We start from the raw sequence: 44,611 nt of genomic DNA on the forward strand, positions 1-44,611 counted from the left end.
TTTTCGAAAATTCGCTCGTATCCGGCCAACGTTGGACGGACTGGCCATAGCCACATTTGTCCCGAACCGACCGCCACCGGATCGCTGACCGAAGCGCTTAGAATAAACAGCAGCGGGTAGGCGATCAGGGACACTACGCCGAGAAGCAGCACCCGGTTCAGCCGGTCAAAGACGTTGTCGGACAGTTGAAACGATTTCACTAGCGTATCCTCCTCTACCACAGGCTGTGCTCGCTTGTTTTGCGGGCCAACTGGTTCATCGTTACGACGAGCACGATATTGATCACGGAGTCGAACAGGCCGATGGCTGCGGCATAGCTGTACTGGCCTTGCAGCAAGCCGCTATCGTAGACAAAGGTCTGAATGACATCAGAGGTGGTGGAGTTCAGCTCATTTTGCATCAGCAGCACTTTCTCGAAGCCGATCGTCATAAACTTGCCCATCTCCAAGATAAGCAGTACAATGACGGTCGGCAAGATCGCCGGAATGTTAATATGCCGAATGCGCTGCAGCCGGGTAGCGCCGTCCACCTTGGCCACATCGTGCAGTTCCATGTTGACGCCCGCCAGCGCGGCCAAGTAAATAATCGAGGCCCAGCCGACGCTTTGCCAAATGTTCGACCAGACGAACAAATGTCGAAACCAACCGGGGGCGGTCAAAAACTCGATTGGCTGGCCGCCGAACTCCAGCACCAAATGATTGACCAGACCGCTAATCGGATCGAGAAACGTGACCATCATGCCGACGACTACGACGACCGATATAAAATGCGGCGCGTAGGTCAGCGTCTGCACCCATTTTTTGAAGGATCCGTTGGCCAGTTCGTTGACGGACAGCGCCAGCAGGATCGGCAGCGGAAACAGCACCAACAGGTACAGGTTCAGCAGCAGCGTGTTGCGTAGCAGGCGCCAGAAATAATAGGAGCTGAAGAATCGCTCGAAATGTTCAAAGCCTGCCCATGGACTTCCCCATATTCCTACTGCTGCATTGAAGTTTTTGAACGCGATCAGCGTGCCGTACATCGGTACATAGTGAAAGATCAGAAAATAGGCCAGCGCCGGCAGCATGAACAGGTACAGCTGCCAATGGCGCAGCGCTAAGCTCCAGCCGTTCGCCGGTCGCGTCCGGACGGGAGGCGCGGAGCGCAGTTCCGTGATTGCCATAACAGCACCTCCTTGTTTGATTTAGCTTCTTTAGCCGTCCGAATATCTGCTGTACGCCGCTCCCTTGATCTGCATATATTCTTCCAAGCCCATGCTTTCGATCGTCTTGACGTAATTGTTCCAGTCGGAGAAGGGGACGACTCCGGTTATAAATTTAGCCTGCATCTCGATGACATACTTCTCAATATCGGCCGACAAGCCGGCGAGACGTTTGCCTTCCTCTTCCGTGTAGGTGAAGGGGGGCCAAGCCCCGTCGGCCAACATGTCCTTCATGCGATCAATCGCCTGCAGCGCGTCCGGTGTCGTCTCCGCGCCTTTCCAAAACTTCTGGTCGAGAATGCCGATCGGCGTGCCGATATTAACGTAGATCGCGTATTTCGCCAGTGCCTGGTCCTGCGTGACGCCTGCGGGAGGATTGCGGATCGCATCGGTAAGCGCGTATTCACCGTCCAGCGTCTTCTGGAACGACTCGTTCTCCACCCCCATGCTCAGTAGCTTCATGCCCTCCTCGCTGTAAAAGTAATCCGCCCAGCGCATCGTGGCCTCGGGATGTTTGTTTTTGCTTGTAATGACAAAGCCGCTCTGGGCCCGTATTACATGGGAGATGACTTTGTTCTGATCGCCGTGTGGTCCTTTCAAAGGCAGACCGGCGGTGAAGGCTTCCTTCGCCACGCCGGTAAACACTGTTGTCGGATCATAATATACCGTACTGCCGTACAGGCCGTTGGCCGCATCTGTATAATACTGATTGCCGTTAATCGAGAACAGATTCTGGTTGATCAGCTTCTCTCCGTACAGTCGATGAATATAGGTCAGCATCTCACGGTAGCGCTCGGACACCGGATAGAAGCGCAAGCTTTCCGACTGGGGGGCGATATCGATGAAGTCCTGCCCTCGGTTGCGAACATCGAAGGCGCTGCTGAGTGCGTTTACAAGTAAGGCAACGCTGTTGCCGCCGTAGGGGATTTCGTCGAACAGGCCATTTTTGTTCGGGTCTCCGTTTTTAACCGCTTTCAAATAGTCATAAAATTGCTCTGTTGTCTCCGGCGCCTTCATCTCCAACGCCTCCAGCCAATCCTGGTTGTAATAAAAGATAGGGAAAGTGCGCAGGGCTGTGGAGGACGGTTCGTTCAAATACGGCAAGGAATAAATGTTGCCGTTCGGAAACGTAATGGCTCTGCGGATGTCCGGATTGGTGTCCAGCACCTTCTTCAGATTGGGAGCGTAGTCGTCGATCAGTGCATTGAGCGGAATAAAGGTGCCTTGCTCCCCGTATTTCAGCAAATCCTCGTTCGGCAACGCGGCGGCGAAGAAGGCGTCGGGCAGCGTATCACTAGCTAGCGCCAGATTACGTTTTTCCTTAATTGCCGAGATCAGCACCTGATCCCATTTGATCTGGACGTTGGTGATCTCCTGGAGTTTCCGGAAGGCGGCCACCTCGTTCAAGTCAAGACCAGTCGTGTCCCGAATGCTGACCATCATTTGCAGCGTAATCGGCTCCTGGACGATGGGCATCCCTGCCTTGGAGACATCGACTGCGGCCGGGAATTCGGTTGCAGCCGATGTCTCTTCGCTCTTGTCGGCGCATGCCGGTAGCAGGACGAGGAGCGCCGACAGAAGGGCTGCCGTCCTCACTTTGAAATACATGTAACCCTCTCCTTTTTGTTTGAATTGTTAACTTTACCCACCTTTACAGCGTAAACGACCGATAAAAGAGAGGCAATATGGCATTCTCGTTTGGATATGTGAGTTTTTATCTATCCAGATGAATGAGCCTTCTGTCTGTTGGACTGCGGCCGCAGTGACTGGCCAGCGCCGACTATAATTCGGAATCGTGAAAGATCACATTAATAAAAGAACCATCCCAAGGGTGACACTGGGTTCTCATAAGATATATGGAGTATACTGCTATCCTTTCGATGAAGAACTATCTGATGCATGAACTCAGCAGCAGCTGAGCGATACAGGTCTGCAATCTTTCAAAAGGATATTATTTTCTCGCTCGGGAGTTGCCTTCAACTCAAGGCTGAATAAGCTGACCCTAGGCGTTGATACGAATATGACTTTCCTTTCAGCAATCCCTTCTACCATAGAAAGCACCACACAAGCGGTTCCCCGTCAATGCCCGTCTGGAAGGGGCTGCAGTGGTGTATGAGACGATGCGCGGCTGGAGGACGGACATCTCCTCGGCGCGATCGTTCGCGGAACTGCCGACAGAGGCGCAGGTCTATGTGCTGCGCATCGAGGAACTGGTCGGGGTTCCTGTAAGGTACATCTCGGTCGGTCCGCGCCGCGAGCAACTGATCGATCGCGGACAACGTTAAATGATTTAGCAGTGTGGTTAATGGCCCAGATAAAGTAAAACGCTCTCGATTGCATCGCACGAGGTAGGTGCAAATCGAGAGCGTCTATGGTTGGCTGTGCTCGTACCGGGCGGCAAAGGCGTGTCTCCCCCGTGTTCGTGCCCGCGTTCATGCCCGTGTTCGAGTTCATGTTTGCGGCTTGCGTCAACAGTCGCCGAAATGCTTCTGAATAAACGACCAGACGCGTTTCTTGTAATACCGGTGTCCGCCGTTGCCTTCATACAACTCGCAGCGATCAGAGTTGGGCCCGTCAATGGCGTTGTAGATCGCCTGCGTATGGGCAAAAGCTTCGCGCGCGCTTTCGATCGGAAAAATCCGGTCCTCCATGCCGTTGACGAACAGCGCGGGACGGGGCGCAATCAGTCCGGAAATATCGTACATCTCGCCCAGGTCCATCATACCCGGTATAAAGTTGCACAGACAGTGGGGAACATGCATGATCGAGCCACGAAACGTCGAATAGTACGCGGACGGGACGCAGACGGAAATCCGTTCATCGAGCGCTCCGGTAAAAAATGAAACGGTGCCCCCGCCGGAGTTGCCGGTAATGGCGATGCGGCCGGTGTCGATTTCCGGACGGGTCGCGGCGTAATCGATCAGCCGTCCCATATCGTACACGCGCTCGCCGATCAGCGTGCGGCCGTACATGTACGCCCGCCTCTGCAATTCATCGCAGGAGGACTTTTTGCCGGCGAGGAGATCCTCCTCACGGCCCATCTCCCAAAAGCCGCGCACATCCATTGCAATAACCGCATACCCTTCCTGCACCGCTTGAAGCGCAACATCTCGCTCTCCAGCAAGCGACTCTTCCCGTTCCTTCTCATCCTCGTAGTTGCCGACATACACTTCCTTTCCGCGTTTGCCGTGGCCGTGCGGCGTCAGCACGAGCGGGAGCGGGGGTTTGCTCGTCTCAGGCAGCAGCAAGTAGAAGGCGCTTTCCACGCCCGGCTCGACCTGGATGTACCATTTTTCCCTGCGGTAGCCGGGAAACTCTGCTGTTTCCGTGCAGCGGGGCAGGAGGGGCAAGCCGCGATTTTGTTCGCGGATGCGGCTGAGGCCGGTCAAGTCGGTCAACCGTTCGCGGAAAGCGCGCTGCCATTCGGGCCATTCGCCATTCGCAAGCGGCCGGGTATAGTCGAATGCTCTGTCTGCCTGACCGCCCAGATGCTGCATATAGGCTTCTGTAGCAAAATAAATCCGTTCTGTCATGTAAGGTCACCGCCCTCTACATTTTTGAGCTTCATGCCATTTGGCTGAAAAAGTTTACCTGAACAGGCAAGCAGTTCGCCAAACAGGTGGTAATAGCGTAACAGTTCCGAAGTGCGGTTTTCTTGCGTTTTTTTGTCCAACTGGTCAAAAGTACGGTAATTTTGCTCTATTTTTAACGGATTTCTGAAAGAAGTCCCCTTCCTCGTCAGGGAGGGGATGAATTTCGGTTAGGCGAAGCCTACTTGCACTTATACTTTCGATAGAAAGACCCCCTTTCTTAAAAACGAAGGATGAATGCCAGATGTCATTGTGCTATAATGAGAATATACGTTCCCTTTAGGATGTTGATGTTTGTGCAAATGACTTTTCAGTTTCGCCTGTACCCGACACCCGAGCAGGAGCAACACCTGAATTTGAACTTGTTCCAAAAAACTTGAAAGGGAGCAAATTATCACAAAATATAAAATAGGCGAATCCATTCCACCAGACAGGTTTCTGGTACGCAATGTTAAGAGGGTCGTTCGGATCAACCGGATCAGTAGGCTCGGGTTCGTTCGTCAGTCCGACAATACTTACAGTAATTTTCTCCCTTTAATATGGCATGTAAACTTATAAGTCGAAAATTCCTGCTGACACAACTCTGCCGTAATGATGGCACATGATGACGGATCTATTTTCTTTTGTCGCCCAGTCATTAAAAAACAGCTTCTCATAATCCAGCTCCGGCAACGTTTCTACTTCCCCGGAAAGATAAGCATTCAATCGAAATGCCGCATAATCGATAGCTGATAATAAAGCGGCGTATCGAGCGTCAAGCACTTCCCAGCCGAATGGCTTGTAGGTCGCCAACCATTGATTGCGATGAACGACATGCAAAGCCTTTACCGCCTCTGCTAATGTCGGAAAATCATGGGCAATAACACCTTTCAACGTATCAAAATCCTTATTTCGGTACGCATTGGTAATTCGAATGCCCAAATCCCATTTTTGTTTTAAAACAGTCGCCAGCTTCGTTAAATAATCAAATAGCTCGTCATTGCGATATACCGACATCATTTGTTCTAATGCTGTATAGTGTTGCGTTAAGTCCATTCCAAGTTCTTTTAGATTTACGTCAAATAACCCTTTCAAAAGATCTTGATACAGAATGCACCTTGCCACATTCGAAAATCCGTCCCGTGTCGCCCTGTTGCTGTCGTCCAACACATTAAACCTGGAAATTTCATAAAACGCATCATAATCATAGTCTGTACATTCCAAAAAACGTTGGCGCATCAGATCAGTCGTCACCTCGGCATTGTAGCCATGCTCTGCATAATATTGCAGACCTAACAGGTTATAGAACAGATTGACCTCTGTGCCCGTGTTCCCCCAGACTGTGACAAAAACCTGCTTTACTCCTGCTTTTTTGCATGCGATTAGCGCAGTTTCTGACGAATCAAAGGTTTTAATATAGTTCACAGCTACATTGGACCAGCCCCATATGGCTCCCGCGTACATCACGTTGTCGGACAACCTCTGGTTTTCTGCAATACTGGCAAGATGAGCGTCCACATCAATTGTGAAATACTCCCAGTAAACAAAATCAAGACTTCTATCCACCTCATATGCAACCTTGTGCTCTTCCGTACGCTCATTGTAGGTGAGCATATCACTCCATATCATGGGCCGTAATCCATATTTTTTTACGATAGCCATCACGCGCTCAAGATGGATGTTCATTAATTCCCTATGCGATTTATATCCATATTTTTTCAGGTATTGCCCCAGTCCAAGCTGCAGCGCCTCATCCATGCCAAGATGAATTCTTTTGGTCGCAAACGTATTTGCGCAGTGGGCAATCAGCTTTTCAATGAATTGGTAGGTCTCTTCTTCCCCGACCATAAGTCCATCCTTGGTATCCCCTAAATGATGAATTTCTTTCCACTTAAGAGCTTGAGTCAAATGGGCCAAGGTTTGGATGCAAGGGATCACCTCCACGCCAAAGGCTGCGCCATAACGATCGATCTCCATTAATTCATCTTTGGTATAGGCCCCCCGCATATATCCAAAGTAATCCAGTCCCTCCACCTCGTAGGTGTCTTCCGTATACAGCATGAAGGTATCCAGTCCCATTAGAGCCATGTAACGGATCATTTTTTTGGCGGCTTGCACAGTAATAACCGCATTTCTAGAGCAATCAAACATAGCGCCGTTGTTATCAAAAAATGAGGATTGCGATACGTGATAGACCTCGCCCCGCCGTATAGCCGGAATGAGCAGGGAAAGCCCCCGAAACAGCTCGACCTTCTTCGTATATATAATGCTGCCTTTGCCATTCTCAAATGCAACCGTAAGCCCGTTGTCTCCCTGCTCGATCGTAACCGGCACGCCCTCTTCGGATAAGGAAAAGTTTAACTGTTTTCCTATTTCACCAATAGGGTTCAATACATTTGCATCACAAACCAAGTGTAGTGAAATACTCATACTCATACGCCTCCTAAAGATTTGATTGGCCTTTCGCACTTGCCCAAAAAAATAACCACTCCCACAAAAAATATACTGGGAGTGGTACAACACGTATACAATCATTTCTCTTCAGCTCTATCCGGACCACTTTTGCTGACTATCTTTTTGTTGATCCGGCTATCTTTAATCTTATATTTCTACATCCAGTCTTCCGGCTTCCAGCAAGCCTGCCAATACTACGACTGCTTCTGCGCGAGTCATCGCTTGCTGCGGAAGGAATTTCCCGTCTGGATATCCCTCCATAATGCCAAGATGAACCAGGCTCCGGAGCGCTTCCAACGCCCAGCCCGAAATTTCTGTCGTATCCAGGAAGGATAGCGGTGTTGTCACTGTTTCAAGCTTTAAAGCGCGCATGAGTACCACTGCATATTGTTCTCTTGTGATCATAGCCTCGGGAGCGAACCGATCTTTTGTTATACCTTGAATAAGGCCCATATGGTAGGCATGGGCAATGCTGTCATACGCCCAGTGATTGGGATTCAAATCGAGAAACGGATGCTTCAGTTCCTCGCCTGATCCAAGATCAAACAATCTGGACAGCATAGTGATAATCTCAGCCCGGGTCATCGTTTGATCGGGTCTAAACGTTTGATCCGGATAACCCTGGATTACCCCTAGCTGAGCGAGGTTACTGATTGCAGCCTTCGCCCAATGCCCTTCTAAATCATTTAATTGGGATTGGGATTCGGATGGATGAGGATCGTCTACTTCAGGAGTAACCTCATCTTCTTCTTGTTCATTTAAGGGAACTAGCGGCGGCGCAATATAAACATTACCTGTTACGGTGATTGGAATTATAATCGAGAGTTGTTCATAGTTAATCGCAATCTCCGCAGTCCCCGCCGAGATCCCTTCAACAACGCCTTCATCCGTAACAGTGGCAACACTTTCACGATTTGAAGTATAAACAGCATCCGAGGTGACATCGATTTCCGTTCCATTGTCGAAGATTGCCACCGTTTGTAAGGAACGGGATTGACCGATGGTTAGATTCAATTCGTCTACATTTACCTCAATATGATACGACGGCTCCTCCTCGCCAATTGTCACGTTCAAGTCGTCAATATATAACTTTAAATTTCTCGCACTATTAAAATTATCGAATCTAAGCCTGTTCACAACGGAGTCTGGCTCTACTCCGGGCTTATTGCTGTTGAAATATTGAGAAGTGGTCATTATCAATTCGCCATCCAAATAATAGTGAATAATCGTGTCCTGACGACCATCCGGTTCATACTCGATGCTGAAATCATACCATCTTCCATAAGATAGTAGATCGCCAATCTGCTCACCTGTGCCTGCTTCGGAATAACGATTCGATAATAAAAATCCATTTTCTTGCCCTGTAATCGCCCATTGCACGGCATTTACGCCTATACTATTATAGAACAAAGGACCTGTAGAGCTCGATTCCAGCATAAGCTTCATCGAAACCTTTACTTTTTGGCTTTCTGTTCCCCCTTTGAACGGAATAAGAAGCCTGGAGCTTGAGCTTGCGGCCGATTCAGGCAGATTACGGTCAAACAATAATACACGATTGTCTGAATGCAGCGGATCCCCCGCCACCTCTACCCTGGCTCCGCTTCCTACATTGGGAGTCCATTGATCAGGCAACTGACCCAAAGTTACATCCTCAAAATTTTCATCTATTCCGAGTATGATTTCAACATGATCATCTTCATCCAGCTCTTCAACCTTTACAGATAAATTATCCAAGTAAAGCTTCATAATCCCCGCAGAATTAAAATTATCAAAACGAATTCGATCGATTGCTCGTTCAGGCTCATTCGACACTAGACCATCATTATAGTAATCAGATGTTGTCATCGCCAACTCATGATCGATATAATAGCGGATGATCGTATTGTCCACGCCATTAGGTACATATTCGATCGTTAAATGATGCCACTCTCCATAAGATAACGGATTGCCAACCGATGTGCCTACACCGCTGCCTGAGCGTCGATTGGATAATTGAAATCCATCCTCTCGTCCCGTAATCACCCATTGCACGCCATACTTGCCAATACTATTATAGAACTGCGTCCCCGTTACAGGAGATTCAATCCTAATGTCCATAGACATTACGATTTTGGGCGGTTCTACCCCAACATTAATCGGAATTTGCAATCGCGTATTTGTATTTAGAGCCTTCCGATCAAATAACAAAATTTGATTGGTTGCCTCGCCGGGATCCTCTGCAACTTGTATGACACTTTCTCCACTTATAGATCTCGTCATACCAGGGGCCAATCTGCCTGGAGCAATATTCTCAAAGTCCTCCTCCAGACCTAATGGCTTTTCTATTTTCACTATCGGCTCAAGGTTATACCACTTGGTCAGGAACTGATTAGCAAATTCCGTACCTGCGTACAGAGGTTTTGGCGCTACTCCCGCCATTTGATAGATAGAGTTTCTTAACCGAACCGTGGCAATATTTGTTGCGTTCACATCACCCTCTTCAAGACCGTAACCCACATATGCGCCTTGCGATGTGGAAGAGCTATTATTTTCGCTATAGGAGTACCCCCCGTCAGTACGCTTAAACTTATCAATTTGATTAAGCGCTGTCTCGATTAGGGGAATAATGACGTCATCCACGGCTTCCCTTACTTCTGCGGGAATCGTCTCGTAGCTGTTCAGGGCCCCGTTAATCGCAACGAGTGGATTCCATATATCCACAACATCTCTTAGCTCGCTCCCATTATCCAATATAATGGTGGCCATACTTTCAATCATCTGCTCAATATAGGGAAATGGCCGATTCGATGCGGCGAAAAAACCCTGCAATTTCATCGTAGCATTCGAATTAATTAAACCAAGACCTTCTCCCCACATCCCTGTCGCTGGGTTTTGTTTGCTTGCAATAAAATCAACCGCAACATCCAGCAATCCCGCCGTTCTAATCTGTTCCCTCGCAGAGGAAAAAGCATTTCCCGCAGAATAAGGCGTACTTTGCTCCCAGTGGTTGTTCATCCAAGTGAGCAGCGCCTCAGCAGACTGCAAATATTCTGGCGCTGTGCTGCTGGACTGTACTCCCGCTTGATTGGCTATCCGGTCTTGAGGCAGTGTATAGAGCGGCTCTACCCCAAATCTTCTTAATAATGATGTAGCCGCAGTCAAATCCCTATTTTTCCGGGATTCCGTAATGGCCTTCTTCCAGTGCGGATGATAGAAATAACCATCTGCTGGATCTTGCATCTGCAGGATCGACTGCACTAACGGGCCTGTAATCTCCTCACTCAAAAAATGTGCCGGGATTTCCCCTTTTGGTACAATGCCTACATCCACCAACATTTCAAAGGCAAAATGCGTGCTTTCCAAATCCGGTATAAACTCCATGTTATCTCTTGCGCTAATCGAATGATAAAATCCGCCTCGTTGCGGGTCATAGACAGAAACCAACCAATTATAAACATCCTCGGAAATTAAGGCATCTGCCCTTTGAAGCAACGATTGCAGCTCCTGATCAACCTGTTTATTAGCCGTAACTTGCAAATCGTCTATATATAATTGCAAGCTTCCTGCCGTATTGAAATTATCAAAGCTTAGCTTGCTAATCATACGATCCGGCTCGACTCCTGCACTCCCCTTTCCAAAGAAGCCTGAAGTAACTAATGCTAATTCGCCATTGATGTAATAATGAATACTAGTATCCTCTCTTCCAGCAGGTTCATATTCGATAATAAGATCATGCCACTCGCCATACGGCAACAACGGTCCAAAGTTTTCTCCAACCCCTGCATTGGATTGACGGCTAGAAAGCTGAAAGCCATTTTCTTGACCGGAAATGACCCACTGAACCCCATTAACGCCAATACTGTTGTAGAATTGCGGGCCGATTAATGAGGATTCCAGTTTCAGCTTCAATGAGACAACCCATTTATCCGCCTGACTATGTTCTACGGGGATTCTGAGTCTGGATTCCAGCCGGCTATCATCGATTCGGTTGCGTTCAATTAATAAGAGCTGATTGTCGGCATCTGCCGGGTCGTTCGTAACCGCTACGCTTGACTGAGCCCCTTGCACCTTGCTCCAACTTGTTGGCAGCATGCCAACCTCTACGTCCTCGAACTGTTCCTGGATGACTTGTTCTACAACCCAATAGTGTTCAGATGAACCATGAGCCTTATTGGGAATGAATGCAAACAACATACAAACAGCAATCATACATGCTTTGTAATTCATGAACGATCCTCTCCTTCATTGTAGTGAGCTTCGAATGGTTGCGCTTTCAATGAAACTTTGCTCCCCTTTCCGACATATTTTTTGATGACGATCGTACATGATGCAGTACATAGTTCGACCACTTCTTAATCTACAAGAAGTGGTCGCGCACGTATATAATCAGTTTTTCCCCTCACTATCCGGAGGACATTCTTGCGACTATCTTTACCGCTTCAAGTTATATATATTTCGTTTTCTATCGCTCCGATGTCCCAGACTCTTGATCGGCAAGATTGCGAACCATTTCGCGATACTTCCCTGGTGTAATTCCTTCGTACTTTTTGAACGCTCTTATAAAACCAATATCATTGGCATAACATATTTTGAGAGCAATTTGCATAACACTCCAATCCGAATGGCGCAACATCAGCTTCGCCTCTTCCATACGCTTGGCCGTAATAAACTCCGAAACATTGACATCGTTCTGTTTCTTGAAATAGCTTGAAATATACTGCGAATTCATATTGAAGTGATCGGCAATGGAAGTCAGGCTCAAACTATCGTCCAATATATGGCTGCTTATATATTCTTTAATTTGTTCGTTAAACTCATCGAGCTGTTCTTGCCTTGCGTCCTCCACCCTTGCACAAATCAATTTACATAATTGTTTGGTTCTAATGATCATTTCTTGCATGGAGGCCCCATCCATAATAGAATGGATGGGGTCTATTCCGTGAAGAAGCTGCCTTCCGTCTATTTTCAAAGCTTCCATAACTTTAATAACCGTACTGAGCAGATCAAAGATTAGAAATTTTCCCATCTCCGAAGTCAGCTCGCCGGCCGTTTTATTTTTCTCATACAGCATATCCAACAATCGTTCGGCTTCATCGTAATTGCCGTTTTTCAAATAATTGATAAGTCGTACTTCCTCTTCCATTGGATAATAATAGTAGCTATGCTCCAAATCCTTAATTTGCTCATAATAAATAATCGAACCAATGCCGTGAACGATTTTGTAATCCAATGCGCTGGTCGCTTCTGTATAACACTTGCCGAAGCTCTCCATTCCTTGATGCAGCATACTGGAGGCAATCGTAATTTTCATGCGGAAACGGTCTTCGGTTACTTTCTTCAGATCTGTAATAATCGCTTCTCTTAATTGAACGGCTTCTTCCGCGTTATCCGACATATTCACCATTAGCGCCAATTGATTACGCTTCGTCTCCACCACGTAGCCCTTGCCTTCCATTAACTCTCCGCACAGGTTTAACAATATAAACCGGACAAGCGCCCACTCTCGTTCACTGTCCTCCTTGCGGAATTGGCTGGAATCATCGCAAGTGACCAATATGACGCAGTTTAATCTGTACGGCAAACTTAGACCCATAAACTCCAGATCACTTTGCTCAAGCTGCTCGGATTCAATTTGTCCGTTCAACAAACGATTCAAAAAATGCGCCAATACAACGGGGGCATGATCGGCAAGCATAAGCCGGAGCTTTTCCTTCTCCTCCATATTGTTCTTAATCGACGATTTGATGAAATCATATTCATTGACGGCGACCTCAGCAGCTTTTCCCTTCCCCTTCACCAATACTGTTACCATATCGCGAATCGGACCATAGCTGCGATAAGCCATCCAATAAGCAACAAGCGTGCCAATTAGAACAGCAATACCAAATAAAGAAATGACTCCGTATGTAATGTTAGTAATAGGCTGCAACACCACTTCTTTTGGAACTAGCGATATAAATTGCCACCCCTTCGTCCCCTTCGTCGATGATAGCATCATCTCCTCCCCATTGAGAACAAAGCTGTGATAACCGGATACTGCCGCTTGCTCCATCACTCCTTCAGGCAGAACATATTCGCCTGTTGAAGATAACAGGACCTTGCCGGTATGATCCAACACATACATCGAGGCTCGATTTACCCATTCGATCTGCTTAAGCAGATCGAATATTTGCTGTTCATCGATCAGCATAACAAGAGTTGAACGTATATTTTGAAGCTCTCCAAGCGGTAATGAAACGACAGTTGCAATAGCATTCTTAGGAGAAGTTTCACCGTATATGGCTTCAGAGGGCATAAAGCTCTTAAAATGATAACCTGACAACAGCTTTTCTTTCACTTCCTCGGTGGTGTATGAACCGTATTGGGAAACTTTAGAGAAATAAGTTTCCGCATTCGTCTTAAACGCCGGCTTGAGGATCGTATCGCCATTCTTGTAATGAACATAAAAATCTTCAATAAAACCGTTTCCAAATCGAATATTCTTTAGTGTGGCGACTGCTTCTGTGTAGAGAATGTAGTCTTCTCCCTCATCGATATTCCATAAAGCCTGCAGCTTCGGATGCGATGATATCTGTACGATTAACTGATCGATTTCCTCCATATGACTATCAATCACCTGTCTTACTTGCTCAAGCATCGCAAAATTGGAACGACTGGCATTGTCAATCATGACGTTTTTAATAGTGGAGTACAAATAGATCGATATTGTTATTGGAATGACCAAAATGACGATATAAGATAACCAGAGTGTCCAAAACACTCTTTTTCGTTTGCCCATAACTTCAATTTCACTCCCTACGTGTTAAATACCTGATTTTTATGACAGACTTACTTCATCCATGCCAATCACAAAGCGCTCGACGTTGTGGAATAACTGTACACCTCCATAGTGTGTTTAGGGCATGCCCTTTTTTCAAGTTGACTATACCATATCCATCCCCTCGGTAGGCAACCTGCAATCTCTTGTTTATATGATCAACCAAGAAGATAGTGCCAACGAGGTTCTGATAGCACAAAATATCATAATTGGTTAGTGCGCTATTAGGATGATTGTAGGCAAGCATACTAAATTCGCTCTATACTAAATTTGCGAATCGCATTTGATAACGTTATCACAACTTTATAGGGGGTTACAAAATGAAAGTAAGGAAAGTACGCAAACAAAATGGTTTGATTGGTGTCATCGGGATGCTGATCCTAGCTCTGCTTGCATCAGGCTGCAACAGCAATGTTGCCAATAATCCATCGGCAACTACAACCACCAGCAACAATCAGAGCGCTGGCACTGGCAATCAAACAAATGAAAGCAAGACTGAGGTTGGTTATCCGGAACAAATTAATTATTGGGTAAGTTTGAGTACAAACGTAGCGGCGACCATGAAAGACTTTAATGAAATAGCCGCTTATAAGGAATTAGAGAAACTGACGGGTACACATGTGAAGTTCCAACATCCGCCAGTCGGTCAAGAAAAAGATCAGTTTAATTTGATGATTGCATCTGGAGAAATGCCCGATGTCATCGAATATAACTGGAGAAATGCTTCGAAAGGCGCCGATAGCTTAATCAAAGATAATCGAATAATCCGACTCAACGAGCTTATTGAAGAGCATGCGCCTAATTTAACGAAAATACTGAATGACAATCCGGGATTCCGCAAGTTGATAACAACTGATGAAGGAAATATTTATGTTATGCCGTTCTTGCTTGGCGACGAAAGCCTGTCCATCACCCGCGGACCCATTATTCGCGAAGACTGGTTAACGAAATTGAACTTATCCGCGCCAACAACGATTGCAGAATGGGAAACGGTACTGACTGCTTTCCGCAATGGCGATCCAAATAATAATGGCGAAAAAGATGAAATCCCTTACTTATTCCAACTGCCAGAGATTGATGGCACTCACTTCCTCATAGGCGCCTGGGGGATCTCCTCTGCGTTCTACCAAGTGAACAATACCGTTCATTATGGCGCCATTCAACCAGAATTCAAGGAATTTTTGGAAACAATGGCCAGATGGTATAAAGAAGGCTTGATCGACCCTGATTTCTCAACTACCGATGGCAAGCTGAGAGACGCTAAAGTAACGGGCGATCAGCTTGGCTCGTTTACCGGCTATCCAGGAAGCAGTATGGGGCGTTATATCGACTTGAAGATCGAAGAAAATCCGGAGTTTTCATTGATCGGAACATCTTATCCATCCCTTGAGCCGGGAGGCACTTCCTTAGGACATTATGATTATCCGTTCTCTGGAATCGGTGCAGCGATCTCGTCATCCGCTCAAAATCCTGAAAAAATCATCAAATGGCTTGATTATAAATATGGCGAAGAGGGGCATAAATTGTTCAATTTCGGCATTGAGGGCGAGAGCTACAATATGGTCGGGGAATATCCAACCTATACAGATATCATAATGAACAACCCTGACGGACTTCCCATTACACAAGCGATGGCCAAATATTTTATCGCCAATTGGAGCGGCCCGATTGTTCAAAGCAAATACTATCTGGAGCAATATTATGAACGGCAACAACAGCGCGACGCGAACAAAATCTGGTCCGAAGCCGATCACTCCAAGCTTTTGCCTCCGCTTACTTTGACAGCGGAAGAAAGCTCGAAGACATCATCTATTATGAACGATGTCAAAACCTATCGTGATGAAATGGTCAATAAATTCATCATGGGCGTTGAGCCTATCGATAACTTTGACAATTTTGTAAAAACCATTGAAAAGATGGGAATCGCTGAAGCCATCGTCGCCAATCAGGCTGCCCTGGATCGATTTAACTCTCGGCAATAGCGGTTATTCGTTCACGTGCTGCTCACGAAGGGCTCATCTGGAACTCGTGTTCCCGATCTCCGGGCCCTTCTGGAGCCATCGCCCATATGTATACCATCACCACAGGAGGGTTCGCAATGTTGCCAATGCAGAAAAAAAATACGGGGTCCCCTGTGTCAATCGTTGATAAAAATGCATTTAAACACCGTGCCTGGCGCGACCTGAAAATAAATCGTTATGTATATCTCATGTTGCTTCCCGTCGTTTCCTATTATGTTGTTTTCCTGTATTTTCCGATGTATGGTTTACAGATTGCTTTTAAAGACTTTTCGCCGGGAGCCGGCTTATTGGGAAGTCCGTGGGTAGGCTTCCAGCACTTTGAAAGCTTCTTTAACAGCTATTACTTTTGGAGATTATTGCGCAACACGTTATTACTTAGCTTGTATGAACTCCTGTTTGCTTTCCCGGCCTCCATTGTTTTAGCGCTTCTGCTTAACGAGCTGCGCAGCAACAAATTCAAACGGATGGTGCAAACGATCACCTATATGCCGCACTTTATTTCCATTGTTGTTATTTGTGGAATATTGGTCGACTTCCTTGCGCGTGATGGTTTGATCAATGATCTGGCTGCATCCCTCGGCTTTGAGCGCCGCGCCCTCCTGGGCGAAAGCAGCTGGTTTCGAACAATTTATATTTCATCGAATATATGGCAAAGTGTCGGCTGGGGCTCCATTATTTACTTATCCGCCATGTCGAGCATTGACCCTTCCTTATATGAGGCGGCTCGTGTGGACGGCGCTAGTCGATGGAAACAAACGTTTCACGTCACGTTGCCAGGTATTATGTCTACGATCGTGATCTTGCTTATTTTGCAAATCGGCAACTTTATGACGGTAGGGACAGAGAAAATATTGCTTCTGTATAACAGCTCAACCTATGAAACAGCGGATGTGATCGGTACGTTCCTGTATCGGAAAGGAATTCTGGAAGCCGATTACAGCTATAGTGCAGCGGTTGGCTTGTTCAATTCGATTATTAACTTCATCTTGTTGGTCATTGCCAATGCCGTCAGCCGAAGAAGTGAAAATAACCTGTGGTAAAGGACGCGAGGACAAGTGATAACGAAACGAAGCTCGGGCGAGAAATGGTTTGATGCCGGCAATGTGACATTCCTGTTTATATTATCATGCGTTACCCTGTATCCCTTCCTGTATGTGCTCATTGCTTCGTTCAGCGACCCGGCCTGGATCGTGAAAACGCGCGGCCTGATTTTATGGCCGCAAGGCTTTACTCTTGACACGTATAAGCTGGTATTTCAAAACCCATCGATTTTGACTGGATACATCAATTCAATCATTCTTGTTGTCGCAGGCACTTCCCTTAATATATTGATGACTTCTTTAGGCGCTTACGCCTTATCCAGGCAAAATGTCATGTGGAAAAATCCGATTATGTTCGGTATTGTATTCACCATGTTTTTTAACGGCGGCCTGATTCCGACCTTCCTGCTGGTCAATGATATAGGCTTGTTGAATTCCCGTCTGGCTCTCATCTTGCCGGTAGCCATGAGCGCGTATAATCTGATTATTATGCGCACGGCCTTTATGGGGGTCCCCGTCAGTCTTGAAGAATCGGCCAAGCTCGATGGCGCCAACGATTTTACCGTCTTATTCCGGATTGTGCTTCCGCTTTCCCTGCCTGTTGTGGCGGTTATGATCTTATTTTATGGCGTGGCCCATTGGAATGCCTGGTTTAATGCCTTGATCTATATTCGTGCCAGAGATTTGTATCCTCTTCAGCTTATTTTACGCGAAATTCTGATTACCAACAGCACGGACTCCATGATGACCGGCGTAGGCGGCGGCGACAAAATGCCCGTTGGGGAAACGATCAAGTATGCGACCATTATCGTTGCGACGATTCCCGTCCTATGTCTGTATCCAATGCTGCAAAAATACTTTGTTAAAGGCGTTATGATCGGGGCGATTAAAGGCTGATTTCTAGACTTATTGCTTGTCAGAACTAATTCTATTAACAACTGCAGCTAGTGAAAATCATGTAAGCTATAAATGTGCAAATTCGCTTCCAGTAAGGCAGCACTCATTCCGTATATACGATCAAGACCTACAGTGAACACCCGAAAACTTCAAAAACGACTACAATACAATGGTACAATTCTAGAAGTACAAATCTTACGATCCATTAACTCATAAAATCCTCCTCAGCCATGACTTCTGAGGAGGATTTATTCATAAACGTTTTTCGAATGAACTTGATCAGAAGTAATCGGCTCAAGCTTCCCAAGAATAACCTAAAGCTTGTAGCCATGCACGGGCAATAATCATATTTCCGGTTTGTGTTGGATGCACCCGATCTGAGGCGATTTCCAACGAATAATGATGCTCCAAATATCGATCGAAAGCCTGTTGCACATCAACCAATATTGCGTCGTGACGCAGAGCAATTCTCTTTACCACCTTTCCGTAGATGTCCGTCATCTCGCGAAGTCGATCGCTGCTATTTTGTTCTATGAAGAATGGCGTCATTAGGATCACACCTTCCACCGTGCTTCGTTTGGCAGAGCTAATCAACTCATCCAGCGTATTTTCGTACTCTTGTACAGAAATATGCATCTCCCGCAAGTGGCGGCGATTGAAATGTCGCATAACATCGTTAATTCCGATCATAACGGACAGCCAATTCGGAGATAAATCCAAGACGTCGGATTGCCAACGCTGCTTTAACTCGCGAACAGTATTTCCGCTTATCCCCATGTTGACGATACGGATTTCATGCAAAGGATACGTGGCTTCTATTAACGCATTAATGTGGGAAACATACCCATGACCCAAAGTGTCGCCTTTGCCTTCGCCTATCGGTCTTACTCTGTCGCAATCCGTAATCGAATCACCAATCATTACGAGCTTGGAACGTTGAGGGATAATCATAGTAGTTAATCTCCTTTTTTAAAATGCGAGTCTAGAAACTTGTACAGCTGGACGGCTAAGATCCGGATCCTGGCGGACGGCATTGAGAAGAACCAATTGGACACTTCCCGGTACTGACTGCAGCAAAAATACTTCTATATTTTCGGCACGCCGCTCTCTAGAAACGGATCGATATGATTGCTACCCGGGGATGGGCCGATTGACCAAGCCGGTCTCGTAGAACGCATAATTCGATAACGTGTCGATAATCGGAAATTCGGATAAATGAGCACTTATGATTTCGTTAGCCTTCCTGTACGATTCCAAATGCTCTAGATGCGGCTCGTCGATGGAGCCAATCCTACTGTGAGTACCGTAATGCATTCGGCCAGAGGAGCTTCGAAGGTTACTCTTAACTTCTTCTTTCTCAAGTCGGCGCGATAGGCGACTTAAAAGGAGAACGTTTCGTTAAGCAACGCCTCGGAACGGCCATACGGAATGTCGGCAAGCGCCTCGTTGGGGAATACCTTGGATAGAGAGCTTAAACTTCTGGTTTCCAGCGTCAATTGTTGTTCTTGCGTCATTTATTCTTTCCCTCCTTGGTCTCCTATCACCGAGTAATCCACTTGCCGTTCGTAAAGTCCGGAATCGCGACGGGATGTCCACCCATGGCGATGGAATCCTCGGACAGAGCCGCAATGCTCATCCAAGACGCCATATCATAGACGTCAAGCGGCGTGCCCTTCCTCTCCTTGACGCTTTCAAAAAAGTCGGAGAAAACGAGCCAATCGATCCCGTCATGGCCTTCCTTAACTCCTTCCTCCATGTATCGCTTCCAGAGCGGATGCTCGTATTGCTCCCGGAAAGCTTCCGCATTGCCCCATTGGCTTTTCCAGTCATGCTCGTGCGCATCATGCTGCCCGTCGATAAAGATGGAATGATTGTCCTCCGAATACATGCCTGTTGTTCCTCTTACCGTAAATCCTCGAGAATAATGTCTCGGCAGCGTTGTATCCAACGTAATCGTAATCGTCTGGCCTAGCGCGCACTTGATCGTTGTCGTAATTATGTCGCCCTGCATAAATTCCGTTTGGGCAAGCTCATGATCCGGCTCACGATTATGCCGGATATAAGCCTGCATGCCTTTGGCCTTGGAGGCAATCGATACAAGCGAGACCATCCGATTGCCTCTGTTGATGCCCAGAATCTGCGCGATCGGTCCAATCTCGTGTGTCGGATAATTTTCGCAGTTGCGATGAATATATTGCTGCATGCGATAATGGCGATTCACGCTGCCATCGGCGATTTCCCGGCGCAGATCGTGATGATAACCGCCTGAGCAATGAACGATATCCCCGAACACTCCTTGCTTGACCATATGAAGGACCATCAATTCATCTCTTCCGTAGCAGCAGTTTTCCATAATCATGCACGGTACTTTTGTTTTCTCGTACGTCTCCACCAATCTCCAGCATTCCTGGACGGAATAAGCGCCCCCTACCTCGCTCGCCACGTACTTGCCCGCTTCCATGGCCGCAACGGCCATATCTGTATGCTCGGCCCATGAGGCGCCGATGACGACCGCATCGATCTCGGCAATGGCTAGCAATTCTCTATAGTCCTTGAATAAGAGCGGCCGCGCTCTTCCCGCCTCTGTTACGGCAGTCGCACCTTGCTGGGATCGATCCTCGTAAACATCGCAGACCGCAGCGACCTCGACATCCTTCATACCTAATATGACATTTGTCAGAATCGACATGCCTCGTTTGCCTAAGCCGATCATTCCGACCTTCACGCTTTCTCTCATCGATTTGTCTCCTACGGATAGCCCGCTATCCTTTGATGGTATATAATTAATATCAATATAGATAAGAATAGGCCTTAATTCAATAGAAAATAAGTGATCGGAGTGGGATTATATTGTGATTCATAATGCTTATAATTACAAATACTTAGAGCCTCCCCGGCCAGATCTTTTACGACTTATTTCCATTGGCCGGCAATCAGTCGATAGACCGGGCTACGGATGGGATGGTATGAAGCGTGAAGGCGAAGGCGTCATTTTTAAATACACCCTCTCAGGCGAAGGCCGATTTAATTATGGAGGCCGTACCCACAAGGTAGGTAGAGGAAAAGCTTTCTTTGCCATCGTTCCCGGTCGTCACCGCTATTATTACGACCCATCGTCAGAAGAACCCTGGGAGTTTATCTGGATACGTCTAGCCGGCATTCAGGCGATGGCGTTATGGCAGGAATGGCTGGAATCCGAGGAAGCCGTTGCCGAATTCAGCGCCGAATCGGAAACGATTGCTAAGCTAGTGTCGTTTTACGAGTCTGCTGCTGCCGGAACTCTTGGAGATATGTGGGATATTTCGGTGCGGTTATACGAGTGGTTGCTCACAGTTCTTAAACGGAGAACGGTCGGAGGCATGCCGAGGCGCGTAATTCCGGATGAATACACTCGCGTGACCGCATGGATAGAGGATCACTTTATGGAGGACGTTGCGCTTGATCGACTAGCCGAGATGGCCGGGGTAACCAAACATCATTTTTGCAAAAAATTTTTTGAGTTTTATTATACGACCCCTATTCAATATGTGCGCAAGAGACGAATCGAGGAGGCCGCGTTGCTGCTTCACCAAAGCCGCATTCCGATTAAGGATATCGCCGTTAGGTGCGGGTTCATCGATCTAGGCTATTTCGGCAAGGTGTTCCATGGTATCATTGGCGTCTCCCCTTCAGAATACCGCCGTTCAGGCGTAATGGAATTCGGCGGCACGCTTAAGTTGCTGTAACCGTCCCCGCGAGAAAACCATATTTTAATTACTCAACTTTCGCAGCATAAATTACCGAACATACCCTTGATGTACAAGGGCAAATCAGCCATCCACTGCTGGAGTTGACACAACACGGTTTGTTTACCAACATTGCTCGTTACTCCAGCCAAGCTTAGGAATAACGTCATTAGTTGTTGGAGGGCAGTCTGGTAATCCAGATCACGAACTTCATTCGCTAGAGTGAAGGGCTGCGCAATACCCAGCCTCTCCTCATCAAACCGTTCGCGAGGTTTTCCCTCATACGGCTTTCCAATGTTCGTCATTCATGGGCATACAGGTTACAAGAGCGTTTTTAATCCACTTTGTTTAGCCCTGTTGGTCTGTAGTTACGAAGTAAATGGAGCTTAACAATTAATCCAATTAAACTATCGGATGACCATATCCCATAAATAGCTATCACTTCGAGCTCTTCCTTTGTAAAAGCCGATCGAAGGACATCAATATATACGCTGGAATTGTCAGCTGAATCTAGTAACTCTAAGGATGAAGACACAAGCTGGACGTAAGAAAGGAATTCCATATGGTGATCTCCAAGATATTCATCAAAACTTCGACTTAATCTAAATTCATATCCCTGATTCTCAAGAAATATTCGTTCATTACGCAAGATGGCATCTGCATGTTGTCTAATTTCAGTGAAATTGATGCGTTCCACAAGTCTTTCTTGCCCCGTCATAAAAACATTGATCGAAGCTATCCTTATCGAGCTGTTTTTTAAATGACGGATTGTCAAGCTAAGTGCGACAGTTCGTCATGTTTAAAACAATACATTTGAAAGGGTGGTAATATGACAGAACTGTTATCAGAGAAGATGACAGAAAAAGGGCAACTAACTATACCAAGTGATCTTAGAGAACATTGGCAAAGGAGACCGACTAGCTCTACTTTTAAATAAAGATGGCGAAGTTGTCATGTGAGACCCAAGAAGAAATCCATTGTTGAAATGTTTGGCATTCTTAAAACAGACATGAAGTACGATGAGAATGAAGCGAAGAAAACAATTGCTGAACATCTAGTACAAAACCATATCGGAGTAACGAGGCACGATGACTAACAGATATTACGCAGATATACGTAATCGTACGCAATCGTACGTATCTTCACAGGTGACGATGAAGCATAGGTTCAGATACTGATGACGCTATTTAATAGAAGCACTCTAACAAGTGCCGTTCTTTGTAGCGGTTCCAACCGACGTTCCATGGATTCTAACTATTCGCTTTAGGTGGAATGGTGTACGATGCCTGCCTAGTCGTAATCCAATTGCAAATTGTTTCTGAGACGTAGGCTCGGTCGCCATGAATATGGCTTACCGTAATATCAAGATTCTGAAGTAAATCAATCGCAGGAACAAAATCATTGACTTGACCACCTGTCAGAAGAAAAGCGATGGGCCCCCAAATCCATCGATGACCGTATGAAGTTTGGTTGTCTTTCCACCACGACTGACGCCGATATGCTGATTTTGTGTCCTTCGGCGTTTATTAAGCACCAGCACTGTTTTTATGAGGTTTGACCTGACGCCTAACTGCTCAGCGGCTTTCTTTGGTCCAATCTCATCACTCAGTCTTACTGCCTTTTCTTTGAATGCTTTGTCGTATCGATTCATTGTCTCTCATCCCCTCGTCAGCTTTCATTTTATTTCATATGAGGGGGTTTTTAGACTGCATTTTTATCTTAGCACTCCACTCTGCACGTCTTCTTCAAACTGCGAAGATGCATAAGTATTTCAATCTCCATGCCGGGACTGGGTAGTATTTTTCTGAGACTGTATTCGTTTTACAGAAGTAAACTAGTGTACGCCTGTTAATTATCAAAAAAATGGTAGCAAAAAGACCGCTCATTTCGGTATAGTGTTTGTACCCCTACAAACTCTACGGAAGGTGAGACGGTCTCATGAATCATCGTACAATGCTGGCGCCTATTCTGCAATCCATTATTTCTCAAGAAGAGACAGAGCTCCTGTTGCAACAAGCCAATTATGTTGATAAAGCGAGGAAATTTACAGTCTACAACCTCTTTACTTGTCTTGCTGAAGCGGCGCTCAGGCAATGGGATGGCTATCGGGACGGAGAAAAGCGAATGGTCGCCTGTGGGTTGCCCAAAGCGGATCACTCTACAATCTCCAAAAAAGCGAAGGATGTTCCGTTCGACGTCTTTAAGCAACTGCTTCATCTACTCATTCATAAATGCAGTCGCACTACTCGCAGACGCCTTCGAATTCCGAAAGAGCCGCTTGCGGTGCATTCAACTACCATTTCTGCCGGCCACAATCGGTTGCCTTGGGCACCATCGGCCAAAGGAGATAAGAGCGGCATTAAGCTGTACGTGTCTTTGTTGACAGAGACAGGCGAACTCCACCGAGTAACGGAATCGACGGGAAAACAGCACGATTCGACCAGGTGCACTGCGGTGACAGACCCGAACTTCATTCTGGTTGCGGATCGTGCATACGGGAAGCACAAACAGTTCGATGCCTACACGGAGCAAGTACAACGGCAGCATTTTGTCATCCGGGTAAAAACAACACGGTACTGCAGCAACCTGAGTAACGTAAACAAAAACGTCCCTATAAACATACGATTGAGCAAGATTTGACCTGCCAACTCGGAAAACAAAAGTTCACGACCCGAAATCGATTCCGGGTCGTGAAGCTGAAGGATCCCCAAGGTAACCCGATTACGCTGGTGACGAACTTACATCGTCCTTCGGCAGAGCGGATTGCTGAAATCTTCCGCCAACGCTAGCAAATCGAAGTGTTTTTCGGTGGATTAAACAGCATCTGAATGTGCCCAAGCTTTTCGGAAAGACACCGAATGCGGTTTATGGACAATTGTACACCGCATTAATCGCGTACGTGCTGCTTCAGTACGTGTATGTGCAGAGAAATAAACAGGTTCACTCAAGTGCTCGGTTATCTTTCGCAGAGTTTGACCGACTCATCAGCTTTTCTGCACTGCCTCCCGAATGGGTGGTTTATTTGGCGCACCATCGTACACTCCCATAACCTAGATACTGGTAAATCAACAGGCGTACAATATTAAACTCCATGAAATCGCGGCAAATATAAATGTAAACAGCAGTTACTTGAGCCGAATGTTTAAAGAGAAAACAGGCGACACCATCATGAACACAATTCACTTAAAAAAAAATCGAGAAAGCCAAAAATTATCTCGTAAACAGCAATATGAAAACTCAAGAAATTGCCGAAGCCGTTGGTATCGATGATAACACCTATTTCTCTCATTTTTTTCAAAAAGCATACAGGGCTTTCACCTAAGCAATATAAGGATGTTCACTGTGATCTTAGCTCCTGACTCAACTCGTGCCTTGGTTTTTAAAAAAACGAGCCGCTGTCCGTACAGAATCGGTCAAACGGCTCCTCTTCCTCTTCCCCGTTCTCCTCTGCTAACAGAATCTAATTCCGTATCCGTTCCCTAGCGGATTGCCAGCCATCAGATACGCCCTTGCGCTTTGCTGCAAAGACGTTTTTTCTTCATAATGCGAGGGATCATTGGACACAAGGTTGAAAATCCGTTCCTCCGCTTGTTTTGCATCATGGTCTACTTTATAGATGACGAAATTTTCTTGAAACTTCAAGATGTTTGATGTAGGTGGTAACACTTCTTTAAGCTGCGGATAGAGCAACCACGAATGGCATACAAAGATTGAGGGAATGCCTCTAAAAAATGTTTTCGCCAGCTCGAACGAACGATCCACGCTTTGCCGATCCAACGGATCTCCTTCTGGGATATGAACGTTAAGCACCAGTTCTCCCTTGCCGAACTTTCTTCCTTCAGCAATCACGTCATGGTCCAGCGCTAGAGGCTGGAATTGCAGCCGGCCTAGCCGGAATAACCGCAGCCGAATGTGCTCCTGCAGCCACCCGTATTGTTCGATGCCATAAACGCCGAAATCCCGGTAACATTTGTTGCACCATAATTGCAGATCGGAGAATGTGTCGTAATAAATATCGTCCGATATGCCACGGACTTTATATTCTTTATAAGCATCCACTGCAAACCTTGCAAATAGGGCCAAAAACATTTCGCGATAAGAGGGCGATTGCTTCACGCTGTCAAAGAATGCAAGCCTATCGCTAATAAACTGCTGTTTTCGTTGATTATAGATTTTATCATCGATATGAATCTGATTGATCGTCTGACCGGCTCCCTCATCCAATCTAATGCCTTCGCACAATTGATCCAAGTTCATTTCCCAGTCTCCTTTAGATGATTCTAAGAACAGGGATAGTATATCATATTCTTTGCCTAGCCAACCTATAATTAATAGTTTATCCGCAGGAGGATGAGCAGGTCGGTGTACGCTACTCCGCCCGCAGCATCTCCCAGGCGCGCAGCGCAACCTGCAGCGCAATCCGATTTTCAGGGCTCATAAAGTCGGGCCCTCGTAACTCTTTTATTCGATTTAGACGGTAGTAAAGCGACTGGCGGACAATGAACAGCCGCTGTGCGGTCAATACCTTCGAGCCGTCCGCCTCCAGAAACACGCGCAAGGTGCCGATCAAATCGCTGCCTTTCTGCTCGTCATGCTCGACTAGCGGCTTCAAGTAGCTGTCGATGAATCCGCTCAGCTCGCGTTTATCGAATCGGAGCATCTCATTAAAAAAGATGGTGCTTTTTTTAAAATAGCTCTGCATCGATAAGGCATGAATCGACTCTTGGTAGCTCTGATGCACATTCATTAGGCCTGTTCGCTCGGCGCCTACCCCATACGCAGCTTCATCTGCTGCAAGCGCTCATTGGTTTGCAATTCATGCAGGGTGGTGTATACGGCCTGTATGCTTTCGGCGTTTTTACGGCTAGAGGACTGCTGAATAATAATGACTGCCAGTCCATTTTTTCGTATGGTTATAAAGGGACGTATGAGCAGTTGCTCAAGAGTGGAGCGCAGCAGCAACGAGGCATAAACGAAGAAAGAGGCAATGGGCTCATCGTTTTCCATGTCAACTGCGCTTGGCGGAGTGTCGCATTCAATTAAGCACACCTGATGGCTAGCATCATTGTAAATTGGGAACTCGTTGCCAAGAATAGTCTTTAACTGCTCCTCATCCCGAATACGCATATGAAGCAGATCGTCGACCCACAAATTTTCAGTATAGATGCGACGCTCCTCAATGAATCTTTTGCGCAACAAATGCTGGGAAATGGACAGGGAGGCTGATATTACTTCTTTTGCAACTACCCCGTTTTTTGTATTGAGAAATAGACAAACGAACTGTTCTTGCTTTAAGTGCCGAAATTCCGGTTCCAGCCAAAAATACCATGGATATGGCGTACGTCGAAAGTTTCTTGAATTATTTCATGCCCACAACTTGCCCACGAACTTCAGTGCACACAGCGTATTCACATGGATTTAAAGGAACTGATTTCTGAAGAAAGGAAGACAAACAACTCACAAATAGACTCAAAAAACTGATAAAAACGAATTTGTCTCATAGAAATGATGAATGCTATCTTTCGAATATTTACGGTATTCTATGGGGAAGACTATTGAGTGGAAAGGTCTAGTAGATAAAATTGTCAACTCGTAGTAAAATTGACCTAATTAATGAAGTAATGTAGATCAATAAGATCAATAATTTGCGGAGATGTTAAATAGCCAAACACCATCTCCTAGAGAACAACATAGTATCATTCAATCACTATGCGAGATGAATCTTCAAAGTTATGACTGGCGGCGCAGTCTAGCGCGTTCAATAAATCAAAAACCAGAGGACATATTTGGGGAAGGACAGCATAATCCGCAAAGGGCTGATTCCCTCGTTACATGCGCGTTCCGGTATGGTATGAGTATGGAGTTAAGTTTTAAAATAGAGAAGATGAGAAGCAAAAATGCTCAATTTGGTACTTCGAACTTAAGTAAGCTGGATGCACATATTGCCATCTAACTTTCAAAATTATTTTCAGTATTACTGAAATAAACGCAATTGAAGAGTCAGCCTCGCCTAATTTTTCGAAGGGAACGGTTGAAAATTTTACTGAATTTCATGATAAGTTGAAGAATAAAGTAAGCGAAAAGATTCAAAAAATTTTTCCGAAGCGTCTCCTACCAATGGAGGGGCTCGTTTTATTAAGCTATGAAAACCCATTCAATGTCTCTTCGCCACACTGAATGGGTTACTGCGTTTTTATTATCGCTTGGCGTGCAAGATAAAATTGTTAGCGTGTTTGAAATTTTACTCTTAGAGTCAGAAAAAGCGTTGTAACGCGATAAGGAAAGTCAGAGCAATAATTGATAATTGATAAGAACAGAGGTGAACTATGGTTATTAAAATGGTTGAGTTTGCACTTATTAAAGAAGGCACTAAGTTTAACCAAAAACAAAAAGATGATTTGAAAAAACATATTATATTCGATCACCATTGGAGAGGCTTCACTGGACTAGAAGAGCTTCATTTTGTTTCAATCAATGACAACTCTTTTACAGTAAAGGTTGCCGAAGTTGAACGTAACTGGCACCAGCAGTTTTCTAATAAGCTATGCCAACTCTGTCATCTCCAAGAACATTACTTACCTGGCCAAAGCGGGAACAATCGATTGCTTCATGTTATTAACGAGCAAGTGATTTGATGCATCTTTTAACGATGGGCGATAGTGCCACATCACTGTTTTTTACAGCTACAATTTGGGGGGAGAATTTTGAGATTTGTATCTACACTTATCATTTGCTTTGCTATACTATTGAGCGGTTGTACCAAATCGAATCCTGAAGAAGATTATATAAACACTTTAAATGCGTTATTCGATAAGTCTGACCAAGCAATAGACGATATCAATTCCATTCTTGATACCGCAATGGAAGGGGAGTATTGGCAGCTCAAGGAGCCAGCAAAGAAACAAACCGAGGTCTTAGATATGTTTTACAAAGCCCTTGAAATTGAACCGCCAGCAAAATTTGCTGAAGATCACAAAACAACTAACTTACTTATAAATTCAATTAAAGAATTCAACAATATCATGGTTGATTTTAGTCAAAGCGGCAATAAGGCCGCCTTTGAAAAACTTGGCGTAGTAACGGAGAACGTCGATAAATACATGAAACAATCAGTATTTATGAAAAAGTATCGTGTCGATGGATATGAAGAAAAATTTGATACAAGAGCAGCAATGAAAGAGATTGAGGAAAATTCTCGAATGAATGAAGATGAATACGCTACATTTGTTCTCGATAATTTCAAGAATTATACAATTGCTATTGAGGGATTAATTGAAATCATAAAAACCGTTCAGATGGGGATTGAAGACCCACTAGTAATAGATACAACTAAAACTATTATTTCGCAATTACAAGCCGTTCGGAAAACTTTTGGCCTTGCTAAGCCACCAAAAAAATATGAATCCCGCCACTCGGATTTTGCCAAACTGATTGATCATTACATTCTAGCTGCCGAAGAGCTTGAACGAGGGATTCTTACTGGCGATGTATCTGCCCATGAAAAAATGAATAAATACTTAAATGATGCAAATATATATCTTGAAAGTATGCGCAAACTTGTCGATGAAGTATCCGGCACAGAGTTGTCAATTAATACACCAAACGCTACTCAAGCATCTAAACCGACTCCTAAACCAATATCAACACCTGAAGCAACTGATGCACCCGCTAATTCTTCCATAAAAATGAGTACTTACAGTAACGGCAGATTCGGTTTTACAATCAACTATCCAGAAGATTGGACTCTTGGCGAAGAGCCAACAAATGGCGATGGTATTGAGATTACTGGAAAAGATGGCGCCATGATACTTGCTTATGGATCGATCTATATGGAAGAATTTTCACCTGATTTAACCGATTACACAAAACTCGATATAAACAATGATAAATTTTCTGCATACCATAACTCCATTCCTCATAACGATGCAACTCTTCATCACGCAGTATTCATTCGATCAGATAATCAAGTCATTTATCAACTAAACATTACTGTAAAGAAGCAAGACAAGGAATTAGCGAACACCATAATTGAATCCTTTGATACTTTCGAAGGGCTTGAGTAAGCTTGGGGAAGGAAATTTGATGCCTTAGAGTGACTTTCAACCATTCTCAGGTGTATCATCTAACTCCCAGTATCCGAGGGCGTTGTCCGAGAATCCTCCACCCACGGCATACGTCCTATGTTCGTTGTTTATCAATATCGAGCAATATCGAAGATACAAAGATTGATTCATTAATGGTTTTCCAGGAATGTTCCCTGACTTCATTAGTGCCAATTCAATGTTGAAATCATTAAGTGCAGCCCATCAAGATATGTCAAACCTCATGGCCGACAAATACGATATTTATGAAAGGTCATTCCTCATTATTCATCCATTCTACGCACTATTAATAAAATCGCCCTCCTATTATAGGGAGGGCGATTTATTAATTCATTAGCAAAATTATTCATTTACAGTCGCATTGGGCAACATAACTAAATTAATTACATCACTTCCATCTACGTAAGTGAGTGTATAACCATCATCAAAAGTTCTAAATGCCAAATTTGCGATGGCAACATCTCCAGGCAACAACCTTAAAGCGTCCAATTCATAAAAGCCTAAATCGCTCATGAAGCCTGCTGTAAATGACTCGAATATTCTTACAGACTTTCCCCCTTTTTTGGTCAAGGTAATTTCACTAGCAAAAATCCTTAAAACCTCATCAGAAATGTTCTCAATCGTGAATTTCACTATTAATCCCATGTTTTCAGCACGTTCTACTGAATTCACAGTCACATTACATTTCCCATTTGAATCATCTACTTCGCTTTCATTTGACAGAACTTCTACCTGATCGCTTTCATCTTCAGCATAATAGTTAGCATAGAATCCCATACTTGAAAGACTAACAAAATTTCGATCCTTGTCTGGAGAAGCTTGGATTGTAATAATGGACTCAAGGATGCGCGGGTTAATGTGTGAGAGACATTAACCCGCGCTCTGTTAAGCTGATATAACGCTGATCCCCGATAATGACATGATCCAGTACGTCGATACCGATGATCGCACCTGCGCTCTTTAATCTTTTTGTGATCTCGATATCTTCCGGACTTGGTTCGGGATTACCGCTCGGATGATTGTGCACACAAATGATTGAAGCACTGCAACGTTTAATGGCTTAACTGTTTATGGTTATTCATTCATACTCACAGGCCGTATTCAACTAAAAAACAACACGCTGAAATCAGCGTGTTCAGACTGTCGAGAAAGTCTCGGCAGTCTATTTTTATGTCCATTTAATTTAATACGACACTGCGTTAATATGATATAATATTGGTATACATATAACGGAGGTGTTCCTCATGCTTTATACACACGAACCAGATCCCCAATTGGATTACGAATTGGTCTGCATCGAGCACATGGTGCCAGTAGATCATTTACTTCGTCATATCGCTCAATATATCGACTTCACTTTCATCCGCGACAAGGTGCGTTCTTTCTACAGTGAAACCCATGGTCGCCCCTCCATTGACCCCGTAATGCTCTTTAAGATGCTCTTCATCGGCTATCTCTACGGCATTCGTTCCGAGCGCCAGTTGGAACAGGAAATCAACCTCAACCTGGCGTATCGCTGGTTTTTAGGGATCGGGCTATCCAAGAAAGCACCGGATCACAGCACCATCAGTTGGAACCGTCAATACCGTTTCAAAGATACCACCGTCTTTCAAGACATCTTCGACGAAATTGTGCGTCTTGCCATTTCCAATCGTATGGTCGCCGGTCGTGTATTAATCACCGACTCGACGCACCTCAAGGCGAATGCCAACAAACGAAAACATACGGTACAAGTCGTTGAGCAGTCGCCCAAAGGATATCTCGACGAGCTTAATGCAGCGATTGAGGAGGATCGGAAGAAACTTGGAAAAAAGCCGCTGAAAGCGAGAAAGGAAGTGGAGGAAACGAAAGAAATAAAGGTTAGCAACACGGATCCGGAAAGTGGATATATGGTCCGTGACGGAAAGCCAGAAGGCTTCTTCTACTTGGATCACCGCACTGTGGATCACAAATACAACATCGTCACAGATGTTCACATTACAGCAGGTAATGTCCATGACTCGGTTCCGTATATCGAGCGGCTTAAGCATCAGGTCGAGAAGTTTGGCTTTACGAGTACGTTAGAGGCGATTGCATTAGATTCTGGTTACCTTACGAGTCACATCTGCAAGTCGTTACAGGGGATGAAGGTGTTTGCGGTAATTGGCAGGCGAGCATTTACGCCGAAGAAGGGGTTATTCAAGAAGCACCAGTTCACGTTCGACGCAGAGCAAAATGTGTACCGTTGCCCGAATAAACAAGAGTTGACCTATACGACGACCAACCGCGAAGGTTACCGCGAGTATAAATCTAATCCGAAAATATGTGCGGATTGCCCGCTATTAAGCACATGCACACACGCTAAAAACAAGACGAAAGTCATCACCCGGCATGTGTGGGAAGACAGCAAGGAATGGGTTCGGCTGAATCGACTCAGTCGCTCCGGAAGGTATTTATATCGCCTCCGTTACCAAACAATTGAGCGAAGCTTTGCAGACGCCAAAGAGCTGCATGGGCTTCGCTATTGCCGTTTCCGAGGAAGGTGGAGCGTGCAAGAACAGGCGTTAATGACGGCAACGGCACAGAACATAAAGAAGATCGCCCTCCACCTGGCCAAGAAGGCCAAGTAGAGGGCGATTATTGTTTGTTACTGCTTCGCACCTGAATCCGTTCGTCTCAAGTGTACCATTAAATTTCTAAACAGTCTGAACACGCTGAAATCAGCGTGTTGTTTTTTAGTTGAATACGGCTTCGTGATTGTTGTTAATCTCCGACTTTTATTTACAGCCACTTAGTACCCAATCCTTCAGTTCAGAATAATTATCAAAGATTTGGACTGGAACTAACTCTCTATTAAGGACATAAAATTCGTGGTCGAGGGGATTGATTTTAATTAAAAATGATTTTCCATGGGAATTAAATGCATAAGCAAATTTGTGAATGATTTTAAATCGTCCACCCATTTCTGAAATTAATGATTCTAGGAACATCATGTTTAACTTCGATGCTCGGGCTAATCCCTTATTTTTTCCACTCATAATTTAAGTATATCCAATTAACCACTAAATTACCTGCAAAAATATTCCACAAAACAAAAAAAATCGCAATTACTCTATAACCGCATCACCGCCTATCCCTCGTTATTATATAAAAATTTATGAAAAGGGATTGTTCAATAATTTTCCTTCTACTTCACCTTACAATTGATTAATTAAATCTTGTAAATTAGAGATCCAAGTATACTCATCAATTTTCAGTAGCGCTTCTTTCATTTGTTCGTTACTCATTTTATATAAATCTTCAGCTACAACGTTCGGATGCATTTCGGAAGCCATGAAGTACATTTGGTTTCTCGGGTTTACCAAAGAATGCGTCGTATCAATAAATTTTCGGACATAACTATCTACCCATTGTCGATTATTTAAAAACTCCCAATTCGATTTTACTTCATGTCCCAGCAAGGACTCTACATATCCTTGGTCTATTCCATTCCGTAATGAAGAAATAATAAAGAAAACCCTGTCGTTACTAATTCCGTATTTCGTTTCACATACATCAACGATATCCGATGCAACCTCATTCCACTGACTCCCACGATAGAACCCCATGTCTGTTATCAATTTAATCGCTACCACGTTATCCAAGCCCCTGGATGCAATTACTAATCCATCTGGCTGCCGTTCAAACTTCATCCCCTGACCGAGTAACTGATGATTTAGAAAATCACACAATGTTTTACCAAGCTCAACCGATACTCTCCTCGATGACTTTCGAACATTATTGAGTTCAATACGCTTTAATTCTTCGTTATAATACACGTCCACTAGTCGTTTAAATAGGGTAGCACTAGCATTGATCTGATCCCCAATTGAAATTTCTAACTTTTCGTTTGATCTTTCCTCTCCTTCTGAAACCTCCTCTTCATCAAGAATAGCAGTCCTTCTGTTTTCTTTTACCACCTCCAATATTTCTTTCAATATGTCCCGAATTTCCTCAAGGATCTTTTCTTGCACGTTCATTCCCCCGTTCGCTTTGATTAAAAATTATTGTCTTTCCTCAATAATAATCCTCCATCCTATTTTAAGTCAAGTGAATAATTATTGTCTCTCCCGAATAATACTTTTTTTTACCTGCCAAACCCTGCATAATGGTTTTATAGAAACGAAGGAGTTGGTGTTCTTGCAATCATTACCTGAAGTTAGATCATTGCGTGAAGCAGTTCAAGCCGTTATTAAGAGTAATAAACAAGACGGCTATCCTCCGATTCGGTTTGCACAAATGATGAGCGTTCCCGACAGTCAGCTTGTCAGTACGACCACAAAGGCAATTCAATCCAAAGATGCATTGAATGCACTGTATATGACTATAAGCGGTGATCAACCTACATTGCTTACCCTAGAAGACTTTGTCAGCGTTTATGGAGAACTATGGGGGTTTCATCCCGATATTGTTGAACTGGCAGCGAAAAATACCCAGCGATTTGATGAATGGAGTGGGAAAATTCGATACTTAAAATAAAGTCACTTGTGTTCGGAATTTAGACGCCTAATGCATAAAAAGTAGACATTCATTTAAGAATGCCTACTTTTTGGTAATCTCTGTATTAGTGGATTGTTGATTAATGTGCAAAAATCCGTTCCATTGGGCAGCTAGATTTTGAACTATCGCTCCCAGATAGCTTTAAGACAAAGTTCACTCGTATGCCTTTCCTGCCAATAACGAGGTTGCAAAGGTGCTCCCGCTGAGCGTATCAAAAACCGAATTTGAGTCACTTAACCAAACCTCCATTGCTTCCAAGAAACTCTCCAATGTCTGGTTCTCCCAAGTAGCAGCATTCTTAGTTAAATCATGTCTAAGTACATGAAGAAATGCAATCAAGTCTTCTTTTGTAGATACGTTTTCTGGGTTCAAACTATAAGCTCCTCTTTATCATTAAGATTCAATTAACGTCTCACGTGATAAATTATTATACTTTTTCACCATAAAAGTTTTATAGTCGATATGATTATTAATTTTAGTTAATTCCTGTACAGAGACCCATTTGCAAGATGGATTAAAGCGTCCAACGAGGAAAATGTCTGTTCTTTCGTTCATTTATTTTAGTCTTACTCGCCTACCATGCCATCACCATCACGATCATCCATATATTTGTATAACCAATGATCACTCGTTATCGGCATACTATAACCTGCCGCTTTTGCTTCTTTAATCGTAACTTTTCCATTTCCATTTGTATCAACCTTTGCAAGGTCGCCCTTTGTGTTTGTACTATTAGGTTGAGAAGTTTCATCGCCTGTCAAACCAAGCGATGCGTTTACCTCGTCAGGGTTCACGTTATCAAATTTATCAACAATCACGTTACCTTTTAACGTATAAGTGTACTGATAACTTGAAGGAATTTGCGTTTTGGTGTTTGGATAGGTGATAATCGCTTCGAAATTCGTTACTCCTCCTGCTTTGCGTATCGTATCTTCCATATACGCTTGATCACCATGCCTGTTTAGCGTGCTATCTTGCGGGGTAATATTATATGCATTTGATACCCCTCCGAGTGAATCAGCAATGATATGTCCTTCATCCAAAACGTCACTTTCGACACCAGGAACCTTTGCCTCATCAGGGTAGTATCTGCCAGACGATAATACAGGTTCGTTACGGTCGTCTTGTAGAATAATTTCAGTAGCAATGACACGCACTAATTGCCCATATTCATTAGTAAATGCCCAATATTCACGTTCTCCGTAACCAATGTCAACAACAACTTTAGGTTCACGATGCCCAGACAAATCACCACCATCAACCTCGATAAGCTTGTATCCTGAAAACAATTCATTACTCGGTTTGGTACTTGCATTCAACTTTGCGGTTTTCAATACTTTTTGGCAATCACCTAAATAATCATACTGCGACTTGTCATTGCTGTCGTAAGTGCAGGAAATCATGACTACTTTCCCAACATCTATGTTATAGGCAAATGAATAACTTGTAGTAGAAGTCACCCCACCACCATCTTTGTCAGGGCGGGTATATGTGATTGTCCAACCTGGTAACCCCACAATTGTTGTTTCCTCTGATAGTTGTATATCTGAGTTAGCAATTCCCCCTGCTTTCAAGGTACTCTCAACAATAGATGGTATACTATTATTAAAATCTTTTTGTGTTACTGAAATATCTTCACTCTGAAATAATATAGACGCATAATAATCTTTTTCTTCAGGATAATAGTGCATCATATTTTCCGTTGAACCTTTGTCCAACACATCAAAATAAGATGGAAAGGAAAAATCAATTCCACCCCAAGTAATCGTTTGGTTGGATTTTGTGTCGAATCCACTTACATTTCTACCACTTGATACTCCGCTTGCCTCCGTGACTTCAGAAGCGGATGCATTATTTTCTGCTCTTGTGCTTATGCTTGAACTTGACGGTGTTTTTGCTTCATGCCTATTCGAATCTACCGAACATCCCAATAATGTAATAATAAAACACGCAATAAAAATGCTGATTAATTTTTTCACTTCGTTCCTCCCCGACTTATTACTATCCATTTCTCCAAACCTCATAGAAAACTCCATAACCGTAGAATATACGTAGAATCTGATCCACCAACTGCAATTCCCCTAAGTCCTTTCTTAATTTAGCAGTTGTTATTCATCCAAAACAGCACCCATAATACAAATAATTATACTTATTTTTCATGTAGTCTTGAACTGAACTGCCAGTTAACTTAATAAAGTGTCGTCAGTCTAAAACTTTATGTTCTCCCGACAGTAAGATTCAATCATCCACTTATCCTAAAAATACGACTGGTCGGGGCGATAACGGCGTTTTATACATCAACATTTGAACATCATCTGCACTCATTGACAAGTCGTCTCGTATTGAACGAATTGTTTTTGTGCAAGTCTTATCATTTTTTGTGCTTTTCGTTTTTTGAAAAAAGTAATTACATTGCTTATGATGGTTTTCATATATTCCGCTCCTGCCACTTTACTCTTTTGGGGGATATTGGGCAAAGTTTGACTTGTAGGTAAATCATATCACACCGTAATAGTGACGTGTACCCACATACGACACGAATTCTCTGAATTATGATTCCAGCGACCTTATCATTTAGAACGACAAAAAAAATCATTGTTCGTAAGACTCATCCCTAACCCCATGCACCCTACAATATAATTGAAAATAATAAAGAAGGTATGCTTTATAACGCATACCTTCTACAAAACCAAAGTTTACACACTTTGCTCATATGCTTCTTCCTGTTCCGTTGGTAGCACTAACAGACTGGTATCATCAATGGCTTGTGGAATTATTCTCTTTTGTAGTTCTTTACTCACGATGGCTGCTCTAGCTTCAAAGAACTTTTCATAATCATTAGACCAGATCCCGAAACCATCAATGTTGGTTATTAAATGAGTTTTCATTGTCTTTTCGAGTTCAGCGTTCTTTTTCTTGAATTTAGCCATGTACTTAGCTGGGGCTTGAGCGCCGATCTCACGTTTGTTTAAATAATCATCGACAATTGTTATGTTTAAAACATGGTTTATATAAAATTCTTCCTCCCCTTTTTTCTTCAAATATGCCCTTGGGAAGAAATGATGATAGTTCTTACTATTGGCTTGCTTCAGCCAATAATTACTGATGTTTACAAGGGAGCCATCAACAAACGATTCTGGCTTTTGGAAAGCATACAAACACAGAATAGCTTTAATAAAACTTCTACCAGCACTAAACCATCCATTATCAACTAAGAACTTCTCTGTTGTATTAATGGGCCAATCATACTTGGGTAATTCATCATTTAAGATCAGATCAATTCGACGAATATCCTGTGAGATTTTACTTTCAAGACCAGAGGAATATCTACCTGAGAGCGACACTCGCCAGAAAAAATCTTGAAGACGTTTTTGCATATCCCCCGTTGGTTTATCGGGGTGGTGGAAAAAGAAATATGCAAACGGAATCACAAGTCCATTATAAGGAAGTAATTGCGAAACTGGAATACGGTAGAATGATCTGAAATATTCTACTGTGCTATGAATTGCACTTACTGCTTGATCCCAAACAGTTATAAATTGGTCCTTGTTTAACTTCAAGATCACTTTCTTTTGGATCTCTTTCTCTAATATCGCCGAAACGGTTTGAAGTACAGTAGCATCAGATATTGTTTCATAATCCATGGGCTTAAGATCTTCAATTAAATCATAATATTTTTCTGACAAGTCGAAATCACGATCGGCATCAAATGTTTTTGCAATCATGATTTCGAAAACTGATAACGGCTTTCCTCCGACGTTAATGCGAGTGAAGATTTCTGTTGCAATATCAATTGGGGCTTCTTTAATCTGTACAATCGAATAGTTATATGACTCGATTCGTCTTTTGTATTCTTCGAGTTGTTTAAGGTATTGTACTGGAAATTGAGCAAGCAAGGATAGGCCACCATATAAGAGATCCGTTAAACGTATGTATGAATGTTCGTCTTTATCGGTTACATCTAAGGTGACAATTTGATCATCTTCTGATGCATTCAAGTCTAAATAAATTTCAGAATAATCATCGATCTTCCCGCTCTCGCGATGAATCTTCGCTCCTTTCAGGCTTGCAAATAAGCTCGTTAAACGCTGTTGACCATCGAGAACGAAACTTACAAACTCCCCTTCAACTGGATCAGGCAATTGAATATTCCCCAGATTCCTAACTGCTCTTAGACGATCTTTCGTGCGCCAAAAAATAAAAGTTCCGATCGGATACCCTTTTACTATACTGTCCATTAACTGAGCTGACTTTTGAATATCCCAAACAAAATCGCGTTGGAATTGTGGTATCTTTATTTGTCCCGTTTCAATTTCATTAATAATCGCTGAAAATGTTTTTGATTGAGGCTCAGGTAGCATCATTTGTGTTCACTCCTCGGATTTCGCCAGTTTTCACTGGTTCATATTAGGAAAATAGACCCTTATTCAATAATGCAATAGCGAGGAAATTTCTTCAAGCTTTCATTCTTTATTTACGAGCTATAATAAATAAGGTATTTTCAATACATAATTAAAGAAAATGCGAAAGCCGAAGTAATCATTGACAGGAACGAGAGAACTTTGCCTACAACAAAACCAACAAGTTTTTATAGCAGTTGAACGGATCACATTCAGTTGGTATTCTTTAACCAACTAGTGGAAACGGAGTGGAGTACATGACCATAACCAAGAATCATGAAATCGATCACGTAACAGTGGGAATCAATTGGAGTAGAGAGTGGTTGTTGTCCTTAGGGGGATGTTCAATCAAAACATCTAAAACTTATTATGTACTTGGATCAGCAAACATGAAAAATATTGGGGTTAGAATTATTCCGAGAGATCACCACAAGGATAACGCCTTTGAAGTATCCACTATTAAGCTCAAAGAATACGAACGCTTTAAGTCTGATTTCAAGCAACACGACGTAGATGAATGGTATGTGCTTATTGTTAGAACGCATCGCATGCCAACTATCATGCCGACGTGGGAGTATTCGAGTGTTTTATCATATTTCATTTTGTTACCTGAAGCATTAATTTATCATCAATTCGTTTCAAAGGCCGCGAGAACAATTAATATCGGATATACACCTGCCCAAAAACAACGTTGGTCTGAGCTAGGAGCGCAATATTCGCCACTCTTTACTTGATACATTCTTAGAATTACAATTTCCGAATTATCAATTTAGACAAAATTAAAAGGGGTAAGCATTATAGCTTTCCCCTTTTATAATTACATTAGCGTTCTTTTTTGTTCTAATTCTACCACTATCTTATGGAGAACCCGCCTGTCTTCTATTCTCCTTGACTAGCATTCATATCAATAAAACCGACCTCTTCTTGGTAAGTGCGCTTTTCGCTCACATATTGATTTATTAGCTTTTCAAGATATTCTTTCAGCAGTTTTTTTCCAATTTCTTTCCCAGGGCGTAAGGGGAATGCACCAACGCTTGGTAGCGTAACTTCAGAACTCCCATATCATGCTCCAGGATAACGATGAAATACTTCTGCCTTGCTTAAATCAGCAGGGTATAGAATAAAAGCGCCTCGGCTACCGAGGATTGAATCACGATACGTATGCATTTTACTTAAATCATCTTGATTAAATGATCTTCCGTCATATCCTATTTGGTCATTTAAAGTTGATGTAGAGGTATCATCATTTTGATTCGTCCAGATGGAATTATTAAGTCGATATTTTGCATCAAAGTGAATCCAATGATCTTGATTGTTTACTTTCAGTAAGATGCTGAAATCTGGCTTATATACTTTCGAATAACTACCCGACCATGTTTCTTGATTAATTGCTGTAAACTTTTTATTAAAAAACCGTGGAAATGGTCCTCACAAATCTTCATTCTCGCCTGAGCTTATTGAAATTCCGATTAAAGCGACTTGCCCTCCGAGCGGTATAGTTCTTGACCCGTTTGCTGGCAGTGGGACTGTTCTTTTGTACGCTTAGCAATTAGGTTTACGATCAATTGGCATCGATATAAGTAAAGAGTATTCTGAGCATATAGTTTCGAATTTAAATGGTCGTTACTCTTCAAATGTGAATATCAATAAATAAAAGATGCAGCCACAACTGGCTGCATCTTTTATTTATTCTGTAATATCCTTTGATAATTTCCCCATGTCAAGGAATTCGAGCTCACGAAGCGAAGGGTCCAAAGCTTTATTAATTATTCGATCGATCTTATCTTTCGTAATCAACCCTGGTTCCTTAAATAGCTCATAAAGCTGTGCCATGAAATTATTTGGAGCTTGGCGCAATTCTTCCTCTTTTTGTCTGTACCAAGTATGCAAATACATTAACAAATCGGATTCAAGAAAAACGGGCATGGCATCATAGTCATCACCTAATTGCTCTTCGAAGTACCTAATCATTCCATCAATCTGAGCACTTCTCAATCTATTGGAAATAAAAATATGCGCCGTCAGTTGATTATCCATTGAATAACTAGCGATGTAATCTGAGTTATTCAATGTGTCCACGTACTCAACAGCTTTACGTTGCTCAGATTTCGTTAAATTGTATCCTTCTGCTTTTCGAGTAAGTTTGCAGTCATAAGAAAATGCAAATTTATGACCAACTAAATTATTTCCTTTCTTTTTACGGTAACTGATTGAGAACACACCCTCAGGAACAGCTTGTCCTTTCATTTCCTGTCCCCATTTGACTGTATTCACAAATATGTCCTTCAATAGGCAGTAAACATCATCTTCAAACTCGGTGTCAGTATATTCTCTGCCTACTTTGGTTGGATCGTCACCAACTTCTTTGGTAATCGAAATATTCGCTTCATAAGCCGCCTTCGCATTAAAGTTTTTCGAACGTAATTCCAGGTCTGCATACAACTTATTAAAATGAGTCTTAGCAATTGTAGATTCGATCGAAAAAACTTCTCCGAAAGTCATTGCCTGTATACATTCATTATTATAGGCTTCAATATCCTTCTCTTGTTTACCTACAAAAATAACAAACAACGGTGTCATTTGCTTAATTAACTGTTTAACCACTCGTCCTGGTATAACCTGGTCAGTAATTAGTACCTGAAGCGGTTTACCGTCCCTTGCTCTTTCGTAATTGTAGAAATTGTATTGATTTGAATTGTATTTTCGAGTTGACTCCTTAAGTACAATCCATTCTTCACCTACACAGATATGTTCAAGCTGATTTCTAACTGCACTGGTTAAATTTTTTATATTTGTCAGGATAGAGCTTGACTTGCTAATGCCAAACTCTTTTTCTTTACAGCTAGGGCACTCTTCTAAAGTCGCGTTCCCCGTTTCAGCTTTATCCTGAAAGCTACATTCTTCATTTAAACAGTAAATCCGATAATCATCTTGAACTGTAAGAAGACCTGCTACTTGAAGCTCCTGTAAAGCCTGCTTCTCCTCGGGCTCCCGCAAAGCATCGGCTGAAGAATTTGTTAGTACATAATTAAAAAGATCCGCTTTGCCCGCTACGAACTTTTCATTAGTAATTTCCTGAAAAAGTGGAATCCCGAATTTTTCTGAAAATTTCTGATTTAATCTTACTTTTGTTGCCTCGTCCATTCGGCTATCATCCATGCTAAAAACGATATTGCCGTTTTCCTTGATTATTGAACGAATTGTCCTTGAGGCCTTTGCAGAATGAACTGACATGTAGGCTATGTCCTTTAGACTCTTAACATTAACAGCGCCCTTTTCATGCGCATCCATTACTGATGGCCAGATATCGATATCTTTAAGTTGAAGTGTAACTTCAGGTGCATTCTTGAGCGGACTTCCTCTAAAGGTAATTCGATCAATTAAAAAATCGTCAACAGGTGTCCCTGTTGCCGTTGTCCCTTGTAAAACCGCTGCTTTAAATACTTTCGCATCGTAATCTCTGAAGACTTCCGATTTTAGTTCCGTTAGAACGGTGTCGAATGTATCTTCTACATATTGTTTTATTCCTTTTCTTTCGCCCAACGTGGCCGCTTTCATTTCTACCGTTTGATTTCCCCAACTGATATCAAACATTAAGGCATTAACTTCTTGGTTACGTACATTTTCTTCAAAGTCAGGGATAGATGTATCGTTTACCCGTTTGTATAGAAGTAGGATCATTCGCTCCTTAAACTGAGCATAGGAGAAAACCCGATATTTATTTTTCCTTCCTGTTTGTTTAAACAGATTGTCACACAGCTTATCTTGATACCCTTTCTCCACGGCAATCTTCTCTGTCTTTGTCTTATTTATTTTCTTGTCAGAGCCTTCAGCCTCGGCTGACAGTAATGAACCCGATCCTTTCACACTCCATAAATGAAAAGTATAAATTTCGTATAATAGCGCAGGTGATTCCATATAGAGTGAAAAAAGTTGTGCTGTCGGTGTTTCATAAATCTTTTCTTGTCCTTTGGTGTGTAAATCATAATATTGAATGATTGTATTTTTTCGTCGATTCGTAAAATCCCTGAGCAAACTAACTAGAAGTTGCTTTTCCGAATCAATAACTAACATGCCCTCTATAAGTTGTTCTTTATTTAAATCGGCAATAGGCAACGACAAAGCGCTCGATAGTTCACCCAGCTCTTTAGCACTTATGCTTGTCAGTGTGATTCTGAACTGTTCCTTACCCTGATTGTTGTGAAGGGCATCGAACCTCACTTGAAGATTTCTCCAAAAGGTCGGATTTATATTATCTAAATTTCTAAATAGCTTATTGTTGGACATCTGTACCCCCAATTAATAGATGTTCTTGTTTGCATTACCCAATATTTCAACTATAACACATCCTTTTTCACGGTCAACGCAAACACACATTCTCTAAAATCAATTCAAATAAGCCACGCTGAAGGCGTGGCTAATTATTACCCTATAATACTATTTCAGTTTGACCCGACTGTTTGGTTCTACTCCCATTTTAGTCACCTAACAAATTGAAATATCATACTCAATAATTGCAATTGCTTTTATTAAAAATCAACTCTTGGCCGTACGATACACGTAATCTAATCGTTGATTATTCCATCGGACAATATATGTACAACCATAAATCCCTCGTCTTGTTTACCTTCAATATTTTCAGGTTCAATAGATCGGGTAAACGGAAGTGCTCTCTCAAAGATTCCTTTATCATAATTTGGATTAGTTAAATAGCCTAAAAGCCTTTCTATCCGAGGATGGTTATCAAGAAGTAAATTACTCTTTCCATAATACTCCTCTTTCGCCCATTCAAAAACATGATCGATAGCTCTAGTCCAATCATCATTAATAGGATAAATTAATTCCCTTCCAGCATTTAAATTCAATAAGTCCAATATTTCATTTATAAAATCCACTCTTGTATTAGATGAATTTAGACCAATATGAGGTGTCGCTGTACTTAGTAGCAATGGATCTTGCCCAGATGTATCTATAAATAAGTATCTTGCACCATTATGTGGACGAGGTCCAGGTAAATTAAACTTATTCGGAGTTGTAGCATCAGCAATTTTTTTTGTTGAAAAACTAAATTCTGGCCAACTAGTATACAAATCCAATTGACATTTATTTATAGAAGCATTGAGTAACTTGGCTTGTAATAACAATGCGTGGGATGTACTTTTGTTATTGGGTCTTCTAGTTGTATGAATGAATAACAGATCCCCAAACTCTATACCACTCTTGCAATATCGGGATATAGGAAGCACTAGAGGTGATTTATGTATAAATAAAGAGTACATTTCAATGTTTGCATGTTTTCCATGAAAAATTGACTTCCAACTATCTCGTAGATAACATAAATGTCTATGTATATTTTCCAATATTTTTGGTTCAGATTTACCTGGCGATGAATTACACATATTATTGAAGTAAGTTTCTGTCGCTGTATATAAACTATTACGCATCGTCGAGTCAATTATCACCTATTCCATCCCTTTCTTGTCTACTTAAATAATACTCTGCTATTTTAGTAATTGAATTCGATATTTTTTTTTACTTCTGAGTAAATGTACATTATTTCACCATTCAGATTAACCGCACCCACTTCAGGAATAGTCATCTCAATGTTAATAAATGAATCCGTTGTTTCGTAATTAAATGACACATTCCCATGCGAGATTTCACTTGTATTGCGTTTAAATTCGTTAAGCATTAGAGACGGAACACCTTCATGTACAAGAAAGTTCCTAATCTGATTAACCCGTTCTATCACGGGTTCTTCTCTCTCCTTCTTTCGAAACTTCAAACTAACATCGATACGATTGCTAAATTTATCTACTACATTAAGAAGATTATCTGCACTAGCGTTGCATCAAAGCTTACACTTCAAATATAGTTTCATAAATTAG

Annotated in this window: 33 protein-coding genes and 5 pseudogenes (1 of these 38 only partly in view); 13 read left to right on the forward strand and 25 right to left on the reverse strand. The window is 43.1% G+C overall.

The window, feature by feature from the left end; translation table 11 throughout:
• The 3 genes in view from B1748_RS08985 to B1748_RS08995 are tightly spaced (at most 30 nt apart) and all read right to left on the reverse strand, a layout consistent with a single transcriptional unit that may run on beyond the window.
• Positions 1-200, reverse strand: the 5' portion of a protein-coding gene (locus tag B1748_RS08985; protein WP_087567551.1) for a carbohydrate ABC transporter permease. The gene continues 706 nt to the left of window position 1, outside the view; only the first 200 of its 906 coding nucleotides appear in the window; it begins with the start codon at positions 198-200; its stop codon lies off the left edge, out of view.
• A gap of 14 nt (positions 201-214) precedes the next feature.
• Positions 215-1,162: an ABC transporter permease gene (locus B1748_RS08990; RefSeq protein ID WP_087567552.1), complete on the reverse strand. Its 948-nt coding sequence runs from the start codon at positions 1,160-1,162 to the stop codon at positions 215-217.
• Between the two features lie 30 nt (positions 1,163-1,192).
• Complete coding sequence (locus B1748_RS08995; RefSeq protein WP_087567553.1) at positions 1,193-2,809, reverse strand: extracellular solute-binding protein; 1,617 nt, start codon at positions 2,807-2,809, stop codon at positions 1,193-1,195.
• Positions 2,810-3,279: 470 nt separating this feature from the next.
• On the opposite strand from B1748_RS08995, the pseudogene B1748_RS09000 reads away from it, so the two are divergent.
• Positions 3,280-3,486 (forward strand): annotated as a pseudogene (locus B1748_RS09000) (adenylosuccinate synthetase); the annotation flags it as partial.
• A 183-nt stretch (positions 3,487-3,669) separates the two neighbouring features.
• On the opposite strand, the gene B1748_RS09005 reads toward B1748_RS09000, so the two are convergent.
• Positions 3,670-4,734 carry an alpha/beta hydrolase family protein gene (locus B1748_RS09005; protein ID WP_087567555.1) on the reverse strand — a complete coding sequence of 355 codons (1,065 nt, stop codon included), beginning with the start codon at positions 4,732-4,734 and terminating at the stop codon, positions 3,670-3,672.
• Between the two features lie 347 nt (positions 4,735-5,081).
• Between B1748_RS09005 and B1748_RS37945 the strand changes: the two genes are divergently transcribed.
• Positions 5,082-5,171 (forward strand): helix-turn-helix domain-containing protein, encoded by a 90-nt coding sequence (locus B1748_RS37945; RefSeq protein WP_179215489.1) that lies wholly within the window; start codon positions 5,082-5,084, stop codon positions 5,169-5,171.
• A gap of 172 nt (positions 5,172-5,343) precedes the next feature.
• Here the strand turns inward: B1748_RS37945 and B1748_RS09015 are convergent, their stop codons facing one another.
• The 3 genes from B1748_RS09015 to B1748_RS09025 form a co-directional block, all read right to left on the reverse strand.
• Positions 5,344-7,200 carry a beta-N-acetylhexosaminidase gene (locus B1748_RS09015; protein ID WP_179215490.1) on the reverse strand — a complete coding sequence of 619 codons (1,857 nt, stop codon included), beginning with the start codon at positions 7,198-7,200 and terminating at the stop codon, positions 5,344-5,346.
• A gap of 171 nt (positions 7,201-7,371) precedes the next feature.
• On the reverse strand, positions 7,372-11,430 hold the full coding sequence (locus tag B1748_RS09020) for an S-layer homology domain-containing protein (RefSeq protein ID WP_087567558.1): 4,059 nt from the start codon (positions 11,428-11,430) through the stop codon (positions 7,372-7,374).
• A 235-nt stretch (positions 11,431-11,665) separates the two neighbouring features.
• A complete protein-coding gene (locus B1748_RS09025; protein ID WP_087567559.1) occupies positions 11,666-13,981 on the reverse strand; it encodes an AraC family transcriptional regulator in 2,316 nt (771 codons plus the stop codon).
• A gap of 359 nt (positions 13,982-14,340) precedes the next feature.
• On the opposite strand from B1748_RS09025, the gene B1748_RS09030 reads away from it, so the two are divergent.
• The 3 genes from B1748_RS09030 (at position 14,341) to B1748_RS09040 (ending at position 17,978) form a co-directional block, all read left to right on the forward strand.
• Complete coding sequence (locus B1748_RS09030) at positions 14,341-16,002, forward strand: extracellular solute-binding protein (protein WP_256975587.1); 1,662 nt, start codon at positions 14,341-14,343, stop codon at positions 16,000-16,002.
• A gap of 125 nt (positions 16,003-16,127) precedes the next feature.
• On the forward strand, positions 16,128-17,081 hold the full coding sequence (locus B1748_RS09035; protein ID WP_087567603.1) for an ABC transporter permease: 954 nt from the start codon (positions 16,128-16,130) through the stop codon (positions 17,079-17,081).
• A 15-nt stretch (positions 17,082-17,096) separates the two neighbouring features.
• Positions 17,097-17,978: a carbohydrate ABC transporter permease gene (locus B1748_RS09040; RefSeq protein ID WP_087567560.1), complete on the forward strand. Its 882-nt coding sequence runs from the start codon at positions 17,097-17,099 to the stop codon at positions 17,976-17,978.
• 294 nt (positions 17,979-18,272) lie between these two features.
• Here the strand turns inward: B1748_RS09040 and B1748_RS09045 are convergent, their stop codons facing one another.
• The 3 genes from B1748_RS09045 to B1748_RS09050 all read right to left on the reverse strand — a co-directional run bounded on the left by B1748_RS09045 (position 18,273) and on the right by B1748_RS09050 (position 20,715).
• The gene (locus B1748_RS09045; protein WP_087567561.1) at positions 18,273-18,929 is read right to left on the reverse strand and encodes an SGNH/GDSL hydrolase family protein; all 657 of its coding nucleotides are present in this window, start codon (positions 18,927-18,929) and stop codon (positions 18,273-18,275) included.
• A gap of 428 nt (positions 18,930-19,357) precedes the next feature.
• On the reverse strand, positions 19,358-19,492 hold the full coding sequence (locus B1748_RS37385; protein WP_256975589.1) for a hypothetical protein: 135 nt from the start codon (positions 19,490-19,492) through the stop codon (positions 19,358-19,360).
• A gap of 26 nt (positions 19,493-19,518) precedes the next feature.
• Positions 19,519-20,715 carry a Gfo/Idh/MocA family protein gene (locus tag B1748_RS09050; RefSeq protein WP_087567562.1) on the reverse strand — a complete coding sequence of 399 codons (1,197 nt, stop codon included), beginning with the start codon at positions 20,713-20,715 and terminating at the stop codon, positions 19,519-19,521.
• A 229-nt stretch (positions 20,716-20,944) separates the two neighbouring features.
• Between B1748_RS09050 and B1748_RS09055 the strand changes: the two genes are divergently transcribed.
• Positions 20,945-21,703, forward strand: coding sequence for an AraC family transcriptional regulator (locus B1748_RS09055; protein ID WP_087567563.1), 759 nt, complete (start codon positions 20,945-20,947; stop codon positions 21,701-21,703).
• 1,250 nt (positions 21,704-22,953) lie between these two features.
• Here B1748_RS09055 and B1748_RS37960 read toward each other — a convergent pair.
• Together B1748_RS37960 and B1748_RS37965 are read right to left on the reverse strand one after the other, a co-directional pair.
• Positions 22,954-23,148, reverse strand: a complete 195-nt coding sequence (locus B1748_RS37960; RefSeq protein ID WP_179215492.1) for a transposase — start codon at positions 23,146-23,148, stop codon at positions 22,954-22,956.
• Positions 23,121-23,354, reverse strand: a complete 234-nt coding sequence (locus B1748_RS37965; RefSeq protein ID WP_087567566.1) for a hypothetical protein — start codon at positions 23,352-23,354, stop codon at positions 23,121-23,123. The genes B1748_RS37960 and B1748_RS37965 overlap by 28 nt, the downstream gene beginning before the upstream one ends.
• Before the next feature lie 287 nt (positions 23,355-23,641).
• On the opposite strand from B1748_RS37965, the gene B1748_RS09075 reads away from it, so the two are divergent.
• A complete protein-coding gene (locus tag B1748_RS09075; protein ID WP_087567567.1) occupies positions 23,642-24,343 on the forward strand; it encodes a transposase in 702 nt (233 codons plus the stop codon).
• Between the two features lie 810 nt (positions 24,344-25,153).
• Here B1748_RS09075 and B1748_RS09080 read toward each other — a convergent pair.
• The 4 genes and pseudogenes from B1748_RS09080 to B1748_RS37395 form a co-directional block, all read right to left on the reverse strand.
• Complete coding sequence (locus B1748_RS09080; RefSeq protein ID WP_087567568.1) at positions 25,154-25,960, reverse strand: acyltransferase domain-containing protein; 807 nt, start codon at positions 25,958-25,960, stop codon at positions 25,154-25,156.
• Between the two features lie 112 nt (positions 25,961-26,072).
• The gene (locus B1748_RS09085) at positions 26,073-26,450 is read right to left on the reverse strand and encodes a helix-turn-helix domain-containing protein (protein WP_087567569.1); all 378 of its coding nucleotides are present in this window, start codon (positions 26,448-26,450) and stop codon (positions 26,073-26,075) included.
• A gap of 20 nt (positions 26,451-26,470) precedes the next feature.
• Positions 26,471-26,830: a hypothetical protein gene (locus B1748_RS09090; RefSeq protein ID WP_179215491.1), complete on the reverse strand. Its 360-nt coding sequence runs from the start codon at positions 26,828-26,830 to the stop codon at positions 26,471-26,473.
• Between the two features lie 102 nt (positions 26,831-26,932).
• A pseudogene (locus tag B1748_RS37395) lies at positions 26,933-27,019 on the reverse strand (JAB domain-containing protein); the annotation flags it as partial.
• Between the two features lie 1,010 nt (positions 27,020-28,029).
• Here B1748_RS37395 and B1748_RS09095 point away from each other — a divergent pair.
• Positions 28,030-28,338 (forward strand): hypothetical protein, encoded by a 309-nt coding sequence (locus B1748_RS09095; RefSeq protein WP_087567571.1) that lies wholly within the window; start codon positions 28,030-28,032, stop codon positions 28,336-28,338.
• Between the two features lie 69 nt (positions 28,339-28,407).
• The gene (locus B1748_RS09100) at positions 28,408-29,766 is read left to right on the forward strand and encodes a hypothetical protein (RefSeq protein ID WP_087567572.1); all 1,359 of its coding nucleotides are present in this window, start codon (positions 28,408-28,410) and stop codon (positions 29,764-29,766) included.
• Positions 29,767-30,147: 381 nt separating this feature from the next.
• Here the strand turns inward: B1748_RS09100 and B1748_RS09105 are convergent, their stop codons facing one another.
• Complete coding sequence (locus B1748_RS09105) at positions 30,148-30,582, reverse strand: DUF4352 domain-containing protein (protein WP_087567573.1); 435 nt, start codon at positions 30,580-30,582, stop codon at positions 30,148-30,150.
• Between the two features lie 76 nt (positions 30,583-30,658).
• Positions 30,659-30,865, reverse strand: a pseudogene (locus tag B1748_RS09110) (JAB domain-containing protein); the annotation flags it as partial.
• Positions 30,866-31,049: 184 nt separating this feature from the next.
• Between B1748_RS09110 and B1748_RS09115 the strand changes: the two are divergent.
• On the forward strand, positions 31,050-32,414 hold the full coding sequence (locus tag B1748_RS09115) for an IS1182 family transposase (RefSeq protein ID WP_087567575.1): 1,365 nt from the start codon (positions 31,050-31,052) through the stop codon (positions 32,412-32,414).
• 567 nt (positions 32,415-32,981) lie between these two features.
• On the opposite strand, the gene B1748_RS09125 is transcribed toward B1748_RS09115, so the two are convergent.
• Positions 32,982-33,797, reverse strand: coding sequence for a hypothetical protein (locus B1748_RS09125; RefSeq protein ID WP_087567577.1), 816 nt, complete (start codon positions 33,795-33,797; stop codon positions 32,982-32,984).
• Positions 33,798-33,963: 166 nt separating this feature from the next.
• Between B1748_RS09125 and B1748_RS09130 the strand changes: the two genes are divergently transcribed.
• Positions 33,964-34,302, forward strand: coding sequence for a hypothetical protein (locus B1748_RS09130; protein WP_087567578.1), 339 nt, complete (start codon positions 33,964-33,966; stop codon positions 34,300-34,302).
• A 174-nt stretch (positions 34,303-34,476) separates the two neighbouring features.
• Here the strand turns inward: B1748_RS09130 and B1748_RS09135 are convergent, their stop codons facing one another.
• From B1748_RS09135 to B1748_RS09145, 3 genes and pseudogenes are all read right to left on the reverse strand, one after another.
• Complete coding sequence (locus B1748_RS09135; RefSeq protein ID WP_087567579.1) at positions 34,477-34,695, reverse strand: DUF7660 family protein; 219 nt, start codon at positions 34,693-34,695, stop codon at positions 34,477-34,479.
• Positions 34,696-34,889: 194 nt separating this feature from the next.
• Positions 34,890-35,621: pseudogene (locus B1748_RS09140) on the reverse strand (DNA/RNA non-specific endonuclease); the annotation flags it as partial.
• 1,398 nt (positions 35,622-37,019) lie between these two features.
• Positions 37,020-38,687: a DUF262 domain-containing protein gene (locus tag B1748_RS09145; RefSeq protein WP_087567580.1), complete on the reverse strand. Its 1,668-nt coding sequence runs from the start codon at positions 38,685-38,687 to the stop codon at positions 37,020-37,022.
• A gap of 293 nt (positions 38,688-38,980) precedes the next feature.
• Between B1748_RS09145 and B1748_RS09150 the strand changes: the two genes are divergently transcribed.
• Positions 38,981-39,457: a hypothetical protein gene (locus tag B1748_RS09150; protein WP_087567581.1), complete on the forward strand. Its 477-nt coding sequence runs from the start codon at positions 38,981-38,983 to the stop codon at positions 39,455-39,457.
• A 328-nt stretch (positions 39,458-39,785) separates the two neighbouring features.
• On the opposite strand, the pseudogene B1748_RS37970 reads toward B1748_RS09150, so the two are convergent.
• Positions 39,786-40,124 (reverse strand): annotated as a pseudogene (locus tag B1748_RS37970) (nuclease domain-containing protein); the annotation flags it as partial.
• On the opposite strand from B1748_RS37970, the gene B1748_RS37975 reads away from it, so the two are divergent.
• Positions 40,111-40,269: a DNA methyltransferase gene (locus tag B1748_RS37975; RefSeq protein WP_087567605.1), complete on the forward strand. Its 159-nt coding sequence runs from the start codon at positions 40,111-40,113 to the stop codon at positions 40,267-40,269. The pseudogene B1748_RS37970 and the gene B1748_RS37975 sit on opposite strands and share 14 nt — an antisense overlap.
• A gap of 140 nt (positions 40,270-40,409) precedes the next feature.
• On the opposite strand, the gene B1748_RS09165 is transcribed toward B1748_RS37975, so the two are convergent.
• Together B1748_RS09165 and B1748_RS36375 are read right to left on the reverse strand one after the other, a co-directional pair.
• On the reverse strand, positions 40,410-43,010 hold the full coding sequence (locus B1748_RS09165) for a hypothetical protein (protein WP_087567583.1): 2,601 nt from the start codon (positions 43,008-43,010) through the stop codon (positions 40,410-40,412).
• Between the two features lie 278 nt (positions 43,011-43,288).
• The gene (locus tag B1748_RS36375) at positions 43,289-44,167 is read right to left on the reverse strand and encodes a hypothetical protein (RefSeq protein ID WP_143810273.1); all 879 of its coding nucleotides are present in this window, start codon (positions 44,165-44,167) and stop codon (positions 43,289-43,291) included.
• Positions 44,168-44,611: the final 444 nt, after the last annotated feature.

The sequence above is a fragment of the Paenibacillus sp. MY03 genome, from assembly GCF_002165585.1.
Lineage (GTDB): Bacteria > Bacillota > Bacilli > Paenibacillales > Paenibacillaceae > Pristimantibacillus > Pristimantibacillus agaridevorans.

What these genes read in the sequence shown, in the direction of transcription:
- B1748_RS08990 (WP_087567552.1), bottom strand. Translation starts at nt 1,162, where the DNA reads ATGGCAATCACGGAACTGCGCTCCGCGCCTCCCGTCCGGACGCGACCG.
- B1748_RS08995 (WP_087567553.1), bottom strand. Translation starts at nt 2,809, where the DNA reads ATGTATTTCAAAGTGAGGACGGCAGCCCTTCTGTCGGCGCTCCTCGTC.
- B1748_RS09005 (WP_087567555.1), bottom strand. Translation starts at nt 4,734, where the DNA reads ATGACAGAACGGATTTATTTTGCTACAGAAGCCTATATGCAGCATCTG.
- B1748_RS37945 (WP_179215489.1), top strand. Translation starts at nt 5,082, where the DNA reads ATGTTTGTGCAAATGACTTTTCAGTTTCGCCTGTACCCGACACCCGAG.
- B1748_RS09015 (WP_179215490.1), bottom strand. Translation starts at nt 7,200, where the DNA reads ATGAGTATTTCACTACACTTGGTTTGTGATGCAAATGTATTGAACCCT.
- B1748_RS09020 (WP_087567558.1), bottom strand. Translation starts at nt 11,430, where the DNA reads ATGAATTACAAAGCATGTATGATTGCTGTTTGTATGTTGTTTGCATTC.
- B1748_RS09025 (WP_087567559.1), bottom strand. Translation starts at nt 13,981, where the DNA reads ATGGGCAAACGAAAAAGAGTGTTTTGGACACTCTGGTTATCTTATATC.
- B1748_RS09030 (WP_256975587.1), top strand. Translation starts at nt 14,341, where the DNA reads ATGAAAGTAAGGAAAGTACGCAAACAAAATGGTTTGATTGGTGTCATC.
- B1748_RS09035 (WP_087567603.1), top strand. Translation starts at nt 16,128, where the DNA reads ATGCAGAAAAAAAATACGGGGTCCCCTGTGTCAATCGTTGATAAAAAT.
- B1748_RS09045 (WP_087567561.1), bottom strand. Translation starts at nt 18,929, where the DNA reads ATGATTATCCCTCAACGTTCCAAGCTCGTAATGATTGGTGATTCGATT.
- B1748_RS37385 (WP_256975589.1), bottom strand. Translation starts at nt 19,492, where the DNA reads ATGACGCAAGAACAACAATTGACGCTGGAAACCAGAAGTTTAAGCTCT.
- B1748_RS09050 (WP_087567562.1), bottom strand. Translation starts at nt 20,715, where the DNA reads ATGAGAGAAAGCGTGAAGGTCGGAATGATCGGCTTAGGCAAACGAGGC.
- B1748_RS09055 (WP_087567563.1), top strand. Translation starts at nt 20,945, where the DNA reads ATGAAGCGTGAAGGCGAAGGCGTCATTTTTAAATACACCCTCTCAGGC.
- B1748_RS37965 (WP_087567566.1), bottom strand. Translation starts at nt 23,354, where the DNA reads ATGAATCGATACGACAAAGCATTCAAAGAAAAGGCAGTAAGACTGAGT.
- B1748_RS09075 (WP_087567567.1), top strand. Translation starts at nt 23,642, where the DNA reads ATGAATCATCGTACAATGCTGGCGCCTATTCTGCAATCCATTATTTCT.
- B1748_RS09080 (WP_087567568.1), bottom strand. Translation starts at nt 25,960, where the DNA reads ATGAACTTGGATCAATTGTGCGAAGGCATTAGATTGGATGAGGGAGCC.
- B1748_RS09085 (WP_087567569.1), bottom strand. Translation starts at nt 26,450, where the DNA reads ATGAATGTGCATCAGAGCTACCAAGAGTCGATTCATGCCTTATCGATG.
- B1748_RS09090 (WP_179215491.1), bottom strand. Translation starts at nt 26,830, where the DNA reads ATGCGTATTCGGGATGAGGAGCAGTTAAAGACTATTCTTGGCAACGAG.
- B1748_RS09095 (WP_087567571.1), top strand. Translation starts at nt 28,030, where the DNA reads ATGGTTATTAAAATGGTTGAGTTTGCACTTATTAAAGAAGGCACTAAG.
- B1748_RS09105 (WP_087567573.1), bottom strand. Translation starts at nt 30,582, where the DNA reads ATGGGATTCTATGCTAACTATTATGCTGAAGATGAAAGCGATCAGGTA.
- B1748_RS09115 (WP_087567575.1), top strand. Translation starts at nt 31,050, where the DNA reads ATGCTTTATACACACGAACCAGATCCCCAATTGGATTACGAATTGGTC.
- B1748_RS09145 (WP_087567580.1), bottom strand. Translation starts at nt 38,687, where the DNA reads ATGATGCTACCTGAGCCTCAATCAAAAACATTTTCAGCGATTATTAAT.
- B1748_RS09150 (WP_087567581.1), top strand. Translation starts at nt 38,981, where the DNA reads ATGACCATAACCAAGAATCATGAAATCGATCACGTAACAGTGGGAATC.
- B1748_RS09165 (WP_087567583.1), bottom strand. Translation starts at nt 43,010, where the DNA reads ATGTCCAACAATAAGCTATTTAGAAATTTAGATAATATAAATCCGACC.
- B1748_RS36375 (WP_143810273.1), bottom strand. Translation starts at nt 44,167, where the DNA reads ATGCGTAATAGTTTATATACAGCGACAGAAACTTACTTCAATAATATG.